Source organism: Streptomyces sp. BRA346 (genome assembly GCF_052851135.1).
Genome location: NZ_JAIWIH010000004.1, coordinates 1 through 57671, shown reverse-complemented (window position 1 = coordinate 57671; position 57671 = coordinate 1). Strand labels below are relative to the sequence as shown.

The following is a 57671-nucleotide window of genomic DNA, read 5'->3' as shown; positions in this document are numbered from 1 at the left end:
CCACGAGCACCGCGGGCTGGTCGGACTGGCCCATGGTGATGAGCGACAGCACACCGGCGGCGGTGAGCACGAAGCCGAGCCCCACCATCGTGCGGGGGCCGAGCCGCTGGAGCATCCGGGAGCCGACGAGCCCGGCGCCCATGGCGGCGAAGGTGAGGGGCAGCAGCCTCAGCCCGGTCTCCAGCGGGGTGAGCCCGAGGACGAGCTGAAGGTACTGCGCGGCTATCAGCTCCAGGCCGACGAGCGCGAGCAGGGCGACCACGATGCAGCCGACGGAGATCGAGAAGGCGGGCCGGGCGAACAGCTTGAGGTCGACCAGCGGATGCGTACGGCGCCGCTGGCGGCGGACGAAGAGCACCAGCACCACCAGCCCGACCAGCACCGGGGCGGCGGTGAGGGCGTCCAGCAGCCCCGAGCCGCTGCCCATCCGCTTCACGCCGAAGACGAGGCAGAACAGCCCGCCGGCGGCCATGAGCGCGCCCAGCACGTCCCAGGGGCCGTCCCGGTCACCGGTGGACTCCGGCAGCAGCCAGCGGCCGACGGGCAGCGCCACGACCATCAGCGGGAGGTTGACCAGGAAGACCGAGCCCCACCAGAAGTTCTCGACCAGGAAGCCGCCGAGCAGCGGGCCGACCGCCGCGCCGACCGCCGCGACCGCGCTCCAGATGCCGATGGCCAGGGCCCGTTCCCGGCGGTCCGGGAAGACCTGGCGCAGGATCGACAGCGTCGCGGGCATGATCATCGCGCCGCCGACGCCCAGCAGGGCACGGGCCACGATGAGGATCTGGGGGGTGGCGGCGAAGGCGGCGAGCGCCGAGGCGGCGCCGAAGAAGGCATAGCCGAGCAGCAGTACCCGGCGGCGGCCGACCCGGTCGCCGAGGGTGCCGAAGAGGATCAGCAGCGAGGCGCAGACCAGCGGGTACGCGTCCACGATCCACAGCAGCTCGATCGCACCGGGCCGCAGGTCCTCGGTCACGGCCGGAACCGCGACGTGCAGCACGGTCGCGTCCACGGCGACGAGCAGCAGGCTGACGCAGAGCACGAGGAGGACGACCCAGCGGTTCGCGCCGCCGCCCGCCTCGGTACCGAGCCATTGCCGGGGAACGGCCGCCGTCCGCCGAGTGCGGGCCGTGGTCGTCCCGGACATGTACGCACCTCCCTGGTCTTGCGCTCGCGTCGCGCCGGGACGGGACGAACGTCACTTCGTAGGGACGTCCGGCGGCCCGGCAGCGAAGGCACGAGTGGAGAGGTCAGGGTACGCGAGTCGCCGCGCGAGGCGTGTGCCGCAGGTCATGTTATGGGCATCGCCGCAGGCCAGGGCGGTGGAGTACGTTCCGCGGTTCCCCTTTTGTGCCCTGTCCGTCCGCCGTCCTCCCCTTGTCGCTTCCTCGTCCGTTCTCGTCCGTTCCTCGTACGTCTCCCGTACGCCGTCAGGCCGCCGGTCGGCCCCCGACCGTCCTCCCCCCGTCCGTCGGCTGTTCGTCCGCCGGTTGTCCACAGGCCCGGGCGGGCCCCGGCAACATCCTCGATAATCGTCGCCGTGACTGATCTTGCCCAAGCCGACACCGCGCCGCCCGGCGCCGGGCGGCCGGGCGGCGTGGTGCTCGCCGCGCTGCGCCGGGCCGCCCCGGCGCTGCTGCTGTATGCCGGGACGCGCGTGCTCGGACTCGTGGTTCTCGCGGTCTGGGGGGCGGCTGCGGGCAAGAGTGCGCACCAGCTCCTCTCGGCCCGCTGGGACTCGCTCTGGTACTCCCGCATCGCCGAGGAGGGATACGGCTACACGATCCATCTGGCCGATGGGTCGGTCCACTCCAACCTGGCGTTCTTCCCGATGCTCCCCTGGCTGGAGCGCGGCATATCGACCGTGACGCCGCTGAGCGTGCCGGACGCGGGGCTGGCCGTGAGTTCGATCACCTCGCTGCTGGCCGCGTGGGGAATCTTCGCGGTCGGCGACCTGGTGTACGGGCGCCGGGTGGGGATCACGCTGGCGGTGCTGTGGGGCGTGCTGCCGGTCGGGATCGTGCAGTCGATGGCGTATTCGGAGTCGCTCTTCACGGCGCTGGCCGCCTGGTCGGTGTATGCGGTGCTGACCCGGCGCTGGGTGTGGGCGGGGGTCCTCGCGGCGCTCGCGGGGCTCACCCGGCCGGTGGGGGCGGCGGTGGTCGCCGCGGTGTGGATCACGGCGGCGGTGGAGTTGCTGCCCGGCGGGCGGTGGCGCCAAGTGCTGCGTACGGATTGGCGTGTGCCGCTCGGGATGGCGATCGCGCCGCTGGGCTGGCTGGGCTATGTGACCTGGGTGGCGGTGCGAACCGACAGCCTCACCGGCTACTTCGACGTCCAGAACGGCTGGGGGAACGGGTTCGACGGTGGGCTGGCCTTCGCGGCCTTCATCGGCGGGCTGTTGGTGCAGCCGCCGTTCGTGGCCGGAATCGCGCTGCTCCTCGCCGTGGTCGCACTGTTCTGGCTGTATGTGTGCTGCGTACGGCAGAGCCAGCCGCTGCCGCTGCTGGTGTACGGCGGCGCGGTGCTCGTCCTCGCGCTGGCCGCCAAGGGGTACTTCGGCTCGAAGCCGCGGCTGCTCATACCCGCCTTCCCGGTGCTGCTCCCGCTCGCGATCGCCCTGGCCCGGCTGCGTCCGGCGCGCACCGCGCTGATCCTGGGCTCGGCGGGGCTGGCCTCCGCGGCGTACGCGGCATGGTGGCTGCACGGCTCGGGACCGCCGTGATCCGGCCACCCGGTCCGGCCGTCCGGCGGCCCGCCGGACGCGGTGGCGGGAGCCCGCCTGTCGCCCCGGCGACGCACCGGGAAACAGTGAGGAACGCCACGGCCAATCGCCGATAAACACCCCTGTAAGAATTCCATAAAGAGATCGCTCTTCGCTGATAGGAAGGCCAGCGCACAAATGTGCCGGGGCCTCGTGCATTCCTCGGAAAGGGGCGGCCAAAAGCAGCCCGACGAGACACACCCCACATCACATCGTCATCACAAAGCGACCTGATCGACTGAACCCCCCTGTCACGCAATGTAACGTCGATTAGGTGCGTACCGAAGACAAGCTCCTCAAGGAGGAGCGACCTACCGATCTCGCGCGGCGCGATCCCGCGCGACCGCGGATGACCCGAACACGCTTCTGGCTGCTCGGAACCACCCTCGCGGTCTATGCCGCGACCGTGATCGGCGTGCTCACCACCTCGTGGCTGGTGAGGTTCGACTGGCAGGTCATGCTCTTCCGGCCCTACAAGCAGTGGCCGGAGTACCACATGTTCCTGGACTACTTCGTCGTGATGGGCCAGCGCGGACCCACCGCGGTGGCGGTCGCCGCCTGGCTGGGGTGGTGCTGCTACAAGCAGCGCACCCTGCGCCCGGGGCTGGTGCTGGGCACCTCGCTGCTGCTGCTCAACGCCACCGTGGGCGCCGTGAAGATCGGCTTCGGCCGACTCGGTCCGCACTACGCGACGAGCGTCGGCGCCAGTGAGATGTGGAAGACCGGCGATATATTTCCTTCGGGTCACACCGCGAACGCGGTGGTCACCTGGGGTGTGCTGGCCTATCTGGCGACCACTCCCCTGGCCCGCAGGATCGCCTCGCTGATCGCCGCGGGCTTCGCCTTCGGCGTCGGTATGACGACCGTCTACCTCGGCACCCACTGGCTGAGCGACGTGGTGCTCGGCTGGGCCGCCGGAGTGCTGGTCCTGCTGGCCCTGCCGTGGCTGGAGCCGGCGATGGCCCGTGCCGAGGTGCTGCTGCTGGGCCTGTACCGGCGGATCCGCGACGGCCGGGCGGCGGCGCCCGTGCCGCCCGCGCGGCCGGTCGCCGGCCCCGCCCTGGCCACCCCGCGGGCCGCGCGCGACGACGAGCCCCCGGTCCGCGAGCCGGTGAGCGTGGTCGGCCGCCCGGGTACCACCGGGCGGGTGCCCGAGGCGCGGCCGCACCACGCGGGGCGGCAGCACACGGTCCGCTCCGAGCGCACCCCGGTCACCCCGGTCGGCAGCCGCCGTCCGCCGCACGCCGACCGGGTGCCGCGCACCACGACCCCGTTCGGCCCGTCGGCCGGGCGCGGGCGCACCACCGCCACCGGCGGCTAGCCGCCCCGCCACACCACGGGCCGGTACGCACACCCCCGCGGCCCGCGGCGCAGCGGCGAGCAGATCCGCGGACGAAGGCCCCGGAGGCTCCTGAGGGAGCTTCCGGGGCCTTCGTCATGCCCGCCGTGGGCCCGTCGGGGCGCGCGGCGTCGGCGGCGGGCCGTCAGCCGCGCCAGCAGCGCCGTACGGCGTCGTCGGCGACCTCGAAGTTGATGCGGCCGTACAGGTACTCCATCGTGATGATCGCGCCCGGCGGAAGCGCCCGTACGGTGGTCCAGCCGCGCTCGCGCGCCCGGTCCTCGGCGGTCCGGGCGTCGAGCCCCACATAGCTGTCGAGGTCGTCGTCGGGTTCGGCCGGAAGGTTCGGTACAGGTCCCATGGCAGCCACCGTAGGCGTAGCCGAACGGGTGGCGCAGGCGGGAAAAGAACATGTTCCGGCGTGCTGTGGAGCACACCGACAACGCCTCATGCGACCCAGGTCCGCCATTCGTCACACTTGTGTCACAGAAAACACGCCCGGGTTTGTCGACGACTTTGTCACTCTTACGAGCCGCGTGTTGACGCCCCAAAGATGACGGAGAGTTTTCGTCGATATCCCCTGCCAAAGGCAGGGGTCTGGTATAGGCACGGGGCCGTCCATGACATGCCCTCCGGGGAATTCGACGGGCCGCGGGAATATGCCATCGCCGATCGGGCACCCGGGTTCCGGAGCGCACAATTCCGACACAAATCGGGGAATTCGAACCCCGAGGTTTACCCCGCCGGGGCCGCGGTACCCGGCGCCACCGAGGCGAACATGACAGACACATCCGATGGAACCCGCAAGAAGGCGGCGACCAGTGGCCCGAGCCCACTGGCGCTCCTGCGATCCGCCCGGGAACAGCTCGCCGAACTGACGGGCCTGTACCCCGAGTCGATGCCCCGCCTGGAGCAGACCGACGAGGGCTGGGTCCTGGACGTCGAGGTGGTGGAGCTGGCCCGGGTGCCGGAGACGATGAGCCTGATGGCCCTGTACGAGGTGACTCTCGACCCGGACGGCCAGCTCACCGGCTACCGCCGCATCCGCCGTTACGAGCGCGGGCGAAGTGACCGCGGCTGACCGGCAGGGGGAACGGCCGGCCCGGCCGGACACGAGAGGACACACACGCATGACCACGGTTGTTCCGGCGCAGCAGAGCAGGGGCGGGGGCGGCACCAGCGGCCTCTACGACGTCCTGGAACTCATCCTCGACCGCGGCCTGGTGATCGACGCGTTCATCCGCGTCTCCCTGGTCGGTATCGAGATCCTCAAGATCGACATCCGGGTTGTGGTGGCGAGCGTCGACACCTACCTCCGGTTCGCCGAGGCGTGCAACCGCCTCGACCTGGAGGCCGGGCCGAACAAGTCCCCCGGCATCCCCGAGATCCTCGACGGCGCCACCGAGGGCGCCGCCCGCAGCAAGACCAAGGGCGCGCTCAGCGGCGCCGGTGAGACCGTCTCCAAGGCCGCCCAGTCGGTGGCCGAGGCGATCCGGGGCGACGAGGAGCCCGAGCCGGAGGAAGCGCCCGCCCGCCCCCGCTCCCGGCGCCCGGCGGCCCGCAAGTCCACCTCCGGGTCGAGGAAGAGCGAGGAGAGCTGATGAGCACCTATGTGTACGGGATCGCCCGCGGCACCCTCCCGGACCTCGGCGACACCCTGCTCGGCATCGGCGACCCGCCGCTGCCGGTCCGCGCGCTCAACGAGGGCGAGCTGGCCGCGATCGTCAGCGACTGCCCGCCGGAGCTGAAGCCCCGGCGCCGCGACCTGCTGGCCCATCAGCACGTGCTGACCGAGGTGAGCGACAAGCGCTCCGTGCTGCCGATGCGGTTCGGCTCGGTCTCCGCCAGCGACGAGGACGTCCGTACAGTGCTGACCCAGCACGCCGACCGCTACGAGGACCAGCTCCAGCGGCTGGCCGACCGGGTGGAGTACAACGTCAAGGCGGTGCACGACGAGGACGCGGTGCTCCACCAAGTGCTCTCCGAGGAGCCGGAGTTGCGGCTGATGGCCGAGGCCAACCGGGCCGCGGGCGGCGGCACCTACGAGGAGCGGATGCGCTTCGGCGAGCTGGTGGCGAACGCGGTGCGGGCCCGTGAGGTGCGCGACGCGCGGATCGTGGAGGAGGCGCTGGCCCCCACCACCGAGGCGGCGCGCCCCGGCCCGGAGGGCGGCGGCTGGTTCCTGAGCCTGTCGGTGCTGCTGGCCAAGGACGGCGCCGAACCGCTGCTGGAGGCGGTCGCCGACCTGGAGAGCACCCACCCCTGGGTGAAGCTGCGGGTGAACGGCCCGCTGCCGCCCTACAGCTTCGTCGAATCCTGATGCTGCTGATCGGCTGGGTGCTCAGACAGGTGCTCGCCGCTGCGGAGCGCGAGTACTACGACCCGGCCGCGATCCAGCGCGAACTGATCGCCCTGGAGACGCGGCTGGACGACGGGGAGATCGACGAGGCGGAGTTCGAGCGGCAGGAGGACCTGCTGCTCGACCGGCTGGAGGAGGCGCAGCAATGGGCGAACGGGACCCTGTGACCACCGCGTACGGCTCCCCGTCGGCGTCGTACGGGTCGTCGGCGGCCTACGGTGCGCCCGGTCCGTCCGGGCTCGCCACCCGTGGTGATTCGGCCAATCTCGCCGACATCCTGGAGCGGGTGCTCGACAAGGGCGTGGTCATCGCGGGCGACATCCGTATCAATCTGCTCGACATCGAACTCCTCACGATCAAGCTGCGGCTCATCGTGGCCTCCGTCGACAAGGCCAAGGAGATGGGCATCGACTGGTGGGAGCACGACCCGTCGCTGTCGTCGCGCGCCCGCCGCGACCCGGCACCGGCGCCCGCACCGGCACCGCCGGTGGAGAACGGCACGAGCGAGGAGGCCGCCGGATGACCGACGCGACCGACGTGACCGACCCGACCGACGCGACCGACCCGACGGACACGACCGAAGCCACCGCGGCGACCACCGCGAGCGACCCGACCGCCGCGACCGGAACGCTGGAGTACGCGTACGCCGTCGTCCGCGAGGCCGACACTCCGCACGCCGCCCTGGAGCGGGTGCGCGGGGTCGCGGGCGAACCGGTGCGCGCCGTCCGCCATCTGGGGCTCGCCGTGCTGGCGGGCCCCGTACCGGCCGCCGACTTCGACGAGGGGCCGCTGCGCGAGCGGCTGGAGGACCTGACCTGGCTGGAGGGCGTCGCCCGCGCCCATCAGCAGGTGGTCGACGCGGCCGGGGCGGACACGTGCGTCATCCCGGTCCGGATGGCCACCGTCTGCCGCGGTGAGGAGGGGCTGCGGCGGCTGCTCGCCTCCGGCCGGGACCGGTTCGCGACGGCGCTGGACCGGCTGGAGGGCCGGGTGGAGTGGGGCGTCAAGGTGTACGCGGCGCCCGCCCCGCGGCCCGAGCCGTCCGCCGAGCCCTCGGCCGCCTCCTCGGGGCGCGACTATCTGCGCCGCCGTAGCGCCCAGCGGCGCGCCTCCGAGCAGGCTTACGGGCGTACGGAGGAGGGCGCGCGCCGGGTGCACGAGACGCTCGCCGCGCTCGCCGAGGGCGCCCGGCTGCATCCGCCGCAGGACGTCCGGCTGTCCGGGGAGGCGGACCGCAATGTGCTCAACGCGGCGTATCTGATTCCGCACGAGGAGAGCGAGGCGTTCGCGGAGCGGGTGGGCGAGCTGGCCGGGCGCGAGGCGGCGCTGCGGCTGGAGCTGACCGGCCCGTGGGCGCCGTACTCCTTCGTCGCCGCCGAGGGGAACGGAAGGGCCGAACCGTGACCACGAGCACGAGCCCGCTCGCCCACCGGCAGATCGCCCTGGTGGACCTGCTGGACCGGCTGCTCGCGGGCGGTGTGGTCATCACCGGCGACGTGACCCTGCGCATCGCCGACGTGGATCTCGTACGCATCGATCTGCGCGCGCTCATCAGCTCGGTGAACGAGAACGTGCCATCGCCCTGGGACGTGCCGCACGAACCGCGAGGACCGGAGGAACCGTGAGCCGGAAGCTGGAGCTGGACCAGGACACCGTCGAGCGCGATCTGATGAAGCTGGTGCTGACCGTCGTCGAGCTGCTGCGGCAGCTGATGGAGCGGCAGGCGCTGCGCCGGGTGGACCAGGGGGACCTGACGGAGGACCAGGAGGAGCGGATCGGGCAGACCCTGATGCTGCTGGAGGACCGCATGGGGACGCTGTGCGAGCGCTACGGCATCAAGGAGTCCGATCTCAACCTGGACCTCGGGCCGCTCGGCCCGCTGCTGCCTCCGAGAGAGTGACGCCGCCCCGAGAGTGGCACCCGGGACCGTGACACCCGGGGCATAACCTCGCGCATCACCACAAACAGGGCGATCATGGGCCGGAGCCGACCTCAGCGACCGCCTCAGGGAGCCCCGATGGTGACAGACACCGCGCGTCCCGCGGCAGGACCGACTGGACCGGCCGGGCGAGGGCGGCTGGCGCGCCGGGGCCGGGTGCTGGCCGACTGGCTGACCACCACCGACCACAAGAAGATCGGCCATCTCTATCTGATCTCCTCGTTCGGCTTCTTCCTGGTGGGCGGCGTGCTGGCGCTGGTGATGCGCGCCGAACTGGCCCGGCCCGGGATCCAGATCCTCTCCCAGGAGGCCTACAACCAGGCGTTCACCCTGCACGGCACGATCATGCTGCTGCTGTTCGCGACGCCCGCCTTCGCCGGGTTCGCCAACGAGATCATGCCGCTCCAGATCGGCGCGCCCGATGTCGCCTTCCCGCGCCTGAACATGCTGTCGTACTGGCTGTATGTGTTCGGCGGGCTGATCGTGGTCGCCGCCCTCATGCTGCCCGGGGGCGCCGCGGACTTCGGCTGGACCGCCTACGCCCCACTGAACAGCGCGGTCCGCTCCCCCGGCGTCGGCGCCGACATGTGGATCATGGGGCTGGCGCTCTCCGGTTTCGGCACCATCCTCGGCGCGGTGAACTTCGTGACGACCATCATCACGATGCGCGCCCCGGGGATGACGATGTTCCGGATGCCGATCTTCACCTGGAACACCCTCTTCACCTCGATCCTCATCCTGATGGCGTTCCCGGTGCTCGCGGCGGCGCTGCTGGTGCTGGAGGCGGACCGGCGGTACGGGGCGATGGTGTTCGACGCGGCCAACGGCGGGGCGCTGCTGTGGCAGCACCTGTTCTGGTTCTTCGGCCATCCCGAGGTCTACATCATCGCGCTGCCGTTCTTCGGCATCATCACCGAGATCATCCCGGTCTTCTCGCGCAAGCCCATCTTCGGCTATCTGACGCTGATCGGCGCGACGATGGCCATCACCGCCCTGTCGATGGTGGTCTGGGCGCACCACATGTTCGCCACCGGGGCGGTGCTGCTGCCCTTCTTCTCGCTGCTGTCCTTTCTGATCGCGGTGCCCACCGGGGTGAAGTTCTTCAACTGGATCGGCACCATGCAGGGCGGCTCGCTGTCCTTCGAGGCGCCCATGCTGTGGGCGGTCGGCTTCATGGTGAGCTTCCTGTTCGGGGGGCTGACCGGCGTCATCCTGGCCTCGCCGCCGCTGGACTTCCACGTCACGGACACGTACTTCGTCGTGGGCCACTTCCACTACGTGGTCTTCGGGACGGTGGTGTTCGCGATGTTCGCGGGCTTCTACTTCTGGTGGCCCAAGTTCACCGGGAAGCTGCTGGACGAGCGGCTGGCCCGGATCCACTTCTGGACGCTGTTCACCGGCTTCCACCTCACGTTCCTGGTGCAGCACTGGCTGGGCGCGGAGGGGATGCCGCGCCGCTACGCCGACTATCTGGCGGCGGACGGCTTCACGGCGCTGAACACGGTCTCCACGATCGGCGCCTTCCTGCTGGGCACCTCGACGCTGCCGTTCCTCTACAACGTCTGGAAGACGGCCCGGTACGGCACAAAGGTCGAGACGGACGACCCCTGGGGGTTCGGCCGCTCGCTGGAGTGGGCGACCTCCTGCCCGCCGCCCCGCCACAACTTCCTGACGCTGCCGCGGGTGCGCAGCGAGTCGCCCGCCTTCGATCTCCACCATCCCGAGGTGGCCATGGTCGAGCAGGAGCGGGACCAGCAGCTGAGGGGCGGCCGGGGGTCGATCAGCCCAGAGCGCGGTCCAGGCGGTCCCTGATCTCGCGGATGTGCTCGATGAGTTCGACCGGTTCGCGCACCTCGAAGTCGAACCCGGCCAGCACGATGTGGACCACCAGGACGTCGAGGCCGTGGGCACCGGTGTGCAGCAGACAGCTGTGCTCGTCGACGGCCTCCAGCACCCCCGCCGCGGGCGAGATGCGCTCCGCCGCCCGCTCGACGGGCACCCGCAGCAGGACGGTGGCCTGCTCGCGGTAGACGGCGCCCGACACGCCCCGGGCGACATACGCCGCGAGATCGTCGGCGGGCGGGCGGCGCGGGGTGAAGCGGGGGCCGTGCGGCGGGGTGGGGGTGATGCGGTCGACCCGGTACGTGCGCCAGTCGTCGCGGTCCACGTCCCAGGCGACCAGGTACCACCTGCGCCGGGCCACGACGAGGCGGAGCGGTTCCGCGGTGCGGCGGGTGACCGTACCGCCGTGGTCGCGGTAGGTGAAGCGCAGCGCTTGAGCGTCCCGGCAGGCGCTCGCCAGCTCGATCAGGACCGCCGGATCCACCGCGGGGCCCTGGACCGCGCCCGGCATCGGCACGGTGAACGAGCTCAGCGCGCTCACCCGGCGGCGCAGCCGGTCCGGCAGCACCTGTTCCAGTTTGGCGAGGGCGCGTACGGAGGTCTCCTCGATGCCCTCGACGCCGCCCGTGGCCTGGCGCAGCCCGACCGCGACCGCCACCGCCTCCTCGTCGTCCAGCAGCAGCGGCGGCAGCTGGGCGCCCGCGGAGAGCCGGTAGCCGCCCGCCGTGCCGGGGGCGGAGTGCACGGGGTAGCCCAGCTCGCGCAGCCGGTCGATGTCGCGGCGCACCGTGCGCGGGGTGACGCCGAGCCGGTCGGCGAGGTCCGCGCCGGACCATTCGCGGTGGGCCTGGAGCAGGGAGAGCAGACGGAGCAGCCGGGCCGAGGTCTCCAACATGGGGCCGAGTCTGCCAGCCCTTGAGGACAGATCACGTCCTCAAGGGCGTCACCGTACGGCCCGCGGCGTGCGGAGGCGCTCAGTCCGGGTCGGCGACCCGCACCGACAGATCGTTGTCGACGGTGTAGTACGGACCGACCGCGGCGGTGCCGTGCGGGGCGTCGACCGTCCGCACCGGGTAGGTGAAGATCTCCTTCTTGTCCGCGACGTCGTCGAGTATCCGGGCGAGCCGCACCGGGGCCGCCGTCCCGTCCGCCGGGCGCAGCCACAGGTCCCACAGATCCGCGCCGCCGCCCCAGCGCTCCGCGAGCCGCGCGTAGTCGAGGGTGAAGGAGAACGTGGCGCCGTCCGCCGTCACCGGCGCCGTGCACACCAGGCTCCGGTCCCGGCGGCAGCGGGCCTCGGCCACCGCGCCGTCCAGCCAGCCGGCCGGCTGCTCCACCCGGTACAGCCGCCCGCTGACGGCCATCGCGCCGTCCTCCAGCCGGAGCTCCCCGGCCTCGGCGTGCGGCACCCGGCGCCAGGTGCGCAGGCTGAGGTTGCCGTGCTTGGTGGCGTAGGGGATGCGGACGGACAGCGGCGAGGTGCTGGGGCCCGGCCTGCGGTCGACCAGCGAGCGCAGATCGTGCAGGCCGGGGGCGAGCCGCCGCGGCTCCTGCTCCCCGTACGCCACGAACACGTCCCAGCGGCCCTCGGGCAGGGCGACGGTGCCCGGCAGCGCGGCCTGCAACCGGCCGTCGGCGGTGGGGCCGAGCGGCAGCCGGACCTCGCCGTCGTCGGCGGGCCCGGAGCCGCGCCGCACCAGCACCAGCGCCCCGCTCCAGTCGTCGTAGCTCCCCGGCTCCGGGCGGACCCAGTCGGAGATGTGGAAGGTGAGTCCACCGGCGGAGTCCGCGACGCAGTCGGCGCGCGTCGCGGCGGTCTCGGTGGCTTCCCTCATGCTGTCCCCCTCCATGGGCCCGATGCGCTCGGCCGCTCTCGCGCTCACGGTTCCGCTCATGCCATTCGCACCCTTCGCATCGCCTCGGTCGTCGCCATCGCCCCGCCGACCAGCGAGCCGCGGGCCCGGTGCAGCGAGCCGCGCAGCCCGCCGCGCGCCGACAGGTCGGCGAAGAGGCTGTCGTAGCGGTCGGCCACCCGGGACGGGTCGAAGCGTGCGGAGTCCTTCAGGGCCGCCTGGCCCATCTGCTGGCGCAGTTCGTCGTTGTTGATGAGGTCCAGCAGCGCGGTGGCGATCGCGTTGGTGTCGCCGGTCGGGACGAGGCGGCCGTCCACGCCGTTGTCGATGATCTCGGCCGGGCCGTGCGGGCAGTCGGTGGCGACCACCGGGAGGCCGCAGCGCATCGCCTCCACGATGGTCATGCCGAACGACTCCAGGCTGGAGGTGACGGCCGCTATCGAACCCTTGGCCCACTCGGGGTCCAGGGGGTTGGCGGGGCCCATGAGGAAGACGTGGTTGTAGAGGCCGAGCTTGTCGATGAGGGCGCGCAGCTTGGCGCGCTGCTCGCCTCCGCCGTAGATCCGCAGCCGCCAGTCCGGGCGGGCCGCGCTGACCTTGGCGAACGCCCGTATGAGCAGGTCGTACCGTTTCACCGGGGCGAGCCGGCCCGCCGCGACGACCCATTTGCCGGTGCCGTCGGCCGGTTCCAGACCGGGCTCGGGGACGCTGTTGGGCACGGACTCGATCCGTACACCCGGCAGCCGCATCTCGGCGCGGTAGTCCTGGGCGTCGGCCTCGGTCACGGTCGTCACCGCGTCCAGCCGGGGGTAGAAGCCGCGCAGGGTGCGCTTCAGCCCCTTGGAGTGGGTGCTGAGCGTCAGATGCTCCTGCCCGACCCGGACCGGGCCGCGGCGCGCCTCCCGGGCGATGTGCACATTGAGGCCCGGGCGGGTCCCGACCACCACATCCGCCCGGAGCCGCCGCAGATGCTCGCCGATCCGGCGGTCGGTCAGCTCGCTGTACTGCTTGTACCGGCCCTCGGTGACCGGGAAGACCTTCGCGGGCCGCGCGTACGCGGGGTCGTCGCCCTCGTAACCGGGGCTGTTCTTACGGATGTCGACGAGATGGCTGATCCGCACGTTCGGACCGGGGTCGAAGATCGGCTGATCCCGGTGGCGGAACACCGAGACGATCTCCACGTCATGTTGCTCGCCCAGGGTGCGGGCAAGGTTGTACGTGGTCCGGATCGTCCCGCCGATCCCGTACGCGTTGTGAATCAGGAATGAGATGTGCATCCGTCCCGTATCCCACCGTTTTTGTGCGGACGGGGGTCTCGTCCGCCTACCACGAGGTAAGACCCCGAAAGGGGTTGTCGGGTTGGGTTCCATCACTGTCTTGTTCCCCAACAGATAGGAAATCGGTAGCCAATTCAGGGAACTTCCGGGGGAACTGACGCATCAGAGGTGCGGCGGGCTTCAGGCCGCGTGACCCCCGCCGTGGATGGCCGTTGTCTACGTATGAGCCGGGGACCGCCCGGCCCACGGACCGAGACCGAGGAGCCACCCGTGCCGCGCATGCTCGACGTCAGCGATGACGTACGCGCCGAGATCGGCGACGAAGAAGCCGACCGGCTGCTCGCCGGTGACAACGCCCCGGGCGCCTACGACTGCACGTCCTGCCGCACCCCCGGCAACTCCGACCAGGAGCGCACCAGCACGGTGCTGTTCGTGGGGCAGGAGACCGCCGTGCTCGCGTTCGCGCACGCCACCTGCGTTCCCTCCCAGGTCGTCCCGGTCTCCGAGGAGCAGCTGGCCGGTGCGGTCCGGTCCATCACCGCCGAGGAATCCGCGCCGTACGGGGCCGAGCCACCGCCGCCCGCGCAGCCCGCCCCCGCCTACTCCGCCCCCGCCGCCCACGCCTACTCCGCCCCGCCGCCGCAGCAGGCGGTGCTCGGCGTCACCAGCGGGGTGGTGCTGGTGGGCGGGGAGCAGCGCCCGGCGCTGGTCGTCGAGCCGACCGGGCCGATCACCCGGCCCGGCGCGACCGGGCACGGCGACGACTTCCTCCCGCTCCTCACCGAGCAGGGCTTCCTGCCCGTGGTCGACCTCGGCCGGCCGCCGGTGGCCATCCCCGGCTGGTCGGTGCTGCTCGCCATGGGACAGCTGCACGCGGTGCTGATGCCCGCGGCGGGCGGCGGCTCCCCGGTGGCCTGGTGGCAGGCGCACAGCCCGATGCCGCTCAGCGAGGGCTGGCGCAGCGCGGTGGGCCGCTCCCAGCAGGTCCTGGTGTACGCGGCGGCGGCGGGCACGATCGGCACCCAGCCGCGGGAGGACCAGCTGCGCGCCGCCCTGGACCGGGCCGCGGCGCGCGGCGCGCTGGTCGGCGCCTCGATGCCGCTCGCGGGCACCTGATCCGGTGACCCACCCCGTCCCGGGCTGCCGCTGCCTGACCCAAGCGGCCCATTCGCCGCCCATGCCGCATCCCCTGGGCGGCCTGGTCGTTGGCACATACGTGCACGGATACGACCTCCCCTACCGCTCCCCCTCGTACGCCCACATCCCGGCCATGCGCCCGGCGCTGGAGGCGTCGCCCGACCCGTGGCGGCACTCCGCGACGCCGATCTACGACGCGCTGTACGCGGAGTACCGGCGGCTGTTCCGGGCGTTGCCCGGCGACCGGTCGGACGAGGAGGATCTGGGGTTCGTCGCGTTCAGCGCCATCGGCCAGCCCCGCGGCCTGACCAGCGGCGGCCACGGCGGGGCCTGGGACACCGGCGGGCTGTACTACCGCACGTACCTCCCCGCGCTGCCGCCCGGCCAGCGCGACGGGCGGTACTGAGCGCGAGCGTTGAAGGGGCGTCACCGGAAGCGACGGCGCCCCTTCAACGGTTACTTCTTGCGGCCGCGCTTCTCGCGCACCCGCACCGAGATCTGGATCGGGGTGCCCTCGAAGCCGAACTCCTCGCGCAGCCGCCGCTCGATGAAGCGGCGGTAGCCCGCCTCCAGGAAGCCCGAGGCGAAGAGGACGAACCGCGGCGGCCGGGTTCCGGCCTGGGTGCCGAACAGGATGCGGGGCTGCTTGCCGCCGCGGATCGGGTGCGGGTGGGAGGCGACGATCTCGCCGAGGAACGAGTTCAGCCGCCCGGTCGGCACCCGGGTCTCCCAGCCCGCCAGCGCCGTCTCGATCGCCGGGACGAGCTTCTCCATGTGACGGCCCGTGCGGGCCGAGACGTTGACCCGGGGCGCCCACTGGATCTGCCCCAGCTCGGTCTCGATCTCGCGCTCCAGGTAGTAGCGGCGCTCCTCGTCGAGGGTGTCCCACTTGTTGTACGCGATGACCAGCGCGCGCCCGGCTTCCACGGCCATCGTGACGATCCGCTGGTCCTGGACGCTGATGGGCTCGCTGGTGTCGATGAGGACGACCGCGACCTCGGCCTTCTCCACGGCGGCCGCGGTGCGCAGCGAGGCGTAGTAGTCGGCGCCCTCCTGGAGGTGGACGCGGCGGCGGATACCGGCGGTGTCCACGAACTTCCAGGTGATCCCGCCGAGTTCGATCAGCTCGTCCACCGGGTCGCGGGTGGTGCCCGCGATCTCGTTGACGACCACCCGCTCCTCGCCCGCCACCTTGTTGAGCAGCGAGGACTTGCCGACGTTCGGGCGGCCGATGAGCGCGATGCGGCGCGGGCCGCCGAGCGTGGCCCCGAAGGTCTGGGCCGGGGCCTCGGGCAGCGCCTCCAGCACCGCGTCGAGCATGTCGCCGGTGCCGCGGCCGTGGAGGGCGGAGACCGGGTGCGGCTCGCCGAGGCCGAGCGACCACAGCATCGCCGCGTCCGCCTCGCCGCTCGGGCCGTCGACCTTGTTGGCGCACAGCACGACCGGCTTCCCGGCCCGGCGCAGCAGCTTGACGACGGCCTCGTCGGTGTCGGTCGAGCCGACCGTGGCGTCCACCACGAAGACCACCGCGTCGGCGGCCTCGATGGCGAACTCGGCCTGGGCGGCCACGGACGCGTCGATGCCGAGCACGTCCTGTTCCCAGCCGCCGGTGTCGACCACCTTGAAGCGGCGGCCGGACCACTCGGCCTCGTAGGTGACCCGGTCGCGGGTGACGCCTGGCTTGTCCTCGACGACCGCCTCGCGGCGGCCGATCACCCGGTTCACCAGGGTCGACTTGCCGACGTTCGGGCGGCCGACGACGGCGAGCACCGGCAGCGGGCCGTGCCCCGCCGCGGCGAGGTCGCCCTCGACCTGTTCCAGGTCGAAGCCCTCCTGCGCGGCGAGCTCCATGAACTCCGCGTACTCGGCGTCGCCCAGCTCTCCGTGCTCGTCGCCGCCGCTGTGGATCTGGTCGTTCATGAAGTGATGTCCTCGTCGTCCCTCAGTGCCGCGCGCCCTCCTGGGCGCACGGGTTATGTCTCGTTGTGGCGGCCCGTGAGCCGCCTGGCGTCCCCCAGGTGCTCGCCCAGACGCTTCTGGATGAGCAGGGTCGCCTCGTCCAGCGCCGCCCGGGTCCGCCGGCCGCTGCCGTCGCCCGCCTGGAACGCGTCGCCGAAGACCACGTCGATCCGGCTGCGCAGCCGCGGCAGCGCCCGGGCCCGCCCGTCGGCCCGCCGCTGCTCGCCGGTGCCGAGCACGGCCACCGGCACGATCGGGGCGCCGGACCGTACGGCGAAGTACGCGAGCCCCGAGCGCAGCGACGCGAAGTCGCCCTCGCCGCGGGTCCCCTCGGGGAAGATCCCCAGCATCCCGCCGCGCTTCAGCACGCCCAGCGCATGGGTGATCGCGGTGCGGTCGGCGCTCTCCCGGTCCACCTTCAGCTGGCCGATGGAGCGCAGGAACGGGTCCAGCGGCCCGGTGAACGCCTCCTTCTTGACCAGGAAGTGCAGCGGCCGGGGCGAGGTGCCGATCAGCATCGGGCCGTCGATGTTGTGGGAGTGGTTCCCGGCCAGGATGACGGGCCCGGCGGACGGGATCCGCCACGCGCCCAGCACCCGCGGCCGCCACAGCCCGTACATCAGGCCGATGCCGATCCCGCGCCCCACCGCGGCACCGGCCGCGCTCGGCAGCGCCGGGTCGGCGGTGGCGGTCATGCGGCGGCCCGCTTCTCCTCGACCAGCGTGACCACGCACTCGATGACCTGGTCGAGGGTGAGGTCGGTGGTGTCGACCTCGACCGCGTCGTCCGCCTTCGCCAGCGGCGACGCCTTACGGCCCGAGTCGGCGGCGTCCCGCTTGGCGAGCGCGGCCTGGGTGGCGGCCAGGTCGGAGGCGTCCTTGCCCTTCAGCTCCCCGCTGCGGCGGGCGGCGCGCGCCTCGGCCGAGGCGGTGAGGAAGATCTTGAGGTCGGCGTCCGGGAGCACGGTGGTGCCGATGTCCCGGCCCTCGACCACCATGCCGCGCGGCGCCTCGGTGGCGATCGTCCGCTGGAGCTCGGTGATCACCTGGCGCACCTCGGGGACCGCGCTGACCGCGCTGACCCGGGAGGTGACCTCCTGGGTGCGGATCGGCGCCGAGACGTCGGTGCCGTCGACGGTGATCGTCGGGGCGGCCGGGTCGGTGCCGGAGACGATGACCGGTTTGCGGGCGGCGTCGGCCACGGCGACGGCGTCCTCGACGTCGATGCCGTTGTTCACCATCCACCAGGTGATCGCCCGGTACTGGGCGCCGGTGTCCAGGTAGCCGAGGCCGAGCTTGGCCGCGACGGCCTTGGAGGTACTGGACTTGCCCGTGCCTGCGGGGCCGTCGATCGCGACAATCACTGCTGCCGGGGCGGTCCGGGCGGCGGTTTCCACGGTGACAGACACCTTTCGTATGCACGGGGCTGGGTTGAACGGAGCTTGGTTGGAGCCCCGGACAAGGTTACTGGCTCATCCGGGGCTCCCGGTCACGGCCGGACGTCACGGCCGGACGTCACTGGCGGATGGACCAGCCCCGCTCGCGCAGGGCCGTGGTCAGACCGGGCGCGGCGGCGGGCTCCACCATCAGCTGGATCAGGCCCGCCTGCTGGCCGGTGGCGTGCTCGATCCGCACGTCCTCGATGTTGACGCCCGCCCGGCCCGCGTCGGCGAAGATCCGGGCCAGCTCGCCCGGCTGGTCGCCGATGAGAACCGTCACGGTCTCATAGACGGCCGAGGCGGCGCCGTGCTTGCCCGGCACCCGCTCACGCCCGGCGTTGCCGCGGCGCAGCACGTCCTCGATCCCGGCCGCTCCCCCGCCGCGCTTGGCGTCGTCGGCCGACTGGAGCGCGCGCAGCGCCCGTACCGTCTCGTCCAGGTCGGCGGCGACCGCGGCGAGCACGTCCGCGACCGGGCCGGGGTTGGCCGACAGGATGTCGATCCACATCGCGGGGTCGGAGGCCGCGATCCGGGTCACATCGCGGATGCCCTGGCCGCACAGCCGTACCGCGGTCTCGTCGGCGTCCCGCAGCCGCGCCGCGACCATGCTGGAGAGCAGGTGCGGGGTGTGCGAGACCAGCGCCACGGCCCGGTCGTGCGCGTCGGCGTCCATCACCACGGGCACGGCGCGACACAGCGCGACCAGTTCCAGTGCGAGATTGAGCACTTCGGTGTCGGTGTCGGCGCCGGGTGTGAGCACCCACGGCCGCCCCTCGAACAGGTCCGCGGTCGCCGCCAGCGGCCCGGAGCGCTCCCGCCCGGCCATCGGATGCGTACCGATGTACCGGGTCAGGTCGCAGCCCAGTTCCTCCAGCTCCCGCCGCGGCCCGCCCTTGACGCTGGCCACGTCCAGCACCGCCCGCGCCACCCCCCGGCGCAGCACATCGGCCACCGTCCGCGCCACGTACGCGGGCGGCACGGCGACGATCGCCAGGTCCACGGGCCCGTCCGGCTCCTCCTGCGTACCGGCCCCGAGCGCCTCCGCGGTCCGCGCCGCGTCCGCGTCGTGGTCGGCGAGGTGCACGTGGATGCCGCGGCCCGCGAGGGTGAGCGCGGCGGAGGTACCGATCAGTCCGGTACCGATGACGAGGGCTGTTCTCACTGGGCGATGTCCTTGCGGAGGGCCGCCGCGGCGCCGAGGTACACATGGGCGACGTCGGTCTTGGCGAGGTCGGTCTCGACGTGCGCGAGTATCCGGACGACCCGCGGCATGGCCCCGGCGATGTCCAGCTCCTGCGCACAGATCAGCGGCACATCGGTGATCCCCAGCTTGCGCGCGGCCACCGCGGGGAAGTCGCTGTGCAGATCGGGCGTGGCCGTGAACCAGACGCTGATCAGATCGTCCGGCACCAGGCTGTTGCGCTCCAGGATGGCGGTCATCAGCTCGGAGACCTGCTCCTGCATGTGTCCCGCTTCGTCCCGCTCCAGCTGAACCGCCCCGCGGACCGCTCGTACCGCCACGTCTGTGCTCCCTGCGCCTGCTCTGCCCGTGCTGCCCGTGCCACGTCTCCCGCGTGTCCCCACGCCGTACGCGTCCCCAGTGTCCCCGATCAGCCTAACCAGCCGGAACCGCGCCCCCTCACGCGTCCCACAGGGAGCCGAGCGCCAGCAGTTCCTCCCGGTACTCGATCCGCCCGGTCCACTCGGCCGGCCATGCCCCGGCGCCCAGATACGCACCGGCGAAGGCGCCGGTGAGGCAGGCGATCGAGTCCGAGTCGCCGGAGGAGCAGGCGGCCCGGCGCAGGGCGAGCACCGGCTCCTCGGGGAGGAGCAGGAAGCACAGCAGCCCGGTGGCCAGCGCCTCCTCCGCGATCCAGCCCGCGCCGGTGGCCAGGCACGGATCGGCCTCCGGGTCGGGGGCGCGCAGCGCGTCGTCCAGCCGGTCGAGGACGCCCAGGCACTCGTCCCAGCCGCGTGCCATGAACGTCGTGGGCGAGGGGTCGTGGGAGTGCCGCCAGAGGTCGCCCAGCCAGTCCTCGCGGTAGCGGGTGCGGTTCTCCTCGGCGTACGCGCGCAAGCGACCGGGCAGCTCGGCCGGGCGGGCGCCCTGCGCCAGCACGTACACCGCGTGCGCCGTCAGCTCGCTCGCGGCGAGCGCGGTCGGATGCCCGTGGGTCAGTGCGGACTGGAGCTGCGCGGCCCCCGCCCGCTGGTCGCCGGTCAGCCCGGGTGCCAGCCCGAGGGGCGCGACGCGCATATTGGCGCCGCAGCCCTTGGAGCCGAGCTGGCTCGCCTCCGCCCAGGGACGCTCCTCCTGGCTGAGCAGATGGCAGGCCCGCAGACAGGTGGCACCGGGCGCCCGGTTGTTGTCCGGGGAACGCCACCACTCGACGAACTCCTCCCGCACCGGCCGGGTGAAGCGCAGCGGCGCGAGGTAGCCCCGCTCCATCGCCGTGCGCAACCCGCGGCCGAGCGCCAGGGTCATCTGGGTGTCGTCCGTGACGTACGCGGTCCCCGGATGCCCCGGCAGCTCCATCTGCCGCCACGGCCCGCACGTGGCGAGGATCGACGGCACGTCGTTGAACTCCGTCGGGAAGCCGAGGGCGTCACCGAGCGCCAGCCCGAGCAGGGATCCGGTCGCCGGGCGCCCGACGGGCGCGGTCAGAGGTCCACCTCGCGCATCAGCATGCCGACCTCGGTGTTGGTGAGGCGGCGGAGCCAGCCGGACTTCTGGTCGCCGAGGGCGATGGGGCCGAAGGCGGTGCGGACCAGCTTTTCGACCGGGAAGCCGGCCTCGGAGAGCATGCGGCGGACGATGTGCTTGCGGCCCTCGTGGAGGCTGACCTCGACGAGGTAGTTCTTGCCGGTGTTCTGGACCACCTTGAAGTGGTCCGCGCGGGCGTAGCCGTCCTCCAGCTCGATGCCGTTCTTGAGCTGCTTGCCGAGGTCGCGCGGCAGGGGGCCCTGGATGGCGGCGAGGTAGGTCTTCTTCACGCCGTAGCGGGGGTGGGTGAGGCGGTGGGCCAGCTCGCCGTGGTTGGTGAGCAGGATGATGCCCTCGGTCTCGGTGTCGAGGCGGCCGACGTGGAAGAGCCGGGTCTCGCGGTTGGTGACGTAGTCACCGAGGCACTGGCGGCCGTCCGGGTCCTCCATGGTGGAGACCACACCGGCGGGCTTGTTCAGCGCGAAGAACAGGTACGACTGGGTGGCGACGGTCAGCCCGTCGACCTTGATCTCGTCCTTCTCCGGGTCGACGCGCAGCCCCTGCTCGGTGACGATCTTGCCGTTGACCTCGACGCGGGCCTGGTCGATCAGGTCCTCGCAGGAACGGCGCGACCCCATGCCCGCGCGGGCCAGGACCTTCTGGAGCCGCTCGCCGTCCTGCTCGCCGAAGGTCTTGGGCAGCTTGGTCTGCGGCTTGTTGTGGCGGGCCCGGTTCCGCTCCTCTATCTGGGCCTCGTACTCGCGCGGGCGGGCCGGGGCGTTCGGCTTCCGGCCGCGGCCGCCGACGCCCTTGGGGGCACCGCTCTTGGCCGCGCCGCCCCGGGGGCCGCCGCCGCTGGGCTTCGGGGCGCCCGCGTCGTAACGGCGCTCCTCGGGGCGGGGGCGACCGGTGCGCTTCTGCTTGTCGTCGCGCCCGTTCCCGGCCCCCCGGTAGTTCTTGCCGCCGCTGCTGCCGCTACCGCTGCCGCCGCTACCGCTGCCCCTGCTGTTCCTGCCGCTGCTTCGCATCAAGTTTCCGTCTGAGAGTGGCTGCTGTCATCTGTGTCCGGTGCGTCCGGGTCGAACGAGGGCACGCCCTCCTGGGACTCGCCCTCGACCGCGTCCACCTCGGGGAGGAACGGTGCCAGCTCGGGAAGCTCGTCCAGGCCGCGCAGACCCATCCGCTCCAGGAAGTAGTTCGTCGTCCTGTACAGGATCGCACCTGTTTCGGGTTCCGTGCCCGCCTCCTCCACCAGTCCGCGCTGGAGGAGGGTGCGCATCACGCCATCGCAGTTGACGCCGCGGACGGCGGAGACGCGGGAACGGCTGACCGGCTGACGGTACGCGACCACCGCGAGGGTTTCCAAAGCGGCCTGGGTGAGCCGGGCGTGCTGGCCGTCCAGGACGAAGCCCTCGACGGCCGCGGCGTACGCGGGCCGGGTGTAGTACCGCCAGCCGCCCGCGACCAGCCGCAGCTCGAAGCCGCGGCCCTGCGCCGTGTACTCGTCCGCCAGCTCCCGCAGCGCCCCCGCGATCGCGCGGCGCGGGCGGTCCAGCACCTTGGCGAGGTGCTCCTCGGTGGCGGGTTCGTCGACGACCATGAGGACGGCCTCCAGCGCGGGCTTGAGGTCGAGCGCCGCGACCTCCGAGGGCTCGGTCCCGGTCTCGGTCCCGGTCTCGGTCTCGGTCTCGGCTGCGGTGACCGGCTCGCTCATGTCCGTACCTCCTGTGCCTGCGCCTTCTGTGCCTGCGCCTTCTCCGGCTGCGCCTCCTGGTCGAACTCATCGGTGACCAGCGGCCGCTGTCCGTCCTCCGCGCCGCCCGTCCAGCGCACCAGGAGCGACCCCAGCGCCTCCGGCTGGTCGAGCAGGACCGCGCGCTCCCGGTACAGCTCCAGCAGCGCCAGGAAGCGGGCCACGACGGTGAGCACGTCCGGTGCGTCCTCGGTGAGCGCGGCGAAAGTGGCCTCCCCCAGCTCCCGCAGCCGCCCCACCACCACCTCCGCCTGCTCCCGCACGCTCACCAGCGGGGCGTGGATGTGGTCGACGTACACCTGCGGCTTGGGCTTGGCCTGCATCGCCTTCACGGCGAGCTTCGCGAACCCCTCGGGGCCGACGCGGATGACGACGTCGGGCAGCAGGGCGGCGTGGTGCGGCTCCAGCCCGACGGTACGGGGGTAGCGGCGGGCCTCCTCGACCAGCCGGTCGTGGAAGATGTCCGCGATCTGCTTGTACGCGCGGTATTGGAGCAGCCGCGCGAACAGCAGGTCCCGCGCCTCAAGCAGCGCCAGGTCCGCCTCGTCCTCCACCTCGGCGGCGGGCAGCAGCCGGGCCGCCTTGAGGTCGAGCAGGGTCGCCGCGACCACGAGGAACTCGGTCGTCTGGTCGAGGTCCCAGTCCGGCCCCATGGCCCGGATGTGCGCCATGAACTCGTCGGTGACCTTGGACAGGGCGACCTCGGTGACGTCCAGCTTGTGCTTGGAGATCAGCTGGAGGAGCAGGTCGAAGGGCCCCTCGAAGTTGTCCAGCCGCAAGATGAACGTGCCGTTGCCGTCCTCGGCGGCGTCGTTGTCTTCAGCGGCCGAGCCGTCTCCGGCCGCGTCGCGATCCGCGGCGGCCGTGCCGTCCGCGGCGGCGGCTCCGGCCTCCGCCGGGAGCCCGCCGGGGCCTCCGTGGTCCTGCGCGGCAGACGAGGGCCGTACGTCCGCGCCGTCGTCGTCCTCGCCCTCCGCCCGCTCGTGCGCGGGTTCGGCGGACTCGTCAGGTCCGCTGCCCGGGGTCGCGTCGACGGCAGGGTCGGCGGCCTGCGCCGTACTCCCTGGGTCCCTTGCCGTGGGGCGGGCCGCCGCGTCCGGCGCCGCGGGCTCAACCGGGGCGACTGCCGCGTCCTGGGCCTCCGTGTCCGTCTCGGCCGCCGGGGTGCTCCGGGTGTCCCGGGCCGGGGCGGGAGCGGCCTCGAACGCGGGCGGGGCCGCGCCGGGGCCTCGGCCCAGGGGGCGGCGGCGGGGCGGGGGATCGTGCGGGTCGTTGGTCGGCATCGCGGTCCAGGGTGCTCAGGGCCGGGCGGGTCAGCCCGCGCGATCCGGGCAGGCTATCGCCCGCCCGGTCAGCGGCCGCGCAGGCGGCGCACCAGAATGCTCGCGTCGCCGCGCGACTCGAGGTCGGCGAGGACGACCGCGACCGCCTCGCGGACGATGCGGCCGCGGTCGACCGCGAGTCCGTGTTCGCCGCGGAGCACCAGTCGCGCGTGTTCGAGGTCCATCAGCTCCTCGGCGGAGACGTAGACCGTGATCTTCTCGTCGTGGCGTTCGCGCCCGCTGGGGCGCCGGTTGGCCGCGCGGGCGCGGCGGCGGGCGGGGCCGCCCTGGGCGGGTGGGGACGCGCCGTCGGGCGCCTGACGGCCCTTGGCGGGCCGCTCCCCGGATCCCGGCCCGGTCCCGGCCGCGGCCGCCGCGGCGGGGCGTCCGCCGCCCGCGTCCTGGGGCGTGGTCTCCCGGCCGCTGTGCTCGGCCGCGCCGGACTGCTCGCCGCCTTCGGCCCGGGCGCCGCCCGGCGCCGCCTCGCCGCCGCCCGGGTCGGATTCGGTGGCGGGGGCGGGGACCCGTGGGGCCTCGCCGTTCGCCTGGCGGCGGCCGGACGCGGGCGAGGAGGACTGGAGCCCCATCCCTCCGGTGGTGCGGAACAGTTCGTCGGCTCCCGGCAGACTCACTCGGCGTGACACCGGGCGAGCACCTCCCTGGCGAGCTGGCGATAGGCGGCGGCACCGACGGAGTTGGACGCGTACGTGGTGATCGGCTCACCGGCGACGGTGGTCTCCGGGAAGCGGACCGTACGGCCGATGACCGTGTGGTAGACGTGATTGTCGAACGCCTCGACCACGCGGGCGAGGACCTCACGGCTGTGCACGGTGCGCGAGTCGTACATCGTGGCGAGGATGCCGTCGAGCTCCAGGTCGGGGTTGAGCCGCTCCTGGACCTTCTCGATGGTCTCCGTGAGCAACGCCACACCGCGCAGCGCGAAGAACTCGCACTCCAGCGGCACGATCACCTTGTGCGCCGCGGTGAGCGCGTTGACGGTGAGCAGGCCGAGCGAGGGCTGGCAGTCGATGACGATGTAGTCGTAGTCCGCCATCAGCGGCTTGAGCGCCCGCTGGAGGGTGGACTCGCGGGCCACCTCGCTGACGAGCTGCACCTCGGCGGCCGACAAGTCGATATTGCTGGGCAGCAGGTCCATGTTGGGCACGGCCGTCTTCAGCAACACCTCGTCGGCCGACATGCCCCGCTCCATGAGCAGGTTGTAGACGGTGAGGTCCAGCTCCATGGGGTTGACCCCGAGGCCGACCGACAGCGCGCCCTGCGGGTCGAAGTCGACGAGCAGGACCCGGCGTCCGTATTCGGCGAGGGCCGCGCCCAGGTTGATGGTGGACGTGGTCTTGCCGACCCCGCCCTTCTGGTTGCACATCGCGATGATCTTCGCGGGGCCGTGGTCGGTCAGCGGCCCCGGGATCGGGAAGTACGGCAGCGGCCGACCGGTCGGACCGATGCGCTCGCGTCGCTGGCGGGCCGCGTCGGGGGCGAGGGTGGCCGCGTATTCGGGATCGGGCTCGTACTCGGCGTCCGGGTCGTAGAAGTGCCCGTCGGGCAGGTCGTCGTAGTCGGCGAAGCGGGCGGGTTCGTTGCCCCCCTGGTCGCCGGCCATGGCGTTCACGTGATGGCCGTCCATGCTGTGGCTCTGGTGGGCTGTGGTCATGCTCGTCACGCTCTGGTGGGTTGCGAAGGTACGGACAGCGACGGAGCCGACAGCCTCGAGCCCCGAGGGGCCCTGGCCCCGCGCAGCCGGTCCTGGTTGACCACCCCCGGGAGAAAATGTCGACTCATTCACAAGTCGTCCTACCTCCTTGGTGACCAGGAAATTTCTCGATAGGTCAGCGTGACACCATGCCGACGGTTGGCGACTCTATGGCGTGTCGGCGGTCCTCAGCAACACAATCCACCGGACACGGCACGATGTGTCGGCAATCGAACACCCCGATGTCAAGGGCGTATGAGGGGCGCCGCGGAGATTTCACCACCCCCCAAAGCGTCTGGATAGTTACATTCAGGGCGAGTTGACCGAAGCCCTGGCCGGGCCTGATCCGGGGCGTTCCGGACACACCTGCGGCCGGGTCCTGTCGTGCGACAAGACCCGGCCGGATGCTCGGTGTTGACCTGATGTTGACGGCTCGCGTTGACGTGCCGTCTCCGTGGATTGACCGGCTGCGCGGCCTCAGCCGATGAGCGAGGTCAGTTCGACGGAGGGCAGTCCGTGGGCCTCGGCGACGGGCCCGTAGACGACCTGTCCCTCATGGGTGTTGAGCCCCTTGGCCAGCGCGGCGTCCCGGCGCAGCGCCTCGCGCCAGCCGCGGTTGGCCAGCTCGACGATGTACGGGAGCGTCGCGTTGGTGAGCGCGTGGGTGGAGGTGTTGGGCACCGCGCCGGGCATGTTGGCGACGCAGTAGAAGACCGAGTTGTGGACCGTGAAGGTCGGCTCGGCGTGGGTGGTGGGGCGGGAGTCCTCGAAGCAGCCGCCCTGGTCGATGGCGATGTCGACAAGGACACTTCCCGGCTTCATGCGGGACACCAGCTCGTTGGTGACCAGCTTGGGCGCCTTGGCACCGGGGATGAGGACCGCGCCGATGACGAGGTCGGCCTCGAGGACCGCCTTCTCCAGCTCGTAGGCGTTGGAGGCAATGGTCTGCACCTTGTTGCCGAAGATGCGGTCGGCCTCACGCAGCTTGTTGATGTCCTTGTCGAGCAGGGTCACGTGGAAGCCCATGCCGATGGCGATCTGCGCGGCGTTCCAGCCGGAGACGCCGCCGCCGATGACGACCGCGCGGGCCGCGGCCACGCCGGGCACGCCGCCGGGCAGCGCGCCGCGGCCGCCGGCCGAGCGCATCAGGTGGTACGCGCCGACCTGCGGCGCGATCCGGCCCGCGACCTCGGACATCGGGGCGAGCAGCGGCAACGCGCGGTTAGCGGCCTCGACGGTCTCGTACGCGATGGCGGTGGTGCCCGACTCCAGCAGCGCGTCGGTGCAGGAGCGGGACGCGGCGAGGTGGAGGTAGGTGAAGAGCGTCTGGTCCTTGCGCAGCCGGTGGTACTCCTCCGCGATCGGCTCCTTGACCTTCAGCAGCAGGTCGGCGGTGGCCCAGACCTCGTCGGCGGTGGCGAGGATCCCGGCGCCGGCGGCGACGTACTCCTCATCGGTGATGGAGGAGCCCAGACCGGCGCTCTGCTCCACGAAGACCTCGTGGCCATTGCGCACGAGCTCGTGCACGCCGGCGGGGGTGATGGCCACACGGAACTCGTTGTTCTTGACCTCGCGGGGGATACCGACCTTCACGTCGATCACGGTCCTTGATATGGGGGGACTAAGGGCTTGACCGGCCACAACCGGTCGTAGACCGGCCGGAACCGGCCATAGACCGGCAAAACGAACCGGGTCCGCATGCCGAAAACCACCGCTGCGATCGCGGTACAGCCAGTGTAATGAAGGACGTCGCGCTGTCTAGCCTTGCATTGCTTCAATCTTTCGCGAGACCACCACTTATTTCGTAGGTCGACTCGCGATCTCCCTTCATCCCCGGGGTTCGCGGGCTTCCGGCGTCATGTGCCCTCCTCGCGCTGTGACCTGCTCCACTCGTCCGCCCGGCGCGCCGCCGCGGCCGCCTCGGCCCATGAGCGCAGCGCCTCCTTCGACCGCCCCGTCTTCTCCTGGGCCTTCGCCGTGCCGCTCAGCGCCCGCGCGTACCCCTCCAGGTCCCCGGCCCGGCGGCAGGCGGCCGCGGCGGCGCGCCAGTCGCGCAGCGCCTCGGCCCAGCGGCCCGCGTAGCCGCGGACCGTGCCCAGCCGGGCGTACAGCCGGGCCTCGGCGGCCAGGTCGCGGCGGCTCAGCCGCAGTTCCAGGGCCCGGCCGTACCAGTCGGCGGCGCGGCTCCAGTCCTCCAGCTCCTGGTACGTCGCGCCGATGGATTCCAGGGCCCGCCCGGTCGTATACGGATCGCCCGATGCGCGGGCCGCCTCCAGCGCGCCCTTGTAGCGGGCGAGCGCGGCGTCGATCCGGCCCGCGCCCGCGTCCAGATCGCCCAGGTTCAGCAGCGCCGCCGCCCGCTCCACCGGCAGGTCGCGGCGCCGGGCCACGTCCAGCACCAGCTGGTGCAGCCCGTACAGTTCGGGCGCCGCGCCCTCGGCACCCCGGTGCGCGGTCAGCGCGTGGGTCAGCGCGGCCACCAGCCGCCGGGCCAGGGTGTCGACCTCACCGGCCTCGACGGCCACCCGGGCGGCCTCGACCAGCGTGGGCATCCGGCTCTCCAGCCACTCCCCCGCCGCCTCCTTCGACGGAAACCGCAGCGACGTCGGCAGCGCCGCCAGCTTCTTGCGCGCCGGGGAGCCCGCCGGTTCGGCGGCCAGGCGGCAGGCGTGCAGCTGCCGTACGGTGCGCTCCAGCATCCGCGCCCGGGCCAGCTCCACCTCCGCCGGGCGCTCCGTCGCCTCCAGCAGCGCGCGCAGCAGCGGGTCGAGGCAGCCGGGCAGCTCGTACCGGCCCTTCTCGCGCGGCCGCAGCATCCCGTACCCGGCGAAGCCCTCCAGCGCCGCCCGGCCGTCCGCCACCGAGCATCCGGCCAGCGCGGACGCGGTGTGCGCGTCGGCCGACCCGGCGGGCGCCAGCACCAGCAGCCGCAGCATCCGGGCGGCGGCCGGGGGCAGCGAGCCGTACGCCAGCCGGAAGGCGCGGGCCAGCGGGCGGGCCCCGCGGTCCACGTCCCCGTCGGCCGGCGGCAGTTCGCGCAGCCGCTCGATGACGTCGGACACCGACGCCTCGGGCCGGGCGGCGAGCCAGCCGCCGACGAGCACGAGCGCCGCGGGCTGGCCGGCACACTCCTCGACCAGGGTCTGCGCGGCCACCGGGTCGCAGGTGATCCGGGTCGGCCCGGTGTACTGCGCCAGCAGCCCCACCGCCGCGCTCACGTCCAGCCCGCCGACGGTGCACGGGCGGACGTCCGGGACGCCGGTCAGCGGGCCCCGCGAGACCGCGACCACCAGGCAGTCGGGCTCGTCCGGCAGCAGCGCGTCCACCTGCTCGGCTCCCGCCACGTCGTCGAGCAGCAGCAGGATCCGCTTGCCGTCGAGGGCGCCGCGGAGCATCTCGCCCAGCTCGTCCTCGTCCGCGCCGGGCGGAGCGGTCACGCCCAGCCTGACCAGCAGGTCACGGGCGGTGCGCTCGGTGGGTACGGGGTCGCCGGAGGACGTCATCAGCCGGGCCTGGAGCACCCCGTCGGGGTAGTCGTCCGCCAGCCGCCTGGCCAGCTCCTCGGCCAGTGCGGTACGGCCCCAGCCGGGGCGCCCCGCGATGAGCAGCACCCGGCTGCGGGCGGCCTTGCGGCCCGCGATCGTGTCGAGCCCGGCGCGGTCGATGTCGGCCCGCAGCGCGAGCAGCTCCCGGCGGCGGCCCGCGAACCCCCGGCCCACCGTGGCGGCGGCAGCGAACAGCACCGCGCGCGTCGCGCCGCTCCACACCCCGCCGTCGGCCGCGCCGCGTGCCGGAGGCACTCCGTCCGCGTCCCCGTCCGCGGGTTCGCCCAGGGGCTCCCCGTCGGTGTCGACCGCCTGCTCCGCCACGGGCCCCACTCCCGTCCACCTGCGCATACGAGCCCGCCGCGGCTGCGGTCAGGGTTCATACGAGCGTAGTTCACTCCGCGTCAGGTCCCGGGCACTCCGGGCCGGTGACGCGGACCGAAAATCACCCCATCGGATGGTGCGACGGGTAGCACGCCCCGGACAGGGGCAAGCGGCACGGCCCCGCTGAGCGACTCTCCCCCGGTCCGGTGGGGTTACGGCTCGAACGGGCGGGCCGGCCAGGGGGCGTCGGCTGGGCGCAGGGACTCCACGCCGTCGCCCGCGAGCGCGGCGTGGAGGGCCAGGACGCCCACCGCGAGGCAGTTGTTGTGCAGGTCACCGGCCAGGACGGCGCGTACCAGCTCGTCCAGCGGGATCCGGGCCAGCTCCATGTCGGCCTCCTCCTCGGAGACCTCGTACCGCTCCCCGTCCGCCGCCGAGATCTCCCGCGCGAGGAAGACCCGTACGGCCTCGTCGCAGCCGCCGGGGGTGGTGTAGACGTCCGTCAGCACGCGCCAGTCCTCGGCCTTGACGTGCGCCTCCTCGTACAGCTCGCGCTGCGCGGCGTGGAGCGGGTTCTCGCCGGGGATGTCGAGGAGACCGGCCGGGATCTCCCAGAGCCGGTGGCGGACCGGGTGGCGGTACTGGCGCAGCACGATGACGCGGTCGGTGTCGTCGAGGGCCAGGACGGCGACGGAGCCGGGGTGGACCTGGTAGTCGCGCGTGACGGTGGTGCCGTCGGGCATGACGACCTCGTCGGTGCGCACGCTCGTCTTGTTGCCGGTGAACGGCGTGGCGGTGGCGACGGTCCGCCACTCCTCGGGGGTGTCCTGGATGCCCATTGCTCTGCCTCAGCGTCCTTTCCGCATGCGGTTGACCGGGGGCGGCGGGCCGCCCGGAGCGGCCGGCGCCCCCCCGTCAACCGTATCGGTCAGGCCCCGGCGGCCTTGTCCTGACCAGCGGTCTGTCGCTCGACTGCCGCCTTCACCAGGCCCGCGAAGAGCGGGTGCGGGCGGGTCGGCCGGGAGCGCAGCTCGGGGTGGGCCTGGGTGCCGACGAGGTAGGGGTGGACCTCGCGCGGGAACTCGACGTACTCGACGAGCTTGTTGTCGGGGGAGGTGCCGGAGAAGACCAGTCCGGCCTTCTTCTCCAGCTCACCGCGGTAGGAGTTGTTGACCTCGTAGCGGTGGCGGTGACGCTCCTCGACGTACGGCTGGTCGTCGTAGACCTCGCGGACGATCGAGCCCTCGGCGAGCTTGGCCGGGTACATGCCCAGCCGCATGGTGCCGCCCATGTCGCCCTCGCCCGCGACGATGTCCAGCTGCTCGGCCATGGTGGAGATCACCGGGTCGGTGGCGGCCGGTTCGAACTCGGTGGAGTTGGCGCCGGAGATGCCCGCGAGGTTCCGCGCGGCCTCGATGACGATGCACTGGAGGCCGAGGCAGAGACCCAGCAGCGGGATCTTGTTCTCGCGGGCGTAGGTGATCGCGCCGACCTTGCCGATGACGCCGCGGTCGCCGAAGCCGCCGGGGATGCAGACCGCGTCGCAGTCCTCCAGCTGCTGCCGGGCACCGGCGGCGGTCTTGCAGTCGTCGGACGTGACCCACTTGATCTTCACTCGGGCGTTGTTGGCGAACCCGCCCGCGCGCAGCGCCTCGGTGACGGACAGATAGGCGTCGGGCAGGTCGATGTACTTGCCGACGAGCGCGACCGTGACCTCGTGGTCGGGCTGGTGGACCCGCTTCAGCAGGTCGTCCCACTGGGTCCAGTCCACGTCGCGGAAGGGCAGGTCCAGCTTGCGGACGACGTAGGCGTCCAGCCCCTCGGAGTGGAGCACCTTCGGGATGTCGTAGATCGACTTGGCGTCGATGGCGGCGACCACCGCGGCGTCGTCCACGTCGCACATGAGCGAGATCTTGCGCTTGATGGAGGTCGGGACCTCGCGGTCGGCGCGCAGCACGATGGCGTCCGGCTGGATACCGATGTTGCGCAGGGCGGCGACCGAGTGCTGGGTGGGCTTGGTCTTCAGCTCGCCGGACGGGCCGATGTACGGCAGCAGGGAGATGTGCACCACGAAGACGTTGTCCCGGCCGACCTCGTGGCGGACCTGGCGGACGGCCTCCAGGAAGGGCAGCGACTCGATGTCGCCGACGGTGCCGCCGACCTCGGTGATGACGACGTCCACGTCATCGGTGGCCATGCGCCGGATGCGGTGCTTGATCTCGTTGGTGATGTGCGGGATGACCTGCACCGTGTCGCCCAGGTACTCACCGCGCCGCTCCTTGGCGATCACGCTGGAGTAGACCTGGCCGGTGGTCACGTTGGCGGAGCCGTCGAGGTCGACGTCGAGGAACCGCTCGTAGTGGCCGATGTCCAGGTCGGTCTCGGCGCCGTCGTTGGTGACGAACACCTCACCGTGCTGGAACGGGTTCATGGTGCCCGGGTCGACGTTCAGGTACGGGTCGAGCTTCTGCATGGTGACCCGCAGACCCCGCGCCTTGAGGAGCGCGCCGAGGCTGGAGGCGGTCAGGCCCTTGCCGAGTGAGGAAGCGACACCCCCGGTGACGAAGAGGTGCTTGGTCGTCATGGGCTTAGCGGCAATGGCCAAAAGGGGGCTCCCGTGGTCGCGTCGTGAGGGTGCGGTCCGGCTGCGGCCCCGCTGTCGCGGGGGTGCCGTCGCTGAGGTTCGGGGGTTTTGTGCCCGCCGCTCCACGGGCTACCAGGGTATCAGTGCCCCGGGGCGGCCGCTGGAGCCCGTCCGCGTGGCACGGCCCGCCGCACCTCCGCCGCACCGTACGCTGTCATGACAACAGAACGCGTATCGTCCGCACCTCGCGTCACCGGATTTCGCCTCGCGTCACCTCGCGTATCGCGACAGCCACCGCCCGTACGCGACCGCTCGGGGCGCACGGACACCCACCCGTGATCCCGCCACCCGATCGGCGGTCGTGACGCGAGCCACGATATGGACGGGCTCAAGCGGATCACTGTCCTGCGTCGTATCCTGCTCGGACGAAACGCTACGAGCCCCGGCACGGCACCACCAGCTCGCCCCCGGAACAAGAGCTCGTCCAATATTTCCGGAGACCGTACAGCACGCCCGCAGGGGCAATGCGGCCGTTCGAATAGGGGAAGCACGTGGCCGGGCGTATCGAGGACTACGCACTCATCGGGGATATGCAGACCGCCGCCCTCGTCTGCAAGGACGGGACGGTCGACTGGCTGTGCCTGCCGCGTTTCGACTCCCATGCCGTCTTCGCCGGTCTGCTCGGCACCGAGGAGCACGGGTTCTGGCGGCTGGGTCCCGCCCACGCCGGAAGCGAGCCGCCGGTCGCCGACCGCCGCCGCTACCGGGGCGACTCGCTCGTCCTGGAGTCGGAGTGGGACACCCCGCGCGGCACGGTCCGCGTGATCGACTTCATGCCGCCGCGGGACGGCGCCCCGCAGCTGGTGCGGATCGTCGAAGGTGTCAGCGGCCGGGTTCCGGTGCGCTCCAGCCTGCGGATGCGCTTCTCGTACGGCTGGGTCGTGCCGTGGGTGCACAAGGTGGATTCGCGGACGGTCGCCGTCGCCGGTCCCGACTCGGTGTGGCTGGACACCGACGTCGACACCTTCGGCAAGGACCTCACCACCTACTCCGACTTCACGGTGTCCCCCGGCGAGCGGATCGCCTTCACCATCAGCTGGCAGCCCTCGCACAAGGAGCAGCCCGCCCTGCCCGAGCCGGAGGCCGCGCTGGAGGCGACCGAGGCGTTCTGGCGGGAGTGGGTCGAGCACTGCACGTACCACGGCCCCTACCGGGACGCCGTCGTCCGCTCGCTGATCACCCTCAAGGCGCTCACCTACGCCCCCACCGGCGGCATCGTCGCCGCACCCACCACCTCGCTGCCCGAGGACATCGGCGGCGTACGGAACTGGGACTACCGCTTCACCTGGCTGCGGGACGCGGCGATCACCCTGTCCTCCCTGCTGCGCACCGGCTACCGCGAGGAAGCGCGCGCCTGGCGCGAATGGCTGCTGCGCGCGGTCGCGGGCGACCCGGAGAACCTCCAGATCATGTACGGCATCGCGGGTGAGCGCGAGCTGTCCGAGGCCGAGCTGACCTGGCTGCCCGGCTACGAGAACTCCCAGCCGGTCCGGGTCGGCAACGGCGCGGCGGGCCAGCTCCAGCTGGACGTCTACGGCGAGGTCACCGAGGCGCTGCACCTGGCCCATATGACGGGCCTGGCCCGCAACGACTACGCGAGCGTGCTCCAGCTCAAGCTGATCCGCTACCTGGAGGAGCACTGGGACGAGCCCGACGAGGGCATCTGGGAGGTGCGCGGTCCGCGCCGGCACTTCGTGCACTCCAAGGTGATGGCCTGGGTCGCCGTCGACCGCACGGTCAAGCTCATCGAATCGGGCGACGTGGACGGCCCGTTGGACCGCTGGCGGGATCTGCGCGACGAGATCCACCGGGACGTGTGCGAGAAGGGCTACGACGCCGAGCGCAACACCTTCACCCAGTCCTACGGCTCCAAGGAGCTGGACGCCTCGCTGCTGCTCATCCCGCAGATGGGCTTCCTGCCGCCGGACGACAAGCGGGTCATCGGCACCATCGAGGCGATCCAGCGCGAGCTGTCGACCTCCGACGGCTTCGTGATGCGCTACCCGACCGCGGGCGAGGACGCGGGCGTGGACGGCCTGGAGGGCGACGAAGGCGCCTTCCTCGCCTGCTCGTTCTGGCTCGCCGACGACCTGGCGATGATCGGCCGGGTGGACGAGGCCCGCAGGCTCTTCGAGAAGCTGCTCGCCCTCCGCAACGACCTGGGCCTGCTGGCCGAGGAGTGGGACCCGCACCTCCAGCGCCAGGTGGGCAACTTCCCCCAGGCGTTCAGCCACGTCCCGCTGATCGACACCGCCCTCCGCCTGACCGCCTCCGGCGCGTACGGCGGCTGACGCTACCGGCCGTACACGCCGACCCCACCATCCGTCACGATGGCAAGGGTTGTGACGAGTGTGTGACGGCACCGGCGTTGTTTTGGCTTGATGCGGTCATGATGATGGCCGTATGTCTGAGTACGGGGGCGCGGCGGGCATGCCGCCGCGGAACAGCGCACGGGGGAATTCCGAAGCCGACGCGCGACGACGTGCGTTCGCGGAGCTGCTGGGCGAGTTCCGGCGTACGGCGGTGCTGGTGCCGCTGGGCGAGGAGCCCGGGCCGGACGGCGAGCGGGGGCTGCTGACCGCCGACTGGGGTGGCATCCGCTTCATCCTCGCGTTCTCGAACGAGCAGGCCCTGGCCCGTTACGCACAGGCCCGCGACGACTACCGCCGCGAGTGGGCGTATCGAACGGTCCTGGGCGCCCGGCTCCTCGACGTGGCGGTCCCGGCCGCCGGGGTGCCCTGCGGGGTCGCGCTGGACTGCGCGGACGGCGTGGACGGCATGGTCTTCCCGCCCGTGCGCGGCATCGTGCCCGAAGCGGCGGCCGTCGACCGTGACGAGGACGAGGGGGATGCCACATGACCGCCGCGGGGGACAAGGACCTCAAGACGGACGGCCTGGGCCTGATCGCCAAGGGGCTGACCGAGGCCCTGGCCGAGCTGAAGGAACTGGGCATGGTGGGCATGGCCGGGGCCGGGCGCGGCTTCGGGGACATCGCCCTGTCCGGCCTGGAGCTGGGCCACGAGGGGCTGACCGGTCAGTTCACCTCGTTCTGCGAGCGCTGGGAGTGGGGGGTGCGGTCGCTGATCAACGAGGGCAACGCGCTGGCCCGGAAGACCGGCCTGGCCGCGGGCACGTACTACGAGACGGAACAGTACGTCGAGGGCACCTTCAAGGTCGTCGCCAACGCCGCGATCGGCAATCCGTACGCCTCCGAGGAGGAGGTCACCCAGCAGGGCTGGGGCGACATCGCCACCTCCGGCGCCTTCGGCGGCGTGGACTACAGCAAGGAGTCCTTCGACGAGGCCATGGCCAACAGCGCGCAGGGCTGGAAGGACGCAGGCCGGGACGTGATGACCTCCCACACGGTCGGACCGCTGGGCCTGAACCCCGAGAACCTGCACGGTGCGCTCGGGGTCTCCGACGCCGAGTACGACCGGATGCTCGACGACACCTTCGGCCCCTCTCCCGAGGCCCGCGCCCGGGCCGCCGGACAGCAGGGGGCGGACCAGGGCGGTGAGGGCTGATGGGCCTCTTCGGAGACATCGGCGACGGCCTCAAGAGCGGTGTCAACAAGGGCCTGAGCATCGGTGAGGACCTCATCGACGAGGGCAAGAAGCAGCTCGGCGAGGGCATCGACTACGCCACCGACAAGGTCGGCGACGGGCTCGACTACGTCGGGCTGGACGACGCGGCGGACGCCGTGGAGGACTGGGGCGACGAGGTCGCCTCCGACCTGGGCGCCACCCCCGGCGAACAGCAGCTCGGCGAGACCGAGGAGGCCGACGAACTCGTCCACGGCAACCCCGGCAAGATCCGGGAGAGCGCCAAGCACCTCAAGGACTTCCACACCGCCTTCGACAAGGTCGTCCAGGGCATGCGGAAGGTCGACTCGGGCGGCTGGAAGGGCGAGGGCGGCGAGGGCTTCCGGGAGCAGTTCGGCCTCCACCCCACCAAGTGGGCCCAGGCGGCGGAGGCCTGCGAGACGGCGGGCGGCGCGCTGGACGCGTACGCCGACACCGTCGCCTGGGCCCAGGGGCAGGCGCAGGACGCCATCGACCTGTACAAGAAGGGCAGGAAGTCCTCGGAAGACGCCGTGAAGGCGTACAACGAGAAGGCCGACGCGTACAACGCCAAGCTCAAGGCGAACGAGGACCCGGGCCCGAAGCCCGCCCCCTTCCACGACCCCGGCAAGGCCGACGTCGCGTCCGCCCGCAGCAAGCTCGCCGAGGCCCGCAAGCAGCGCAACAGCGCGGCCTCCGACGCCCAGAAGAAGGTCGAGTCCGCGCTCGCCCACGCCCCGGCCGAGCCCCCGCCGCTGGACCGTCTGGGCAACAACCTGGTCGACGGCTACGAGGCCGTGAACATGGAGCTCACCCATGTCGTCGGCGGCGCCCTCAAGGGCACCGCGGGGCTGCTCAACTTCGCCCGCGGCCTCAACCCCACCGATCCGTACAACCTCACCCACCCCGCCGCGTACATGCAGAACGTCTCCACGACGCTCTCCGGCCTCGTCTCCACCGCCGCCCACCCCGAACGCATCGTCACCGCCGCCGTCGACGGCTTCAAGAAGGACCCCTCCGAGTTCGTCGGCCGCCTCATCCCCGAACTCATCGGCACCAAGGGCGCGGGGCTCGCCCGGGGCGGACTGCGCCTCGGGATCAAGGAGGGCGCCGAGAGCGCGGCGCGCACGACGCTCCGCGACGCCGAACGCGGCGCGGGGACGCACGGGCCGAACCAGGTCGCCCGCGAACAGCACGCGGTGGAGAGCAACGGTTCCGACCCGATCGACATGGCGACGGGCCGGATGTATCTGCCGCAGACCGACGTCTCGCTGCCCGGCACGCTGCCCCTGGTCTTCACCCGCCGCGTCGAGTCCGGCTACCGGCTGGGCCGGTGGTTCGGGCCGTCCTGGGCCTCCACCGTCGACCAGCGGCTGGAGATCGACGCCGAGGGCGTCCTCTTCGTCACCGAGGACGGCCTGCTGCTCAACTACCCCCACCCCGCCCCCGGCGTCGCCGTCCTGCCGAGCCACGGCCCGCGCCGTCCGCTCGACCGCACGGACGGCGGCTACGTCGTCACCGACCCGGGCACCGGCCGCGTATGGCACTTCGCCGACCGGGGTGAGCAGCTCGCCGTCCTGGAGCAGATCGACGACCGCAACGGCAACTGGCTCACCTTCGAGTACGACCGGGACGGCGCCCCCACCGCGATCGTCTCCAGCGGCGGTCACCACCTCACCCTCACCACCCACGGCGGCCGGATCACGGCGCTCCATCTGGCGGGCGCGGCCCCGGACGGCACCGACCAGGAGGTGAAACGGTACGGCTACGGCGAGACCGGCCATCTCACCGAGGTGGTCGACTCCTCGGGCCGGGCCCTCCGGTTCGGCTACGACGACCGGGGCCGCGTCACCTCCTGGACCGACACCAACGGGCACTCGTACAGCTACGCCTACGACGACCGGGACCGCTGCGTCGCCGAGGGCGGCGGCGCGGGCCACATGACGCTCCACCTGACGTACGACACCGTGGACGAGGCGACCGGCCACCGCGTCACCGAGACCACCACCGGTACGGGCCACACCCGCCGCTTCCTCGTCAACGCCGCCCACCAGGTGGTCGCCGAGACCGATCCCCTCGGCCACACCACCCACTACACCTGGGACCGCCACAACCGCCTGCTCACCCGCACCGATCCGCTCGGCCACACCACCGCCTACCGCTACGACGAGAGCGGCAACGCGGTGGCCGTCACCCGGCCCGACGGGCGCGAGACCACGATCCGCCACAGCGATCTGGGCCTGCCCGTCCAGGTCAAGGGGCCCGACGGCACCACCGTCCGCCATGGCTACGACGAGCGCGGCAACCGCACCTCGTCCACCGATCCGGCCGGGCGGACCACCCGCTTCGCCTACGACGAGGCGGGCCGTCTCACCGCGGTCACCGATCCGCTGGGCCACACGACCACCGTGCGCTGCGACCGCGCCGGGCTCCCCGTCGAGCTCACCGACCCGCTCGGCGCGACCACCCGCTACGCGCGCGACGCCTTCGGCCGTATCACCGCCGTCACCGACCCGACCGGCGCCACCACCCGGCTGGAGTGGACCGTCGAGGGCAGGCTCGCCCGCCGCGTCCACCCCGACGGCGCCACCGAGACCTGGACCTGGGACGGCGAGGGCAACTGCACCAGCCACACCGACCGGATCGGCGGCGTCACCCGCTTCGAGTACGCCGACTTCGACCTGCTCACCGCCCGCACCACCCCCGACGGCGCGCGCTACCGGTTCCTCCACGACGAGGAACTACGCCTCACGCAGGTCACCAACCCACAGGGCCTGACGTGGCGTTACGGCTACGACCCGGCGGGGCGCCTGACCTCCGAGACGGACTTCGACGACCGCACGCTCACCTACGAGCACGACCCGGCGGGCCGTCTCACCTCCCGCACAAACGCGCTGGGGCAGACGACCGCGTACGACCGCAACGCGCTCGGCCAGATCACCCGCAAGGACGCCGACGGCCGGATCACCACCTACGCCTACGACCTCACCGACCAGCTCGCCGAGGCCACCGGTCCCGACGGCATCACCCTCACCCTGCTCCGCGACCGCCACGGCCGGCTGCGCTCGGAGACCGTCGACGGCCGTGTCCTCACGTACCGCTACGACGAGCTGGGCCGCCGCACCGGCCGCACCACAGCGACCGGCGCGACCACCACCTGGAGCTACGACGCCGCGGGGCACTGCACCGGCATGACCGCCTCCGGCCGCGCCCTGGACTTCACCTACGACGCCGCGGGCCGCGAGCTGACCCGCCGCGTCGGCGGCGCCCTCACCCTCAGCCACACCTTCGACCCGGTCGGGCGCCTCACCGCCCAGACCGTCACCGGCCCGTCCGGCGACCGCGTCCGGCACCGCGGCTACACCTACCGCGCCGACGGCAACCTCACCGCCGTGGACGACCCCCTCCACGGACCGCGGCACCTCGACCTCGACGTGACCGGCCGGGTCACCGCCGTCCACGCGGCCGGATGGACCGAGACCTACGCGTACGACGAGGCGGGCAACCAGACCGCGGCCTCCTGGCCCGCGGGCCACCCCGGTCACGAGGCCACCGGCGAGCGCCGCTACGAGGGCACGCGCATCACCCGTGCGGGCGGCGTCCGCTACGAGCACGACGGGCTCGGCCGCATCACCCTCCGGCAGAAGACCCGGCTGTCCCGCAAGCCCGACACCTGGCGCTACGCCTGGGACGCCGAGGACCGCGCTACCTCTACGACCCGCTGGGCCGCCGCATCGCCAAGCTCCGCCTCGCCGACGACGGCACCACGGTCGCCGAACGGGTCGACTTCACCTGGGACGGCACCACGCTGTGCGAGCAGACCACCACGGCGCGGCGGCTGCCGCACCCGGTCACCCTCACCTGGGACCACCAGGACCTGCGGCCCATCGCCCAGACCGAACGCATCCTCGGCGGCGCCCCGCTCGACGGCGCCCCGCTCGACGGCGCCCAGGAAGAGATCGACTCCCGCTTCTTCGCCATCGTCACCGACCTCGTCGGCACCCCCACCGAACTGGTCGACGAGCACGGCGACGTCGCCTGGCACACCCGCGCCACCCTCTGGGGCGCCACCGCCTGGGCCGCGGCGAGCACCGCGTACACTCCGCTGCGCTTCCCGGGCCAGTACGCCGACCCCGAAACCGGCCTCCATTACAACTACTTCCGCCACTACGATCCCGAAACGGCCCGCTATCTCACCCCGGACCCGCTCGGACTCACCCCCGCGCCGAATCCGTCCACCTATGTGGCCAACCCGCTCCTCTGGACGGACCACTTGGGGCTGGCGCCGGATTACATCCCGATTTACCGCACCCCGAAGGGGGCCCATGCGGAATACGAGCTGGCGCACGGCCCGAATCCGGCGAACCACCAGCCCGGCGTGGACATCGGCGGAGGCATCATCTCCGACGGGAAGATCTACTTCGGGGAACGGGCGGTCGCCGCGGAGTATGCTGGACCGACGGGTGTGAACTTCGCCAAGGGCATGGTCAAATACGACATGCATCCGTCCTTCCTGGAAGAGTTCGGTCAGCACGCCAAGATTCACGATTACAACGGGCCCAATGGGGCGGCGCGCCTGGAATTCGAGATCCCGGTGGAGAAGCTCGACAGGTTCAATGAGCTGACCCAGGGGCGCAGTTGGGTATCTATTTTCGGAGGGCCGAAGTGACATTTCGCAATCACCAGGAGCTGGATGTGACGGTGGTCGCGGTGGCTCCCGTGGGCGCGAAGGTCGAAGTGGACGAGGGGGGCGGCGCCACCGGGTTCATCGACCAGGTGAAGCACCCCTCCTGGTGGGACGAGAGCGTCGCCCCGGCCCGGGTCGGCGACCGGATGCACGTCGTCGTCCTGGACGCCTCCCGCGAACCGCCCCGGTTCAGCGCGCTGGAGCGGGACATCGACATCGCCCGGCGGCTGCGGGGCGCCGGGCAGTGAGGGGCTCGCGGGCACGGCCCGGGCACCTCTGAGCGCAATCGACACAGCCGGAACCGGATGGACACACAAGGAACGATCACCGTGGCGCGGGCGCTGGACCTGCCCGCCCTGCGCCGTGGCCTCCCCGAGGTGGTGACCGGGGGCGAGCTGCTGGACCGGCCGGTGCGCTGGGTGCACGCGGGTGAGGCGCCGAACATCGCCGCCCTGCTCAAGGGCGGCGAGCTGCTGCTGACCACCGGTCTCGGCGTCGGCCCCCGCCCCGCCGAGCAGCGCGCGTTCGTCCGGCGGCTGGCCGAGCGGGGGATCGCGGCGCTGGTGGTGGAGCTGGGGCCGCGGTTCCGTACGCTCCCGGTGGCCGTGGTCGACGCGGCGCGCTCGTGCGGGCTGCCGTTGGTGCAGCTGCATCGCGAGGTGCCGTTCGTGGCGGTCACCGAGGAGATCCACACCGAGATCGTCAACGAGCACTACGCCCTGCTCCAGCAGGCCGACGTCGTGCACCGCCAGGGCACCGAGGTGCTGCTGCGGGGCGGCGGGGTGCCGGAGATCCTGCGGAACTTCGCGGAGTTCGCGGGCAATCCGGTGTTCCTGGAGACCCCCGACGGCCGGCTGCTGTACGCGGCCGGGCCCGCGGGCGTGCGGCCCGGCGCCACCGATCCGCTCCAGGCGTGGGAGGGGCTGCGGGCCCGCCGCGCGGACCGGCCGGAGCGGCGGCCGTCCGAGCCGACGGCGGGCGGTGTGCTGGCCGACGTGCCGGGCGGCGGGCAGGGCCCCGGCGCGGTACGGGCCCGGCTGACCGTGCTGCCGGTGGCCGCGCCGCTCGGCCCGGTCCACCGCATCGCCGCCGAGCGGACCGCGGATCTGCTGGCGGTGGTGCTGCTGCGGGCGCGCCAGGAGGAGGAGCTGACGGCGCGCGGCCGGGGCGACTTCCTCACCGACCTCGCGGAGGGGCGCGTCGAGCCGTCGGACGCGCCCGCGCAGGCGCGGGTGCTGGGCTTCCGGCCGTCCGGTGACGGCCCGCTGCTGCCGATGGTGATGCGGCTCGCGGAGGACCCGCATCCGCTGAGCGGGAGCGGGACCGGAGCCGGGGCCGGGGCCGGGGCCTCCGGTGGCGGCGGCGCGGAGGGCTGGGCGGCGCTGGCCCACGCGCTGCGCGAGGAGCTGGCGGCGGTGGGCGTGCCGGTGCTGCTGGGCGTACGGCTGCCGGAGGGCCGGGTGCCGCTGCTGGCGGGCTTGCGGAGCGCGGCGGACCGCGGCGCGGTGGCGATGCGCGTCGCGGCGGCCCTGCGGGCGGGGGTGGAGCGGGCCTGGCCCGACCGTCCCGCCGGGGCGCATCCGCCCGTGGTGATCGCCGGGCTCGCGGCCGGGTGGGACGCGGTCGGCGGCGAGTTGCGGCACGCGGCGGAGGCGGCGCACGCGGCGCACGGGCTGGCGGACCGGGACTGGTACGACGTCCGCAGCCTGGATGTCGACCTGTTGCTGTGGCGACTGCGGGAGCACGGGGACCTGACCGCGTTCGTCGACCGGGTGATCGGCCCGCTGCTCGCCCACGACCGCGACGCGCGTCCGCCGCTGGTGCCGACGCTGGAGGCGTATCTGCGGCACGCGGGCCGCAAGGCGGAGACGGCCCGGGCGCTGCACCTCAACCGCCAGACGCTGTACGACCGGCTGGCCCGGATCGCCCGGCTGCTCGGTACCGACCTGGAGGACCCCCAGACGGTGCTCGCCCTGGGGGTGGCCCTCCAGGCCCGCCGCCATGTGCGGTGAAGGACCCCGGTCCTGGGGGGTGTCTTGTCGATCAGGCCGGATCAGCGAGCGGACCCGCGTGAGGAGAGCGCAGGGGGCACCTCCCAGCGGTAGCTGGGGGAGGCGCTGCGCGCGACGAGCGCGGGGCCGCGAGGTGCCGTGCCAGGCGTCGCGAGCCCGGCATGATCGGCGAGACACCCCCTAGCTAGAACGGGGTCAGGGTGAGGGTGAGCCCGGTCGGGGCGGTGTCCTGGATGTACGACGCGAAGTCGGCCACGTCGTCGAAGGCGAAGCCGTACGCCTTGCCGTCGGCCGTCGCCGCGTGCATCGCCTTGGCGTAGTGGTGGGTGGTCTGCTCGCCGTAGAACGCGGCCGGGTCGGTCGTCGGCTGGGCGCCGGTGTCGTGCAGCGTGGTGCGGTTGAAACCCGCGCCGAGAATGGCCGCGACCGGCCCCGTCGTACCGTCGTTGGGCGCGGCCAGGGCGCCGTCGCAGAACAGCACGTCCTTGGTGGACGGCTTGTCGAAGGCGACCGTGGCGGGGCCGGTGAAGGAGAGCCTGCCGCCGCTGACGCGGCCGGTGAAGGTGCCCGCGTTGGTGGTGACCTCGAGGTCCTTCGACGCGTAGGCGTCCCAGACCCGGTCGATGTAGGGCGCGAAGTAGTCCTGCGGGAACAGCCCCGCGCCCAGGCCGTGGCCGGGCGCGACGACCCGCAGGTCGTCCCCGATGACCAGCGGCTCGAACGCCTCGACCGCGCGGAGGTCGGAGAAGACCTTGGCGCGGGCGCCGTCCTTGAGGGTGCCGGTCGTCTGGTCCTTGGCGCCGGTGAGGCGGATGGCGAGCGGGACGCTGAACATGTCGACCATGGTGGTGTTGCAGAACATGCCGGAGGCGTTGAAGGTGAACTCCGCGCAGTCGTGCATGACCTGGTAGTTCGGGTCGCCGGACACCCAGCCCGCCGGGTACTGGAGCGCGGCCTTGCCCGCCCCGTCCGACACCACCTTGAATTTGAGCTTGGCGCCCAGCGCGACATAGATCCGGCCGGACATCCGGGGCAGCGTCAGCTTCGTGTCGCCGCTTGCCGAGAGCGGGATGGCGTAGTCGGCGAAGCCGTCGGCGCCGTTGTCGGAGAGCGCGACGGGGGCGAGCTTTCCGTCGGGGGTCACCCGGACCTGCTGGTTGTCGGCGTTGCCGACGATGTAGAGCCATATCGACGCGTTGCCGAACTGGCCGGTCTGGTTGGCGATCGTGAGGGGAAGCGTTTCGGCACGCGTCGAGGCCCGTGCCCCGCCGGTGAGCGTGAGCCCGGTGCCCGCGGCAGCGGCGGAGGCGGCGATTCCGCCCAGCAGCATTCTGCGTGTGATCATGACAATGCACTCCTCGGCGTAGTGGGGGTTGCCGGGACATGACGGGAAAAGCGACACGAGGAAAGACGCGCGCCGTCAGAGAGCGCTCTCTCGGTCCACCGCGCAGCACCCTGCCGATCGGCGACCGGGGGCGTCAACCCCCTGCGCGCAGAAAGGTCTGCACCAATTCGTCGTAGACGCTGAGGACATGGGCCACCGTGTCGTCCTCCGTCGGCCACTCCACGGTCCGCGCCCGCCCCGCCGCGGTCAGCTCCGCGCGCCGCGCGGGGTCGTCCAGCAGCCGGATCACGGCGTCGGCCAGGGCGTCGGGGTCGCCGTACGGAACGAGTTCGGCGGCGTCCCCCACCAGTTCGGGCACCCCGCCCACCGCCGTGGCGACCAGCGGCACCCCCGCGTGCAGCGCCTCCTGGGCCAGCAGCGAGCGCGCCTCCCAGCGGCTGGACAGCACGCAGACATCGGCGACGGCCAGCAACTCCGGTACGTCGTCCCGGCGGCCGAGCAGCCGCACCGGGAGGCCCTCGGCATCGATCCGGCGCTGCAACACGCCCCGGTCCGGCCCCTCCCCCGCGATCGCCAGCAGCGGCGGCGGGTCCAGGGCGCGCCAGCGGCGCGCCGCGTCCAGCAGCGGGCCGTGGCCCGTGGCGGCGTCCAGACGGCCGACCGCGAGCAGCAGGGCCCGCTCCACCGCGCCCAGTTCCGCGCGCGCCTTCTGGCGGGCACCGTCGCCCGTCTCGGGCGCGGGGCGCGGCGCGGGCACCGCGACCGGCGCGAGCCGGGCGTCGCGCGCCCCGCGGTCACGGGCCCGGTCCACCAGGTCCGAGGACACGCCCAGCACGACCGCCGCGGCACGCGCCGCCCGCCGCTCCATCAGCCGCACGACGCGGCCCCGCGGCCCCTCGGCCTCCCGCTTGGTGTGCCAGGTGACGACGAGCGGGACGCCCCGGCCGCGCAGCGCGAGCGCGGCCAGCAGACCGGGCCACAGCCCGTGCGCGTGCACCAGCCCCGCGCCGACGGAGGCCGTACGGATCGACGCGATGCTCCCGGCGTCCGTACGGCCGTCGAGCGGTGCGAACCGGGCGCCCGCCTCCGTGAAGCCGTACCCCCGCTCGGCGCTCCAGGGCCCGCACACGGTCACCCGCAGCCCGCGCGCCACCAGCCCGGCCGACAGCGACCGCACATGCACCCCGCTGCCCGACGTCCCCTCGCCCAGCACCTGAACGGCGTGCAGCGACGGCTGCCCGTGCGGCGGGACCGGGGTGTTGCTCACGGTACTGCTCACTCGGGCGGAGCTCCTGGGGCGGTGTCGAAGGTGCTGTTGTTGCGCTGCGCTTGCTCCGCCAAGAATGCCAGCCTTCGCGGTGCGCTCGCCGCAACGTTCCCGTGCCACGCCTGCCCAGCGCTCGCCCGTACGTCCGCAGCATCACCCATATGGGTGAACTCGGTAGGTTCCGCGGAACCCATGGCGGAACCCGCGGCCCCGGGTCAGCGGCCCGTGCGGGCCGCTTCCAGCAGCTCCTCCGCGTGGGCCCGGGCCAGCTCCGAGTCCTCCTGGCCCGCCAGCATCCGGGACAGCTCCCGGACCCGGTCCTCGCCCTCCATGGCCTTCACGCCGCTGCGCGTCACCGCCCCGTCGTTCGTCTTCTCCACCACCAGGTGCCGGTCCGCGAAGGCGGCGACCTGCGGGAGGTGGGTGACGACCACCACCTGGGCGGAGCGGGCGAGCCGGGCCAGCCGGCGGCCGACCTCGACCGCGGCCTTGCCGCCGACGCCCGCGTCCACCTCGTCGAAGAGATACGTCGGTACGGGATCGGAGCCCGCGAAGACGACCTCGACCGCGAGCATCACCCGGGACAGCTCACCGCCCGAGGCGCCCTTGGCGATGGGGCGGGGCGGGGCGCCGGGGTGGGGGGCGAGCAGCAGCTCGACCTCGTCGGCGCCGTGTGGACCGTACGTCACCGCGCGCCCGCCGACCTCGACACCGGACGCCTCGTCCGCGGCCTCGGTCTGACGGATCGCGAACGTCACCCGGGCGTGCGGCATCGCGAGCGAGGCCAGCTCCTCGGTGACGGCCTCGGCGAAGCGCGCCGCGGCCTCCGTACGGGCGTCGGTCAGCGCCTGGGCGAGCCCGCCCAGGTCGGCACGGAGCGCGTCGCGTTCGGCGGTCAGCTCGCCGATGCGGTCGTCGTCGCCGTCCAGTTCGGCAAGCCGGGTGGCGCCCTGCTCGGCCCAGGCCAGCACCTCGCTGATGTTCTCGCCGTACTTGCGGGTCAGCTGGGCCAGCGCGGCACGGCGCTCCTCGACGGCGGCGAGCCGCAGCGGGTCGGCGTCCAGATCGTCGGCGTACCCGGCCAGTTCACCGGCCACGTCGGACAGCAGGATGCCCACCTCGCCGATGCGGTCGGCGAGCCCGGCGAGGGCGGGGTCGTGGGAGCGGACCGCCTCCAGTGCGCGGTGCGCGCCGCCGACGAGGGTGGCGGCGTCCACGCCCTCGGGGTCCTCCGGGTTGCCCGCGAGGGCGGTGTGCGCGAGGGCGGCGGCGGACGCGAGGGCCTCGGCGTGGCCCAGCCGCTCGGCCTCGGCGGCGAGTTCGTCGTCCTCGCCCGCCCGCGGCTCGGCGGCGGCGACCTCCTCGAGGCCGAAGCGCAGCAGGTCGGCCTCCTGCTCCCGCTCGCGCGCCCGGGTGGTCAGCTCCTCCAGCTCGGCGGCGACGGCGCGCAGCCGCCGGTAGGCGCCCGCGTACTTCTCCAGCGGCCCGGCGACGGCGGCGCCCGCGTACCGGTCGAGCGCCTGGCGCTGCCGGGCGGGCCGCATCAGACCCTGCTGGTCGGTCTGGCCGTGGACGGCCACCAGGTCGTCGGCCAGCTCCCCGAGCAGCCCCACCGGCACGGACCGGCCGCCCACATGGGCGCGGGACCGCCCTTCGGCGGAGAGGGTACGGCTGATCAGCAGCGCCCCGTCGTCGAGTTCGGCACCCGCCTCCTCGGCCCGCACGGCGACGGCCGAGCGGGCGTCGACCGTGATCCGGCCCTCGACGACCGCCGCCTTGGCGCCGATCCGCACCAGGGCGGCGTCGGCGCGGCCGCCGAGCAGCAGTCCGAGACTGGTGACGACCATGGTCTTGCCCGCGCCGGTCTCGCCGGTTACCGCGGTGAAGCCGGGTGACAGCTCGACCACGGCATCGTCGATGACACCCAGGGCACGTATCCGCATCTCCTCCAGCACGTGCAAGACCATACGAGGTTTACCGGCCACCTCGCGACGGCCACCCCCGGGGACCGCCCCACGCCTACCCAGGGTGAACGCGGGATTGCCCGGTCACCTCCCCGTCGCAGGCGCCAGGGGCTAACCGGACGTACCCCCTCGAAAGGGTGTCCCCATGCCGCCGCTGCCGGACGGCTACGGCACGGTCGCCGGCATCGGCGGCGGGCCGGTGTTCACCGGCCCGCTCACGCTCAGAGCGACACCCGCTAGTGCGGCGCCCCGCGCCAGCCCGCCACCGGCAGCGCGAACTTCGCCACCAGCCGGTCGGTGAACGACGCGTGGTGCAGCCGGGCCAGCCGGACCGGCACCGTTCCCCTGCGCACCTCCACCCGCGCCCCGGCGGGCAGCTCCACGGTGCGGCGCCCGTCGCACCACAGCACCCCGTGCGGGGTCTGCGGCTGCACCTCGACCGCGAGCACCGACTCCGGCGTCGTCACCAGCGGCTTCGCGAACAGGGCGTGCGCGCTGATCGGAACCATCAGCAGCGCCTCGACCTCGGGCCACACCACCGGGCCACCGGCCGAGAAGGCGTACGCCGTCGAACCGGTCGGGGTCGCGCACACCACGCCGTCGCCGCCGAAACGGGACACCGGGCGGCCGTCGACCTCGGTGACGACCTCCAGCAGCCGCTCGCGCGCGGCCTTCTCGACCGACGCCTCGTTCAGCGCCCAGTCGGTGTGCACGATGTGCCCGTCGTTGCGGACCAGCACATCGATGGTCATGCGCTCCTCGACCTCGTACTGGCGGCTCACCACCCGGTCCACGACCTTGTCCAGGTCGTCGCGCTCGGCCTCGGCCAGGAAGCCGACCCGGCCCAGGTTGACGCCGAGCATGGGCACACCGGAGATGCGCGAGAACTCCGCGCCGCGCAGCAGCGTCCCGTCCCCGCCGAGCACCACCAGCAGTTCACAGCCGTCGAGCACGTCGCGGCCCGCGTCGACCCGTTCGACCTCGGGCGGCAGCGGCAGGTCCGCGGCCTCCGCCGCGAGCACCCGCACCCCGATACCGCTGCGCACGAGCCCCTGGACGACGAGTTCCGCGCTGCGGATGGCCGCCGGGCGGCCGGTGTGCGCGAGGAGGAACACGGTGCGGTCGGCGATCGCCTCGGACGTCGGCTTGATGTCCGTCTCCGCCGCCGACTCCGCCTTCGCCGCTGCTTCTGAAGTGGTCAACTGGGCCCCTCCGCCACTGCACGGTCAACATCGTCCGGGTCCAGTGCCGGCGCCCCGGCGCGCATCCACAAAAAGTACTCGACGTTCCCCGACGGTCCCGGCAGCGGGCTGGCGGTCACGCCGAGTACGCCCAGCCCCAGGTCCGCCGCCTGATGAGCCACCGTCCGCACCGCCTCGGCACGCAGCTCGGCGCTGCGGACGACACCGCCGCTGCCGAGCCGCTCCTTGCCGACCTCGAACTGTGGCTTGACCATCAGCACCAGATCGGCGTCGGGCGCGGTGCAGCGCACCAGGGCGGGCAGTACCAGCCCGAGCGGGATGAAGGAGAGATCCCCGACGACAAGGTCCACGGGCTCGCCTCCCATCTGCTCCGGCGTCAGCTCGCGTACGTTCGTACGGTCGAGAACGGTCACGCGTTCATCACTTTGCAAAGACCATGCAAGTTGCCCATAACCGACGTCCGCGGCGACGACGTGGGCGGCGCCCGCGCGCAGCAGGACGTCGGTGAAACCGCCGGTGGACGCGCCCGCGTCCAGCGCCCGGCGGCCCGCGACGGCCAGCCCGGAACCGGAGACCGGGGTGGGGTCCGTGGTCCGCCCCGCCCCCTCGCGGTACTCCTCGCTGAAGGCGTACAGCGCGCCCGCGAGCTTGTGGCCGCCGCGCGAGACATAGTCCGGATCGCTGTCGTCCTTGATCACGACGACCGCGGCACTGGTCTCGACCTGCGTCGCGGCCTTGGTCGCGGTGGCCCCGCCGACGGTCACACGGCCCGCCGCGATCAGCTGGCTCGCGTGCTCGCGCGAACGGGCCAGCTTGCGGCGCACCAGCTCCGCGTCGAGTCGTACGCGTCGTGGGCGGGTCACTGCCACGGGTGGTTCAGCTCCTGGGGTCGGCCGTATGGGGTCTTACGGGGCGGGGGCGGCGGGCGGGGCCGGCGGTCCGGGCTGCCGGTCGAGTGCCGTCAGCGTGTCGCGCAGTCCCCGGTGCACATCCTCGTACACCTCCAGGTGGCTGCTCACCGGGAGGTCGTCCGCGTCGGCCAGCCGGTCGAGCCGGTCGTCGACGTCGGGGACGCCGGTGGGTGTACGGCCGACACCGAGCGAAGCCGGATCGGCGGGCCCGGCCGGCGCCTCCCCGGACGCCTCCCCAGGCACCTCCTCGGCGGCCTCCCCAGGCATCTCCTCGGCGGCCTCCACCGGCGCCTCCGAGAGCCCGGGGGCCGCCTCCGCAGGCCCCGGGTCCGGCACCCCGGCCGCCGCCGCGACCGGCTCGTCCGCCCCCGGCTCCTGCTCAGGCCCGGGCCGCACGCCCGGCATCGGCTCACTCATGCCCCCGACGCTACCGCGAAGCGGGCGCGTCCCGACGGGGCACGACCTGGGGTACCGTCGTCGGCGATGGCCACCTTGGAACAGTGCCGCGACGCACTCGACAAACTGGCGGAGAACCTGGCGGGCGCGAACGGGGACCTCCGCAGCGCCGCCGCGCTCGATCGCTCCGTGAGCTGCTGGATCACCGACCTCGACACGACCTTCATGGGCCGCCTCGTGGAGAGCCGCATCGAGGACGTGACGACCGCGCCCGGCCCTCCGGCGGAACGCGCCCAGATCCGGCTGTCCATGTCCGGCGACGACCTGGTGGCCCTGGTCGACGGCGAGCTGCACTTCGCCCGGGCCTGGGGCAGCGGCCGGGTCAAACTGGAGGCCGGGCTGCTCGACCTGCTACGGCTGCGGAAGCTGCTCTAGCCGCGCGTACGGGCCGCCCTCAGGACTCCGTCGCCACGGCGGCCAGCGGCTCATCCGCCGCCGCGGCCTTACGGGACCGGCGGGCGGCCGGTATGACCAGCGGCGTCCCCGTCTCCGGGTCGTCGATGACCTGGCAGCGCAGCCCGAAGACCCGCTCCACCAGCTCCGCCGTGACGATCTCCCCCGGCGCGCCCTCCGCAACGACCTCGCCGCCCCGCACCGCGATCAGATGCGTGGCGTAGCGGGCGGCGTGGTTCAGGTCGTGCAGCACCGCGACGAGGGTGCGGCCCTGCTCCTCGTGGAGCTGGGCGCACAGGTCGAGGACGTCGATCTGGTGCTGGATGTCCAGGTACGTCGTGGGCTCGTCCAGGAGCAGCAGCGGGGTCTGCTGGGCGATGGCCATGGCGATCCACACCCGCTGGCGCTGCCCGCCGGACAGTTCGTCGACAAAGCGATCCCCCAGCTCCGCCACGCCGGTCGCCTCCATCGACTCCTGCACGATCCGCTCGTCCGTCTCCGACCACTGCCGCAGCAGCCCCTGGTGCGGGTAGCGGCCTCGGGCGACGAGGTCGGCGACGGTGATCCCGTCCGGCGCGATGGACGACTGCGGCAGCAGGCCGAGAGTGCGGGCCACCTTCTTGGCGGGCAGCGAGCCGATCACCTCGCCGTCCAGCAGCACCGACCCCGCCGTCGGCTTGAGCATCCGGGACAGGGCGCGCAGCAGAGTGGACTTCCCGCAGGCGTTGGGCCCGACGATCACCGTGAAGGAGTGGTCGGGGATGGTGACCGACAGATTCTCGGCAACGGTGCGCCGGTCGTACGCGAGGGTCAGCCCCTCGGCGGTGAGCCGCTGCCGGTCCGACTTCTTGTCGCCGGTGCCGCTGGTGCCGCTGGTGCTGTTGCTGCTGGAAGCCACGGTCTGCCCGGTGTCCTTTTCCCTGTTGCCCTTGTCGTCCATGCCGTCCATGCCGTGTTCGGCGTCCGCCCGCGTGCGTTCCGTCATATCCGCCCCGCCTTGCGCTCGGTCACCAGCAGCCACAGCAGATAGCCGCCGCCCAGCATCGCGGTCAGCGCCCCCACCGGCAGCTGGTCGGCGCCGAAGGCCCGCTGTGCGGACCAGTCGGCGGTGACCAGCAGGGCCGCGCCCATCCAGGCCGCGGGGAGCAGGTTGGGGCCGGGCGAACGGGTGAGCCTGCGCGCCAGCTGCGGGGCGACGAGCGCCACGAAGGAGACGGGCCCGGCGGCGGCCGTGGCGGAGGCGGTCAGCAGGACGCCCGAGAACATCAGCACCAGCCGGGTCCGTTCGACCCGCACCCCGAGGGCGTACGCGCTGTCGTCGCCCATCTCCAGCATCCGCAGGCCCCGCGCCTGCCCGAGGATCAGGGGCAGGAGGACCGCGCATACGCAGGCCAGCGGCCAGACCTGGTTCCAGTCGCGCCCGTTGAGCGAACCGGTCAGCCACACCACCGCACGGGTGGCGTCGGGGAGGTCGGCCTTGGTGAGCAGATAGCCGTTGACGGCGGCGAGCATCGCGGTGGCGCCGATGCCGACCAGCACCAGCCGGTAGCCGTGAATGCCCCGCCGCCAGGCCAGCACGTAGACGCCGACCCCGGTCAGCAGACCGCCGCAGATGGCACCGGTGGCGACCTCGGCCGGGTTGCCCTGGAAGAGGACGATCACGGCGAGCGCCCCGGCCGCCGAGCCCTGCCCGAAGCCGATCACGTCCGGACTGCCCAGCGGATTGCGGGAGATGGATTGGAAGACCGCCCCGGCCAGCCCGAGCGCCGCCCCGACCAGCAGCCCGACCAGGACGCGCGGCAGCCGCAGGTCGTGGACGATGAAGTCCTGGGCCATGGTGCCGTTCCCGGCCAGGGTGTTGAGCACATCGGCGGGGGCCATGGGGAAGTCGCCGGTGCCGATCAGGACCACGCTCATCGCCAGCGCCGCGGCGAGCAGCAGCAGCCCCACGACCGCGCCGCGGACGTCCAGGCGCAGCGAGAGGCCGCCGGTGCGCAGCGTGACTCCGCTCGTCCTGGGCGTGGTGCGCTTGCTCGCGTTCACAGTTGGGCCATCCTTCGGCGGCGTACGAGGTAGAGGAAGACGGGCCCGCCGACGAGCGAGGTGACGACGCCGACCTGGAGTTCGGCGGGCCGGGCGAGGACCCGCCCGATCACGTCGGAGCCCAGCAGCAGGACGGGCGACAGCACGGCGGCGTACGGCAGCGTCCACCGCACATCGGGTCCGGTGAGCGCCCGGACCAGGTGCGGAACCATCAGCCCCACGAAGGCGATCGGCCCGCAGGCGGCGGTCGCGGCCCCGCACAGCAGGGTGACGGCCAGCATGGACATCGCCCGGGTGCGGACCAGGTTGGTGCCGAGGGCGCGCGCCGTGTCGTCGCCGAGCGCCACCGCGTTCAGCGAACGGCCGAGCAGCAGCGCCAGCACCGCGCCGACCAGGAGGAACGGGGCCACCTGCCGGACCACGGTCATATTGGCGGAGGCGAGCGAACCGACCGTCCAGAAGCGCATCTTGTCGAGCGCCGCGCTGTCCAGCAGCTGTACGGCGTTGATGTAGCCGTAGAGCGCCGCGTACACGGCCGTACCGGCGAGCGCGAGCCGCACCGGCGTGGCGCCCCGGCTGCCGCCGAGCGCGTACACCAGCACGGAGGCGACGGCGGTGCCGAGGAAGGCGAACCACACATAGCCGGTCAGGGAGGTGACGCCGAGAAAGCTGATCGCCGAGACGACGGAGGCGGACGCGCCCGCGTTCAGCCCCAGCAGCCCGGGGTCGGCGAGCGGGTTGCGGGTGAGGGCCTGGATGACCGCGCCCGCGAGCCCGAGGCCGACGCCGACGAGCAGCCCGAGGAGGGTGCGCGGCAGCCGCACGTCCTTGATCACCACATCGGTGTCGCTGCCGGTGTAGTGGGCCAGCCCGTGCCAGACGTCCCCGAGCGCGATCGGCTTGGCGCCGATCGCGATGCTGGCGGCCGCGACGGCCATCAGCGCGCAGAGGGAGACGACGAGCCCGGCCGCTCGACGCGCGGTGTGCCGGCGGGGTGGCGGGGCCGCCGTATCGGTCGCTGTCTCAGGTCCGGCTTTCGCCGGACTGACCAGGGTCACGCGGAACTCCACCTCACAGCACGGCCGATCAAGACTTAGGTTAGGTTACCCTAAGCCACGCCTGCGGCGCCCGGGCGGGTCCACCGCCCGGGCCACATCACCCCAGGCCCCGGCCTCGTCACGCCTCCTGGCGGCGCTCGCTCACCACCCCGGCCGGGTCGAGCCCGGGCCGGTCCATCACCCCGGCCGGGTCACAGCCCCAGCCGGGCCAATGCCTTCCCAGCGTCCGCGCCGCTCACACCCTCCCCCGCCTCGTCCCAGGCCGCCGCGCACAGCGCCCGCAGCCCGTCCAACGGCTCATCGCCCTCCCCCTCCAGCTGCAGCACGCCGTCGCCCACCCGCGCCGTCCAACCGCCGCACCGGAAGCCGCCGTCGGACGGCTCGACGACCGGCTGGGGCGTGAGCAGTCCCCGCAAGTCGCGGTCCACATAGGCCGGACGGTGCTTGGGCTCCGCGGCCAGCAGCTGCGCCGGGGTCGTCACCCCGGTCAGCACGAGGAGCGAGTCGACCCCGCCCGCGTACGCCCCCTCGATATCGGTGTCCAGCCGGTCCCCCACCACCAACGGCCGCCGGGCCCCGGTCCGCAGGATCGTCTCGCGGTGCATCGGCGGCAGCGGCTTCCCCGCGACCTGCGGGTCCTGGCCCGTCACGATCCGTACGACCTCCACGCCCGCGCCGTTGCCCGGCGCGATCCCACGGCCGCTCGGAATCGTCAGGTCCGTGTTGGACGCGTACCACGGCACCCCGCGCGCCACCGCGTAGCCCGCCTCCATCAGCCGCGCCCACGGCATGTCCGGCCCGCCGTACCCCTGGACCACCGCCGCCGGGTCGTCGTCGGCGGACTCCACCGGCAGCAGCCCGCGCTCCCGCAGCGCCACCCGCAGCCCCTCCCCGCCGATCACCAGCACCCGCGCGCCCTGCGGCAGCTGCTCGGAGATCAGCCGGGCGACGGCCTGCGCCGAGGTGATCACGTCCTCGGCCCCGGCGGGCACCCCGAGCCGGGTCAGATGCTCGGCGACGGCCTGCGGCGTGCGCAGCGCGTTGTTGGTCACATACGCCAGCCGCATCCCGCCGTCCCGCGCGGTGACGAGCGACTCCACGGCGTACGTGATGGCCTCGCCACCCGCGTACACCACACCGTCGAGATCCAGCAGCGCGGTGTCGTACGCCTCGTTCAGCGACCGCTGGCTGCCCTCGGGCGCGATCCGGACGGTCTGGTTCATGGGGGTACACTCTCCTCGCAGATCCATGCGTTCTCCCCCCGATCATGGCGCATCGCCGACCGGGGCATAACATTCTCTAATGAGCACTTCAGGGCCTGGCGGGCAAGGTCTCCAGCTCACCCCCTTCCGGGGGCTGCGCTACGTCGCGGAACGGGTCGGCAGTCTCGCCGCCGTCACCTCACCGCCCTACGACGTGGTCGTACGCCCCGACGGTCTCCGCGAACTCGAGACCGCCGACCCTCACAACATCGTCCGCCTCATCCTCCCGCAGGCCGGCACCCCCGCCGACCGCCATCGGCAGGCCGCGGACACGCTGCGCCGCTGGCAGGCCGACGGCATCCTCGTGCCCGACCCCGAACCGGCCCTGTACGTCTACGAACAGCGCGACAGCCACATCCTCCAGCGCGGCCTGATCGGCGCCCTGCGGCTGAGCCCGCGCGAGGAGGGCGTCGTCCTCCCGCACGAGGAGGTCATGCCGCACATCGTCGAGGACCGCGCCGACCTGATGCGCGCCACCGCCGCCAACCTCGAACCGCTGCTGCTCGCCTACCGCGGCGACGGCGGTGATACGGGGGACGGCGCCGCCGCGGTCATCGAACGCACCATCCGGCACGAGCCGTTGTTCTCCACCACCACCGAAGACGGCTTCGACCACCATCTGTGGCGGGTCACCGACCCGGCCGACCTGGTCGCGATCGCCGCCGATCTGCGCAACCACCAGGCCCTCATCGCCGACGGCCACCACCGCTGGGCCACCTATCTGCGGCTGCGCGAGGAGCGGACCGAGCCCGGGCCCTGGGACTTCGGCCTCGTCCTCCTCGTGGACACCGCCCGCTACCCGCTCCGGGTCCGGGCCATCCACCGGCTGCTGCGCCACCTCCCGGTGGCCGAGGCGCTGGCCACGGCGCGCACCGCCTTCCGGGTACGGACGGTCGACGGCCCGCTGCCCCGCGCCCTGGACGCCCTCGCGGAGGCGGTCACCGCACCGGGCGGGCAGAACGCGTTCCTGCTCGCGGGCGACGGCGGATTCCACCTGCTCGACCGGCCCGACCCCGGGCTGCTGGCCCGTACGGTCCCAGAGGGACGGCCGGAGGCCTGGCGGACACTGGACGCGACCGTCCTGCACTCGCTGCTCCTGGACCACCTCTGGCAGATCCCGGACAGCGCCGAGCACATCGGCTACATCCACGACGCGGAAGCGGCCGTCGAGCAGGCGGAGCGGCACGGCGGAACGGCGGTGCTGATGCATCCGGTGCGCGAGGAGGTCGTCCGCGAGCTGGCGCGGCAGGGGGTCGCCATGCCGCGCAAGTCGACGTCCTTCGGGCCGAAGCCCGCCACCGGGCTGGTGCTGCGCAGCCTGACCCTGGGCTGAGCCCGCGGAAGGACGATAAAGACGACAAAGAGGGCGGAGCCCCGGCCGGGGGTGGTGGCCGGGGTTCCGCCCTCAGGCATCAGCTGGCGTCGCCGCGCTCGCTGCTCTCGCTGTCCGCGGCGTCCGCGGTGTCCACTGCGTCGTCGTCCGTGGCCTCGGCGTCCGCGGCGTCCGCGGCCTCCTCGGCAACGTCGTCGGTCTCGGCGACCTCGGCCACCTTCGCGACCTCGACGACCTCACTCGCGTCGGCGGCCTCATCGTCGTCGAGCGCGTCCACGAACTCGACACCGTCCAGCTCCGCGAGCCGGTCGGAGGCGTCCGTGGTGCCGCCCTGGTCCGCCTCCAGCGCCTTCGCGAACCACTCGCGCGCCTCGTCCTCACGGCCGACGGCCAGCAGCGCGTCCGCGTAGGCGTACCGCAGACGGGCGGTCCACGGCTGGACGGAGTTCGAGGCCAGCTCCGGGCTCTGAAGGGTGACGACGGCGGCGTCGGCCTGGCCCATGTCGCGCCGGGCACCGGCGGCCACCAGGCGCATCTCGACCTGCCCGGCCCGGTCCAGCTTCTGGACCTCGGGCTCACCTGCCATGGCCAGCGCCCGCTCGGGACGGCCCATGCCGCGCTCGCAGTCGGCCATCACCGGCCACAGGTCGTTGTTGCCCGTCATACGACGCGCGGCACGGAACTCCGCCAGCGCCTCCGAGTACTTCGCGACGGCGTACGACGCGAACCCCGCCGCCTCGCGGACGGCGGCGACACGGGAAGCGAGCCGCAGCGCGACGCGGGAGTACTGGTACGCCCGCTCCGGGTCCTCGTCCAGCAGCTTGGCGACCATGACGAGGTTCTTGGCAACGTCCTCGGCAAGGGTCTTCGGCAGGCTCAGCAGCTCCTGCCGTACGTCCTTGTCGATCTCGTCGCCGGTCACGTCCTCGGGGATCGGCAGCCGCTTGATCGGCTCGCGGTCGCGGTCCCGGCCGCGCTCGTCGCGGTCGCGACGGCCGTAGCCACCGGACCGGTCGTCACGCCCGCGCCCCTGGCCGCCACCGTACGGACGCCGGGAACCCCGGTCGTCCCGCCCGCCACGGAAGCCGCCGCCGTCACGTTCATCCCGCCGCGGCCCACGGGGTCGGTCGTCGCGCCGGTCGTCCCGGCGGAACCCACCACGATCGTCCCGGCGGTCATCGCGGCGGAACCCACCACGATCATCACGGCGATCGTCGCGGCGGTCATCGCGACGGAACCCACCACGATCATCCCGACGCTCGTCACGGCGGAACCCACCGCGATCATCACGACGGTCGTCACGGCGGAACCCACCGCGATCATCACGACGGTCGTCGCGACGGTCGTCGCGCTTGAACCCACTGCGGTCATCACGCCGGTCGCCCCGACGGAACCCACCGCGATCGTCACGCCGATCGCCACGGTCACCACGGCGGTCATCCTGGCGGAACCCGCCACGGTCGTCGCGGCGGTCGTCACGGCGGAACCCACCGCGGTCATCACGCCGGTCATCGCGACGGTCGTCCCGCCGATCGTCACGCCGGTCATCGCGGCGGAACGGGGGCCGGTCATCCCGGCGATCGAAGCCACCGCGCGGCCGGTCAGCGCGGTCGTCACGGCGCCCGAAGCTACCCGGACGTCCGCCACGGTCATCGTCACGACGCGGCCCACGAGGCCGGTCGTCACGACGGTCGTCCCTGCGGTCGTCACGCCTGAACCCACCACGGTCGTCCCGGCGATCATCCCGGCGGTCATCGCGGCGCTCGTCACGACGGAACCCACCCTGGCGGAACCCACCGTCACGGTCGTCCCGGCGCGGACCACGCGGGCGATCGTCACGCCGATCGTCCCGACGGTCGTCACGCCGATCATCGCGGCGGCCGTAGCCACCGCCGGGGCGTCCACCGCGGTCGTCGTCGCGACGCGGCCCACGAGGCCGGTCGTCGCGGCGGTCGTCACGCCGGAAGCCACCACGGTCCCGGTCACCATCGCGGTCACGACGCGGTCCGGAGTCGCGGAAATCCCTCCGGTCGCCGCCGTCCCGGCGCCGCGGCTCGCGGTCCCCCCGGTCGTCGGAAGAGTTGGTGGGCATTTACGTGACTCCTGTCTTCTGGCCAAAACAAAAAGGACCCCTGGTCCCAGCATGAACGCTGGGACCAGGGGTCCTCCAAAGATTGTTCGGCGGCGTCCTACTCTCCCACAGGGTCCCCCCTGCAGTACCATCGGCGCTGAAAGGCTTAGCTTCCGGGTTCGGAATGTAACCGGGCG

At 72.8% G+C, this 57671-nt stretch carries 53 protein-coding genes, 1 rRNA gene and 1 pseudogene (1 of these 55 running past the window's edge); 22 read left to right on the top strand and 33 right to left on the bottom strand.

What is annotated here, in order from left to right:
• Positions 1–1147, bottom strand: the 5' portion of a protein-coding gene (locus LCH29_RS05935) for an MFS transporter (RefSeq protein ID WP_446460623.1). The gene continues 578 nt to the left of window position 1, outside the view; 1147 of the gene's 1725 nt are visible here — the first part of the coding sequence; the start codon lies at positions 1145–1147; its stop codon lies off the left edge, out of view.
• A gap of 393 nt (positions 1148–1540) precedes the next feature.
• Between LCH29_RS05935 and LCH29_RS05930 the strand changes: the two genes are divergently transcribed.
• Together LCH29_RS05930 and LCH29_RS05925 are read left to right on the top strand one after the other, a co-directional pair.
• The gene (locus LCH29_RS05930; RefSeq protein WP_446460622.1) at positions 1541–2725 is read left to right on the top strand and encodes a hypothetical protein; all 1185 of its coding nucleotides are present in this window, start codon (positions 1541–1543) and stop codon (positions 2723–2725) included.
• A gap of 313 nt (positions 2726–3038) precedes the next feature.
• Positions 3039–4085, top strand: a complete 1047-nt coding sequence (locus LCH29_RS05925; RefSeq protein ID WP_446460621.1) for a phosphatase PAP2 family protein — start codon at positions 3039–3041, stop codon at positions 4083–4085.
• A 163-nt stretch (positions 4086–4248) separates the two neighbouring features.
• Here the strand turns inward: LCH29_RS05925 and LCH29_RS05920 are convergent, their stop codons facing one another.
• Complete coding sequence (locus LCH29_RS05920) at positions 4249–4464, bottom strand: I78 family peptidase inhibitor (RefSeq protein ID WP_446460620.1); 216 nt, start codon at positions 4462–4464, stop codon at positions 4249–4251.
• Between the two features lie 417 nt (positions 4465–4881).
• On the opposite strand from LCH29_RS05920, the gene LCH29_RS05915 reads away from it, so the two are divergent.
• The 9 genes from LCH29_RS05915 to ctaD all read left to right on the top strand — a co-directional run bounded on the left by LCH29_RS05915 (position 4882) and on the right by ctaD (position 10213).
• A complete protein-coding gene (locus LCH29_RS05915) occupies positions 4882–5184 on the top strand; it encodes a gas vesicle protein GvpO (RefSeq protein WP_446460619.1) in 303 nt (100 codons plus the stop codon).
• A 49-nt stretch (positions 5185–5233) separates the two neighbouring features.
• Positions 5234–5704, top strand: coding sequence for a gas vesicle structural protein GvpA (locus tag LCH29_RS05910; RefSeq protein ID WP_446460618.1), 471 nt, complete (start codon positions 5234–5236; stop codon positions 5702–5704).
• Entirely contained in the window at positions 5704–6423 is a 720-nt protein-coding gene (locus LCH29_RS05905) for a GvpL/GvpF family gas vesicle protein (protein WP_446460617.1), read from the top strand. Before LCH29_RS05910 ends, LCH29_RS05905 begins: the two co-directional genes overlap by 1 nt.
• Positions 6423–6629 (top strand): gas vesicle protein GvpG, encoded by a 207-nt coding sequence (locus LCH29_RS05900; protein ID WP_446460616.1) that lies wholly within the window; start codon positions 6423–6425, stop codon positions 6627–6629. Before LCH29_RS05905 ends, LCH29_RS05900 begins: the two co-directional genes overlap by 1 nt.
• Positions 6608–6985, top strand: coding sequence for a gas vesicle protein (locus tag LCH29_RS05895; protein ID WP_446460615.1), 378 nt, complete (start codon positions 6608–6610; stop codon positions 6983–6985). Before LCH29_RS05900 ends, LCH29_RS05895 begins: the two co-directional genes overlap by 22 nt.
• On the top strand, positions 6982–7866 hold the full coding sequence (locus LCH29_RS05890) for a GvpL/GvpF family gas vesicle protein (protein ID WP_446460614.1): 885 nt from the start codon (positions 6982–6984) through the stop codon (positions 7864–7866). The genes LCH29_RS05895 and LCH29_RS05890 overlap by 4 nt, the downstream gene beginning before the upstream one ends.
• Positions 7863–8087, top strand: a complete 225-nt coding sequence (locus tag LCH29_RS05885) for a gas vesicle protein (protein ID WP_446460613.1) — start codon at positions 7863–7865, stop codon at positions 8085–8087. The genes LCH29_RS05890 and LCH29_RS05885 overlap by 4 nt, the downstream gene beginning before the upstream one ends.
• Positions 8084–8362: a gas vesicle protein K gene (locus LCH29_RS05880; RefSeq protein ID WP_009719037.1), complete on the top strand. Its 279-nt coding sequence runs from the start codon at positions 8084–8086 to the stop codon at positions 8360–8362. Before LCH29_RS05885 ends, LCH29_RS05880 begins: the two co-directional genes overlap by 4 nt.
• A gap of 117 nt (positions 8363–8479) precedes the next feature.
• Entirely contained in the window at positions 8480–10213 is a 1734-nt protein-coding gene (ctaD, locus tag LCH29_RS05875) for an aa3-type cytochrome oxidase subunit I (protein WP_446460612.1), read from the top strand.
• Here ctaD and LCH29_RS05870 read toward each other — a convergent pair.
• From LCH29_RS05870 to LCH29_RS05860, 3 genes are all read right to left on the bottom strand, one after another.
• Positions 10182–11138, bottom strand: a complete 957-nt coding sequence (locus LCH29_RS05870; RefSeq protein ID WP_446460611.1) for a helix-turn-helix transcriptional regulator — start codon at positions 11136–11138, stop codon at positions 10182–10184. The two genes, ctaD and LCH29_RS05870, sit on opposite strands and share 32 nt — an antisense overlap.
• Positions 11139–11217: 79 nt before the next feature.
• Positions 11218–12078, bottom strand: a complete 861-nt coding sequence (locus LCH29_RS05865; protein ID WP_446460610.1) for a hypothetical protein — start codon at positions 12076–12078, stop codon at positions 11218–11220.
• 56 nt (positions 12079–12134) lie between these two features.
• The gene (locus LCH29_RS05860) at positions 12135–13373 is read right to left on the bottom strand and encodes a glycosyltransferase family 4 protein (RefSeq protein ID WP_446460609.1); all 1239 of its coding nucleotides are present in this window, start codon (positions 13371–13373) and stop codon (positions 12135–12137) included.
• Between the two features lie 222 nt (positions 13374–13595).
• Here LCH29_RS05860 and LCH29_RS05855 point away from each other — a divergent pair, with 222 nt between their 5' ends.
• Together LCH29_RS05855 and LCH29_RS05850 are read left to right on the top strand one after the other, a co-directional pair.
• A complete protein-coding gene (locus LCH29_RS05855; protein ID WP_446460608.1) occupies positions 13596–14489 on the top strand; it encodes a hypothetical protein in 894 nt (297 codons plus the stop codon).
• A 61-nt stretch (positions 14490–14550) separates the two neighbouring features.
• A complete protein-coding gene (locus tag LCH29_RS05850) occupies positions 14551–14916 on the top strand; it encodes a hypothetical protein (protein ID WP_385442191.1) in 366 nt (121 codons plus the stop codon).
• Positions 14917–14966: 50 nt separating this feature from the next.
• Here the strand turns inward: LCH29_RS05850 and der are convergent, their stop codons facing one another.
• The 15 genes from der to LCH29_RS05775 form a co-directional block, all read right to left on the bottom strand.
• Positions 14967–16430: a ribosome biogenesis GTPase Der gene (gene der, locus LCH29_RS05845; protein ID WP_446460607.1), complete on the bottom strand. Its 1464-nt coding sequence runs from the start codon at positions 16428–16430 to the stop codon at positions 14967–14969.
• A gap of 53 nt (positions 16431–16483) precedes the next feature.
• Positions 16484–17164: a lysophospholipid acyltransferase family protein gene (locus tag LCH29_RS05840; RefSeq protein ID WP_446460606.1), complete on the bottom strand. Its 681-nt coding sequence runs from the start codon at positions 17162–17164 to the stop codon at positions 16484–16486.
• Entirely contained in the window at positions 17161–17865 is a 705-nt protein-coding gene (cmk, locus tag LCH29_RS05835) for a (d)CMP kinase (protein WP_446460605.1), read from the bottom strand. Before cmk ends, LCH29_RS05840 begins: the two co-directional genes overlap by 4 nt.
• 118 nt (positions 17866–17983) lie before the next feature.
• Positions 17984–19069 (bottom strand): prephenate dehydrogenase, encoded by a 1086-nt coding sequence (locus LCH29_RS05830; RefSeq protein ID WP_446460604.1) that lies wholly within the window; start codon positions 19067–19069, stop codon positions 17984–17986.
• Positions 19066–19428: a chorismate mutase gene (aroH, locus tag LCH29_RS05825; protein ID WP_009719026.1), complete on the bottom strand. Its 363-nt coding sequence runs from the start codon at positions 19426–19428 to the stop codon at positions 19066–19068. Before aroH ends, LCH29_RS05830 begins: the two co-directional genes overlap by 4 nt.
• 118 nt (positions 19429–19546) lie before the next feature.
• A complete protein-coding gene (locus tag LCH29_RS05820) occupies positions 19547–20572 on the bottom strand; it encodes an ADP-ribosylglycohydrolase family protein (protein ID WP_446460776.1) in 1026 nt (341 codons plus the stop codon).
• The gene (locus LCH29_RS05815) at positions 20569–21639 is read right to left on the bottom strand and encodes a pseudouridine synthase (protein ID WP_446460603.1); all 1071 of its coding nucleotides are present in this window, start codon (positions 21637–21639) and stop codon (positions 20569–20571) included. Before LCH29_RS05815 ends, LCH29_RS05820 begins: the two co-directional genes overlap by 4 nt.
• Positions 21639–22325 carry an SMC-Scp complex subunit ScpB gene (gene scpB, locus LCH29_RS05810; protein WP_446460602.1) on the bottom strand — a complete coding sequence of 229 codons (687 nt, stop codon included), beginning with the start codon at positions 22323–22325 and terminating at the stop codon, positions 21639–21641. Before scpB ends, LCH29_RS05815 begins: the two co-directional genes overlap by 1 nt.
• The gene (locus tag LCH29_RS05805) at positions 22322–23647 is read right to left on the bottom strand and encodes a segregation and condensation protein A (RefSeq protein ID WP_446460601.1); all 1326 of its coding nucleotides are present in this window, start codon (positions 23645–23647) and stop codon (positions 22322–22324) included. The genes scpB and LCH29_RS05805 overlap by 4 nt, the downstream gene beginning before the upstream one ends.
• A 68-nt stretch (positions 23648–23715) precedes the next feature.
• Positions 23716–24330: a hypothetical protein gene (locus LCH29_RS05800; RefSeq protein WP_446460600.1), complete on the bottom strand. Its 615-nt coding sequence runs from the start codon at positions 24328–24330 to the stop codon at positions 23716–23718.
• Positions 24315–25331, bottom strand: coding sequence for a ParA family protein (locus LCH29_RS05795; protein WP_039939394.1), 1017 nt, complete (start codon positions 25329–25331; stop codon positions 24315–24317). The genes LCH29_RS05800 and LCH29_RS05795 overlap by 16 nt, the downstream gene beginning before the upstream one ends.
• Before the next feature lie 543 nt (positions 25332–25874).
• Positions 25875–26990: an alanine dehydrogenase gene (gene ald, locus LCH29_RS05790; RefSeq protein WP_446460599.1), complete on the bottom strand. Its 1116-nt coding sequence runs from the start codon at positions 26988–26990 to the stop codon at positions 25875–25877.
• A 263-nt stretch (positions 26991–27253) separates the two neighbouring features.
• Positions 27254–29266, bottom strand: a complete 2013-nt coding sequence (locus LCH29_RS05785; RefSeq protein ID WP_446460598.1) for a tetratricopeptide repeat protein — start codon at positions 29264–29266, stop codon at positions 27254–27256.
• Between the two features lie 212 nt (positions 29267–29478).
• Positions 29479–30105, bottom strand: a complete 627-nt coding sequence (locus tag LCH29_RS05780) for an NUDIX domain-containing protein (protein WP_446460597.1) — start codon at positions 30103–30105, stop codon at positions 29479–29481.
• A gap of 89 nt (positions 30106–30194) precedes the next feature.
• Positions 30195–31850, bottom strand: a complete 1656-nt coding sequence (locus LCH29_RS05775) for a CTP synthase (protein WP_123100684.1) — start codon at positions 31848–31850, stop codon at positions 30195–30197.
• A 551-nt stretch (positions 31851–32401) separates the two neighbouring features.
• Here LCH29_RS05775 and LCH29_RS05770 point away from each other — a divergent pair.
• The 7 genes and pseudogenes from LCH29_RS05770 (at position 32402) to LCH29_RS05740 (ending at position 42169) form a co-directional block, all read left to right on the top strand.
• Entirely contained in the window at positions 32402–34201 is a 1800-nt protein-coding gene (locus tag LCH29_RS05770) for a glycoside hydrolase family 15 protein (protein ID WP_446460596.1), read from the top strand.
• A gap of 112 nt (positions 34202–34313) precedes the next feature.
• Positions 34314–34769 (top strand): hypothetical protein, encoded by a 456-nt coding sequence (locus LCH29_RS05765; RefSeq protein WP_446460595.1) that lies wholly within the window; start codon positions 34314–34316, stop codon positions 34767–34769.
• Positions 34766–35434, top strand: a complete 669-nt coding sequence (locus LCH29_RS05760) for a hypothetical protein (protein ID WP_446460594.1) — start codon at positions 34766–34768, stop codon at positions 35432–35434. Before LCH29_RS05765 ends, LCH29_RS05760 begins: the two co-directional genes overlap by 4 nt.
• Positions 35434–39770, top strand: a pseudogene (locus LCH29_RS05755) (putative T7SS-secreted protein); the annotation flags it as partial. The gene LCH29_RS05760 and the pseudogene LCH29_RS05755, both read left to right, overlap by 1 nt.
• Positions 39771–39935: 165 nt before the next feature.
• Positions 39936–40139, top strand: a complete 204-nt coding sequence (locus LCH29_RS05750; protein ID WP_446460790.1) for a hypothetical protein — start codon at positions 39936–39938, stop codon at positions 40137–40139.
• Complete coding sequence (locus tag LCH29_RS05745; RefSeq protein WP_446460593.1) at positions 40136–40405, top strand: hypothetical protein; 270 nt, start codon at positions 40136–40138, stop codon at positions 40403–40405. The genes LCH29_RS05750 and LCH29_RS05745 overlap by 4 nt, the downstream gene beginning before the upstream one ends.
• A gap of 57 nt (positions 40406–40462) precedes the next feature.
• The gene (locus LCH29_RS05740; protein ID WP_446460592.1) at positions 40463–42169 is read left to right on the top strand and encodes a PucR family transcriptional regulator; all 1707 of its coding nucleotides are present in this window, start codon (positions 40463–40465) and stop codon (positions 42167–42169) included.
• 184 nt (positions 42170–42353) lie between these two features.
• On the opposite strand, the gene LCH29_RS05735 is transcribed toward LCH29_RS05740, so the two are convergent.
• The 6 genes from LCH29_RS05735 to LCH29_RS05710 all read right to left on the bottom strand — a co-directional run bounded on the left by LCH29_RS05735 (position 42354) and on the right by LCH29_RS05710 (position 49275).
• Positions 42354–43514 (bottom strand): glycoside hydrolase family 64 protein, encoded by a 1161-nt coding sequence (locus tag LCH29_RS05735; RefSeq protein ID WP_446460591.1) that lies wholly within the window; start codon positions 43512–43514, stop codon positions 42354–42356.
• Positions 43515–43647: 133 nt separating this feature from the next.
• Positions 43648–44781 carry a glycosyltransferase family 4 protein gene (locus tag LCH29_RS05730; protein ID WP_446460775.1) on the bottom strand — a complete coding sequence of 378 codons (1134 nt, stop codon included), beginning with the start codon at positions 44779–44781 and terminating at the stop codon, positions 43648–43650.
• Between the two features lie 215 nt (positions 44782–44996).
• Positions 44997–46748 (bottom strand): DNA repair protein RecN, encoded by a 1752-nt coding sequence (gene recN, locus LCH29_RS05725; RefSeq protein ID WP_446460590.1) that lies wholly within the window; start codon positions 46746–46748, stop codon positions 44997–44999.
• Between the two features lie 233 nt (positions 46749–46981).
• A complete protein-coding gene (locus LCH29_RS05720; protein ID WP_446460774.1) occupies positions 46982–47860 on the bottom strand; it encodes an NAD kinase in 879 nt (292 codons plus the stop codon).
• Between the two features lie 83 nt (positions 47861–47943).
• The gene (locus LCH29_RS05715; protein ID WP_446460773.1) at positions 47944–48810 is read right to left on the bottom strand and encodes a TlyA family RNA methyltransferase; all 867 of its coding nucleotides are present in this window, start codon (positions 48808–48810) and stop codon (positions 47944–47946) included.
• 42 nt (positions 48811–48852) lie between these two features.
• Positions 48853–49275, bottom strand: a complete 423-nt coding sequence (locus LCH29_RS05710) for a hypothetical protein (protein WP_446460589.1) — start codon at positions 49273–49275, stop codon at positions 48853–48855.
• Between the two features lie 66 nt (positions 49276–49341).
• Here LCH29_RS05710 and LCH29_RS05705 point away from each other — a divergent pair, with 66 nt between their 5' ends.
• Complete coding sequence (locus LCH29_RS05705) at positions 49342–49689, top strand: sterol-binding protein (protein WP_446460588.1); 348 nt, start codon at positions 49342–49344, stop codon at positions 49687–49689.
• A gap of 19 nt (positions 49690–49708) precedes the next feature.
• Here LCH29_RS05705 and LCH29_RS05700 read toward each other — a convergent pair whose 3' ends face one another.
• From LCH29_RS05700 to LCH29_RS05685, 4 genes are all read right to left on the bottom strand, one after another.
• Positions 49709–50647, bottom strand: coding sequence for an ABC transporter ATP-binding protein (locus tag LCH29_RS05700; RefSeq protein WP_446460772.1), 939 nt, complete (start codon positions 50645–50647; stop codon positions 49709–49711).
• A gap of 41 nt (positions 50648–50688) precedes the next feature.
• Complete coding sequence (locus tag LCH29_RS05695; protein ID WP_446460587.1) at positions 50689–51750, bottom strand: FecCD family ABC transporter permease; 1062 nt, start codon at positions 51748–51750, stop codon at positions 50689–50691.
• A complete protein-coding gene (locus tag LCH29_RS05690) occupies positions 51747–52808 on the bottom strand; it encodes a FecCD family ABC transporter permease (protein WP_446460586.1) in 1062 nt (353 codons plus the stop codon). The genes LCH29_RS05695 and LCH29_RS05690 overlap by 4 nt, the downstream gene beginning before the upstream one ends.
• Before the next feature lie 191 nt (positions 52809–52999).
• Entirely contained in the window at positions 53000–54031 is a 1032-nt protein-coding gene (locus tag LCH29_RS05685; protein ID WP_446460585.1) for an HAD-IIA family hydrolase, read from the bottom strand.
• Between the two features lie 79 nt (positions 54032–54110).
• On the opposite strand from LCH29_RS05685, the gene LCH29_RS05680 reads away from it, so the two are divergent.
• Positions 54111–55403: a DUF1015 domain-containing protein gene (locus tag LCH29_RS05680; RefSeq protein ID WP_446460584.1), complete on the top strand. Its 1293-nt coding sequence runs from the start codon at positions 54111–54113 to the stop codon at positions 55401–55403.
• A 79-nt stretch (positions 55404–55482) separates the two neighbouring features.
• Here the strand turns inward: LCH29_RS05680 and LCH29_RS05675 are convergent, their stop codons facing one another.
• The 3 genes from LCH29_RS05675 to rrf all read right to left on the bottom strand — a co-directional run.
• Positions 55483–56343 (bottom strand): hypothetical protein, encoded by an 861-nt coding sequence (locus tag LCH29_RS05675; protein WP_446460771.1) that lies wholly within the window; start codon positions 56341–56343, stop codon positions 55483–55485.
• Entirely contained in the window at positions 56322–57401 is a 1080-nt protein-coding gene (locus LCH29_RS05670; RefSeq protein ID WP_446460789.1) for a hypothetical protein, read from the bottom strand. The genes LCH29_RS05675 and LCH29_RS05670 overlap by 22 nt, the downstream gene beginning before the upstream one ends.
• A gap of 178 nt (positions 57402–57579) precedes the next feature.
• Positions 57580–57671 (bottom strand): 5S ribosomal RNA (gene rrf / locus LCH29_RS05665); the annotation flags it as partial.

Excerpts from the sequence above, each read along its gene's own strand:
- LCH29_RS05805 (WP_446460601.1), bottom strand. The coding sequence starts at position 23,647 with ATGCCGACCAACGACCCGCACGATCCCCCGCCCCGCCGCCGCCCCCTG.
- LCH29_RS05905 (WP_446460617.1), top strand. The coding sequence starts at position 5,704 with ATGAGCACCTATGTGTACGGGATCGCCCGCGGCACCCTCCCGGACCTC.
- scpB (WP_446460602.1), bottom strand. The coding sequence starts at position 22,325 with ATGAGCGAGCCGGTCACCGCAGCCGAGACCGAGACCGAGACCGGGACC.
- LCH29_RS05735 (WP_446460591.1), bottom strand. The coding sequence starts at position 43,514 with ATGATCACACGCAGAATGCTGCTGGGCGGAATCGCCGCCTCCGCCGCT.
- LCH29_RS05840 (WP_446460606.1), bottom strand. The coding sequence starts at position 17,164 with ATGACCGCCACCGCCGACCCGGCGCTGCCGAGCGCGGCCGGTGCCGCG.
- LCH29_RS05740 (WP_446460592.1), top strand. The coding sequence starts at position 40,463 with ATGGACACACAAGGAACGATCACCGTGGCGCGGGCGCTGGACCTGCCC.
- LCH29_RS05890 (WP_446460614.1), top strand. The coding sequence starts at position 6,982 with ATGACCGACGCGACCGACGTGACCGACCCGACCGACGCGACCGACCCG.
- LCH29_RS05780 (WP_446460597.1), bottom strand. The coding sequence starts at position 30,105 with ATGGGCATCCAGGACACCCCCGAGGAGTGGCGGACCGTCGCCACCGCC.
- LCH29_RS05775 (WP_123100684.1), bottom strand. The coding sequence starts at position 31,850 with ATGACGACCAAGCACCTCTTCGTCACCGGGGGTGTCGCTTCCTCACTC.
- ctaD (WP_446460612.1), top strand. The coding sequence starts at position 8,480 with ATGGTGACAGACACCGCGCGTCCCGCGGCAGGACCGACTGGACCGGCC.
- LCH29_RS05685 (WP_446460585.1), bottom strand. The coding sequence starts at position 54,031 with ATGAACCAGACCGTCCGGATCGCGCCCGAGGGCAGCCAGCGGTCGCTG.
- LCH29_RS05815 (WP_446460603.1), bottom strand. The coding sequence starts at position 21,639 with ATGCGAAGCAGCGGCAGGAACAGCAGGGGCAGCGGTAGCGGCGGCAGC.
- LCH29_RS05760 (WP_446460594.1), top strand. The coding sequence starts at position 34,766 with ATGACCGCCGCGGGGGACAAGGACCTCAAGACGGACGGCCTGGGCCTG.
- LCH29_RS05915 (WP_446460619.1), top strand. The coding sequence starts at position 4,882 with ATGACAGACACATCCGATGGAACCCGCAAGAAGGCGGCGACCAGTGGC.
- LCH29_RS05860 (WP_446460609.1), bottom strand. The coding sequence starts at position 13,373 with ATGCACATCTCATTCCTGATTCACAACGCGTACGGGATCGGCGGGACG.
- LCH29_RS05705 (WP_446460588.1), top strand. The coding sequence starts at position 49,342 with ATGGCCACCTTGGAACAGTGCCGCGACGCACTCGACAAACTGGCGGAG.
- LCH29_RS05765 (WP_446460595.1), top strand. The coding sequence starts at position 34,314 with ATGTCTGAGTACGGGGGCGCGGCGGGCATGCCGCCGCGGAACAGCGCA.
- LCH29_RS05900 (WP_446460616.1), top strand. The coding sequence starts at position 6,423 with ATGCTGCTGATCGGCTGGGTGCTCAGACAGGTGCTCGCCGCTGCGGAG.
- LCH29_RS05895 (WP_446460615.1), top strand. The coding sequence starts at position 6,608 with ATGGGCGAACGGGACCCTGTGACCACCGCGTACGGCTCCCCGTCGGCG.
- recN (WP_446460590.1), bottom strand. The coding sequence starts at position 46,748 with ATGGTCTTGCACGTGCTGGAGGAGATGCGGATACGTGCCCTGGGTGTC.
- LCH29_RS05680 (WP_446460584.1), top strand. The coding sequence starts at position 54,111 with ATGAGCACTTCAGGGCCTGGCGGGCAAGGTCTCCAGCTCACCCCCTTC.
- LCH29_RS05855 (WP_446460608.1), top strand. The coding sequence starts at position 13,596 with ATGAGCCGGGGACCGCCCGGCCCACGGACCGAGACCGAGGAGCCACCC.
- der (WP_446460607.1), bottom strand. The coding sequence starts at position 16,430 with ATGAACGACCAGATCCACAGCGGCGGCGACGAGCACGGAGAGCTGGGC.
- LCH29_RS05700 (WP_446460772.1), bottom strand. The coding sequence starts at position 50,647 with ATGGACGACAAGGGCAACAGGGAAAAGGACACCGGGCAGACCGTGGCT.
- LCH29_RS05870 (WP_446460611.1), bottom strand. The coding sequence starts at position 11,138 with ATGTTGGAGACCTCGGCCCGGCTGCTCCGTCTGCTCTCCCTGCTCCAG.
- LCH29_RS05710 (WP_446460589.1), bottom strand. The coding sequence starts at position 49,275 with ATGAGTGAGCCGATGCCGGGCGTGCGGCCCGGGCCTGAGCAGGAGCCG.
- LCH29_RS05865 (WP_446460610.1), bottom strand. The coding sequence starts at position 12,078 with ATGAGGGAAGCCACCGAGACCGCCGCGACGCGCGCCGACTGCGTCGCG.
- LCH29_RS05910 (WP_446460618.1), top strand. The coding sequence starts at position 5,234 with ATGACCACGGTTGTTCCGGCGCAGCAGAGCAGGGGCGGGGGCGGCACC.
- LCH29_RS05850 (WP_385442191.1), top strand. The coding sequence starts at position 14,551 with ATGCCGCATCCCCTGGGCGGCCTGGTCGTTGGCACATACGTGCACGGA.
- LCH29_RS05795 (WP_039939394.1), bottom strand. The coding sequence starts at position 25,331 with ATGGACGGCCATCACGTGAACGCCATGGCCGGCGACCAGGGGGGCAAC.
- LCH29_RS05920 (WP_446460620.1), bottom strand. The coding sequence starts at position 4,464 with ATGGGACCTGTACCGAACCTTCCGGCCGAACCCGACGACGACCTCGAC.